The sequence below is a fragment of the Pseudomonas sp. HP_01 genome (assembly GCF_055284355.1).
This window is the reverse complement of sequence record NZ_JBTOPV010000027.1, coordinates 1-56,000: the sequence shown is the minus strand read 5'-3', so window position 1 is coordinate 56,000 and position 56,000 is coordinate 1. Positions and strand designations below refer to the sequence as shown.

Annotated in this window: 55 protein-coding genes and 1 pseudogene; 36 read left to right on the top strand and 20 right to left on the bottom strand. The window is 62.0% G+C overall.

Annotation, left to right across the window (positions count from 1 at the left end; genetic code table 11):
• Positions 1-184: 184 nt before the first annotated feature.
• On the bottom strand, positions 185-1,168 hold the full coding sequence (locus ACYAR8_RS16045; protein WP_463580408.1) for a GlxA family transcriptional regulator: 984 nt from the start codon (positions 1,166-1,168) through the stop codon (positions 185-187).
• Positions 1,169-1,342: 174 nt separating this feature from the next.
• Here ACYAR8_RS16045 and ACYAR8_RS16040 point away from each other — a divergent pair, with 174 nt between their 5' ends.
• Positions 1,343-2,023: a DJ-1/PfpI family protein gene (locus ACYAR8_RS16040; protein WP_074893441.1), complete on the top strand. Its 681-nt coding sequence runs from the start codon at positions 1,343-1,345 to the stop codon at positions 2,021-2,023.
• A gap of 6 nt (positions 2,024-2,029) precedes the next feature.
• Here the strand turns inward: ACYAR8_RS16040 and ACYAR8_RS16035 are convergent, their stop codons facing one another.
• Entirely contained in the window at positions 2,030-2,662 is a 633-nt protein-coding gene (locus ACYAR8_RS16035) for a TetR/AcrR family transcriptional regulator (RefSeq protein ID WP_074893443.1), read from the bottom strand.
• A gap of 261 nt (positions 2,663-2,923) precedes the next feature.
• Between ACYAR8_RS16035 and ACYAR8_RS16030 the strand changes: the two genes are divergently transcribed.
• On the top strand, positions 2,924-4,021 hold the full coding sequence (locus tag ACYAR8_RS16030; RefSeq protein WP_463580407.1) for an MBL fold metallo-hydrolase: 1,098 nt from the start codon (positions 2,924-2,926) through the stop codon (positions 4,019-4,021).
• Between the two features lie 10 nt (positions 4,022-4,031).
• Here ACYAR8_RS16030 and ACYAR8_RS16025 read toward each other — a convergent pair whose 3' ends face one another.
• From ACYAR8_RS16025 to ACYAR8_RS16015, 3 genes are all read right to left on the bottom strand, one after another.
• The gene (locus ACYAR8_RS16025; protein WP_175514223.1) at positions 4,032-4,187 is read right to left on the bottom strand and encodes a hypothetical protein; all 156 of its coding nucleotides are present in this window, start codon (positions 4,185-4,187) and stop codon (positions 4,032-4,034) included.
• Positions 4,188-4,233: 46 nt separating this feature from the next.
• Entirely contained in the window at positions 4,234-5,781 is a 1,548-nt protein-coding gene (locus tag ACYAR8_RS16020) for an FAD-dependent oxidoreductase (RefSeq protein WP_463580406.1), read from the bottom strand.
• Positions 5,782-5,946: 165 nt separating this feature from the next.
• Complete coding sequence (locus ACYAR8_RS16015) at positions 5,947-6,435, bottom strand: GFA family protein (protein ID WP_108120008.1); 489 nt, start codon at positions 6,433-6,435, stop codon at positions 5,947-5,949.
• Between the two features lie 192 nt (positions 6,436-6,627).
• Between ACYAR8_RS16015 and ACYAR8_RS16010 the strand changes: the two are divergent.
• The 5 genes and pseudogenes from ACYAR8_RS16010 to ACYAR8_RS15990 form a co-directional block, all read left to right on the top strand.
• Positions 6,628-7,395: pseudogene (locus ACYAR8_RS16010) on the top strand (MCP four helix bundle domain-containing protein); the annotation flags it as partial.
• Positions 7,390-8,253: a methyl-accepting chemotaxis protein gene (locus tag ACYAR8_RS16005; RefSeq protein WP_425438911.1), complete on the top strand. Its 864-nt coding sequence runs from the start codon at positions 7,390-7,392 to the stop codon at positions 8,251-8,253. The pseudogene ACYAR8_RS16010 and the gene ACYAR8_RS16005, both read left to right, overlap by 6 nt.
• Positions 8,254-8,493: 240 nt before the next feature.
• A complete protein-coding gene (locus tag ACYAR8_RS16000) occupies positions 8,494-9,738 on the top strand; it encodes a D-mannose isomerase (protein ID WP_108120010.1) in 1,245 nt (414 codons plus the stop codon).
• 179 nt (positions 9,739-9,917) lie between these two features.
• Positions 9,918-11,387: an MFS transporter gene (locus tag ACYAR8_RS15995; protein WP_463580405.1), complete on the top strand. Its 1,470-nt coding sequence runs from the start codon at positions 9,918-9,920 to the stop codon at positions 11,385-11,387.
• Between the two features lie 112 nt (positions 11,388-11,499).
• Positions 11,500-12,087: a LysE family translocator gene (locus tag ACYAR8_RS15990; protein WP_463580404.1), complete on the top strand. Its 588-nt coding sequence runs from the start codon at positions 11,500-11,502 to the stop codon at positions 12,085-12,087.
• Between the two features lie 29 nt (positions 12,088-12,116).
• Here the strand turns inward: ACYAR8_RS15990 and ACYAR8_RS15985 are convergent, their stop codons facing one another.
• The 5 genes from ACYAR8_RS15985 to ACYAR8_RS15965 all read right to left on the bottom strand — a co-directional run bounded on the left by ACYAR8_RS15985 (position 12,117) and on the right by ACYAR8_RS15965 (position 17,730).
• Positions 12,117-12,950: an AraC family transcriptional regulator gene (locus ACYAR8_RS15985; RefSeq protein WP_463580403.1), complete on the bottom strand. Its 834-nt coding sequence runs from the start codon at positions 12,948-12,950 to the stop codon at positions 12,117-12,119.
• A gap of 6 nt (positions 12,951-12,956) precedes the next feature.
• Positions 12,957-14,585 (bottom strand): phosphoethanolamine transferase, encoded by a 1,629-nt coding sequence (locus tag ACYAR8_RS15980; RefSeq protein ID WP_463580402.1) that lies wholly within the window; start codon positions 14,583-14,585, stop codon positions 12,957-12,959.
• 230 nt (positions 14,586-14,815) lie between these two features.
• Positions 14,816-15,556, bottom strand: a complete 741-nt coding sequence (locus ACYAR8_RS15975; protein WP_074893461.1) for a substrate-binding periplasmic protein — start codon at positions 15,554-15,556, stop codon at positions 14,816-14,818.
• A gap of 15 nt (positions 15,557-15,571) precedes the next feature.
• Positions 15,572-16,930 carry a GGDEF domain-containing protein gene (locus ACYAR8_RS15970; RefSeq protein WP_083398891.1) on the bottom strand — a complete coding sequence of 453 codons (1,359 nt, stop codon included), beginning with the start codon at positions 16,928-16,930 and terminating at the stop codon, positions 15,572-15,574.
• A gap of 2 nt (positions 16,931-16,932) precedes the next feature.
• Positions 16,933-17,730 (bottom strand): substrate-binding periplasmic protein, encoded by a 798-nt coding sequence (locus tag ACYAR8_RS15965; RefSeq protein ID WP_463580401.1) that lies wholly within the window; start codon positions 17,728-17,730, stop codon positions 16,933-16,935.
• 869 nt (positions 17,731-18,599) lie between these two features.
• Here ACYAR8_RS15965 and cydP point away from each other — a divergent pair.
• The 13 genes from cydP (at position 18,600) to pstB (ending at position 30,450) form a co-directional block, all read left to right on the top strand.
• Entirely contained in the window at positions 18,600-18,797 is a 198-nt protein-coding gene (cydP, locus tag ACYAR8_RS15960) for a cytochrome oxidase putative small subunit CydP (protein ID WP_463580400.1), read from the top strand.
• Positions 18,794-20,386, top strand: coding sequence for a cytochrome ubiquinol oxidase subunit I (locus ACYAR8_RS15955; RefSeq protein WP_463580399.1), 1,593 nt, complete (start codon positions 18,794-18,796; stop codon positions 20,384-20,386). Before cydP ends, ACYAR8_RS15955 begins: the two co-directional genes overlap by 4 nt.
• A gap of 10 nt (positions 20,387-20,396) precedes the next feature.
• Positions 20,397-21,539 (top strand): cytochrome d ubiquinol oxidase subunit II, encoded by a 1,143-nt coding sequence (cydB, locus tag ACYAR8_RS15950; protein WP_463580398.1) that lies wholly within the window; start codon positions 20,397-20,399, stop codon positions 21,537-21,539.
• Between the two features lie 25 nt (positions 21,540-21,564).
• Complete coding sequence (gene cydX, locus ACYAR8_RS15945) at positions 21,565-21,681, top strand: cytochrome bd-I oxidase subunit CydX (RefSeq protein ID WP_065988546.1); 117 nt, start codon at positions 21,565-21,567, stop codon at positions 21,679-21,681.
• Entirely contained in the window at positions 21,671-21,973 is a 303-nt protein-coding gene (locus ACYAR8_RS15940) for a cyd operon YbgE family protein (protein ID WP_463580397.1), read from the top strand. The genes cydX and ACYAR8_RS15940 overlap by 11 nt, the downstream gene beginning before the upstream one ends.
• 306 nt (positions 21,974-22,279) lie before the next feature.
• Positions 22,280-22,903 carry a glutathione S-transferase family protein gene (locus tag ACYAR8_RS15935; RefSeq protein WP_074892486.1) on the top strand — a complete coding sequence of 208 codons (624 nt, stop codon included), beginning with the start codon at positions 22,280-22,282 and terminating at the stop codon, positions 22,901-22,903.
• Between the two features lie 39 nt (positions 22,904-22,942).
• Positions 22,943-25,006: a 2Fe-2S iron-sulfur cluster-binding protein gene (locus ACYAR8_RS15930; protein ID WP_463580396.1), complete on the top strand. Its 2,064-nt coding sequence runs from the start codon at positions 22,943-22,945 to the stop codon at positions 25,004-25,006.
• Between the two features lie 29 nt (positions 25,007-25,035).
• Positions 25,036-25,239, top strand: a complete 204-nt coding sequence (locus ACYAR8_RS15925; RefSeq protein WP_463580395.1) for a hypothetical protein — start codon at positions 25,036-25,038, stop codon at positions 25,237-25,239.
• 178 nt (positions 25,240-25,417) lie between these two features.
• A complete protein-coding gene (gene bla / locus ACYAR8_RS15920) occupies positions 25,418-26,320 on the top strand; it encodes a class A beta-lactamase (protein WP_463580394.1) in 903 nt (300 codons plus the stop codon).
• Positions 26,321-26,710: 390 nt separating this feature from the next.
• On the top strand, positions 26,711-27,730 hold the full coding sequence (pstS, locus tag ACYAR8_RS15915) for a phosphate ABC transporter substrate-binding protein PstS (RefSeq protein ID WP_074892490.1): 1,020 nt from the start codon (positions 26,711-26,713) through the stop codon (positions 27,728-27,730).
• Positions 27,731-27,800: 70 nt separating this feature from the next.
• On the top strand, positions 27,801-28,796 hold the full coding sequence (gene pstC, locus ACYAR8_RS15910) for a phosphate ABC transporter permease subunit PstC (RefSeq protein ID WP_065988539.1): 996 nt from the start codon (positions 27,801-27,803) through the stop codon (positions 28,794-28,796).
• The gene (pstA, locus tag ACYAR8_RS15905) at positions 28,793-29,671 is read left to right on the top strand and encodes a phosphate ABC transporter permease PstA (RefSeq protein WP_074892491.1); all 879 of its coding nucleotides are present in this window, start codon (positions 28,793-28,795) and stop codon (positions 29,669-29,671) included. Before pstC ends, pstA begins: the two co-directional genes overlap by 4 nt.
• Positions 29,671-30,450 carry a phosphate ABC transporter ATP-binding protein PstB gene (pstB, locus tag ACYAR8_RS15900; RefSeq protein ID WP_065988537.1) on the top strand — a complete coding sequence of 260 codons (780 nt, stop codon included), beginning with the start codon at positions 29,671-29,673 and terminating at the stop codon, positions 30,448-30,450. The genes pstA and pstB overlap by 1 nt, the downstream gene beginning before the upstream one ends.
• Before the next feature lie 285 nt (positions 30,451-30,735).
• On the opposite strand, the gene ACYAR8_RS15895 is transcribed toward pstB, so the two are convergent.
• The gene (locus ACYAR8_RS15895) at positions 30,736-31,659 is read right to left on the bottom strand and encodes a LysR family transcriptional regulator (RefSeq protein WP_463580393.1); all 924 of its coding nucleotides are present in this window, start codon (positions 31,657-31,659) and stop codon (positions 30,736-30,738) included.
• 433 nt (positions 31,660-32,092) lie between these two features.
• On the opposite strand from ACYAR8_RS15895, the gene ACYAR8_RS15890 reads away from it, so the two are divergent.
• From ACYAR8_RS15890 to ACYAR8_RS15880, 3 genes are read left to right on the top strand one after another with little or no spacing between them, the layout of a single operon-like run.
• Positions 32,093-32,893 (top strand): glucose 1-dehydrogenase, encoded by an 801-nt coding sequence (locus tag ACYAR8_RS15890; RefSeq protein ID WP_074892494.1) that lies wholly within the window; start codon positions 32,093-32,095, stop codon positions 32,891-32,893.
• On the top strand, positions 32,886-34,727 hold the full coding sequence (locus ACYAR8_RS15885) for a glycoside hydrolase family 15 protein (RefSeq protein WP_463580392.1): 1,842 nt from the start codon (positions 32,886-32,888) through the stop codon (positions 34,725-34,727). Before ACYAR8_RS15890 ends, ACYAR8_RS15885 begins: the two co-directional genes overlap by 8 nt.
• Positions 34,728-34,752: 25 nt before the next feature.
• Positions 34,753-34,962 carry a hypervirulence associated TUDOR domain-containing protein gene (locus ACYAR8_RS15880; protein ID WP_108120042.1) on the top strand — a complete coding sequence of 70 codons (210 nt, stop codon included), beginning with the start codon at positions 34,753-34,755 and terminating at the stop codon, positions 34,960-34,962.
• A gap of 95 nt (positions 34,963-35,057) precedes the next feature.
• Here ACYAR8_RS15880 and ACYAR8_RS15875 read toward each other — a convergent pair whose 3' ends face one another.
• The 5 genes from ACYAR8_RS15875 to ACYAR8_RS15855 form a co-directional block, all read right to left on the bottom strand.
• The gene (locus ACYAR8_RS15875; protein WP_074892497.1) at positions 35,058-36,119 is read right to left on the bottom strand and encodes an SDR family oxidoreductase; all 1,062 of its coding nucleotides are present in this window, start codon (positions 36,117-36,119) and stop codon (positions 35,058-35,060) included.
• Positions 36,120-36,243: 124 nt separating this feature from the next.
• Complete coding sequence (locus tag ACYAR8_RS15870; RefSeq protein ID WP_463580391.1) at positions 36,244-36,726, bottom strand: DUF2938 family protein; 483 nt, start codon at positions 36,724-36,726, stop codon at positions 36,244-36,246.
• Between the two features lie 516 nt (positions 36,727-37,242).
• Positions 37,243-37,608, bottom strand: a complete 366-nt coding sequence (locus ACYAR8_RS15865) for a hypothetical protein (RefSeq protein WP_463580390.1) — start codon at positions 37,606-37,608, stop codon at positions 37,243-37,245.
• A gap of 514 nt (positions 37,609-38,122) precedes the next feature.
• Entirely contained in the window at positions 38,123-38,641 is a 519-nt protein-coding gene (locus tag ACYAR8_RS15860; RefSeq protein WP_463580389.1) for a GNAT family N-acetyltransferase, read from the bottom strand.
• A gap of 24 nt (positions 38,642-38,665) precedes the next feature.
• Positions 38,666-39,844, bottom strand: a complete 1,179-nt coding sequence (locus ACYAR8_RS15855; protein ID WP_074892501.1) for a GGDEF domain-containing protein — start codon at positions 39,842-39,844, stop codon at positions 38,666-38,668.
• Positions 39,845-40,047: 203 nt separating this feature from the next.
• Here ACYAR8_RS15855 and ACYAR8_RS15850 point away from each other — a divergent pair, with 203 nt between their 5' ends.
• Together ACYAR8_RS15850 and greB are read left to right on the top strand one after the other, a co-directional pair.
• Positions 40,048-41,082 carry a GlxA family transcriptional regulator gene (locus tag ACYAR8_RS15850; RefSeq protein ID WP_074892502.1) on the top strand — a complete coding sequence of 345 codons (1,035 nt, stop codon included), beginning with the start codon at positions 40,048-40,050 and terminating at the stop codon, positions 41,080-41,082.
• A gap of 100 nt (positions 41,083-41,182) precedes the next feature.
• Positions 41,183-41,656: a transcription elongation factor GreB gene (greB, locus tag ACYAR8_RS15845; protein ID WP_065988745.1), complete on the top strand. Its 474-nt coding sequence runs from the start codon at positions 41,183-41,185 to the stop codon at positions 41,654-41,656.
• A 79-nt stretch (positions 41,657-41,735) separates the two neighbouring features.
• Here greB and ACYAR8_RS15840 read toward each other — a convergent pair whose 3' ends face one another.
• Complete coding sequence (locus ACYAR8_RS15840; protein ID WP_463580388.1) at positions 41,736-44,249, bottom strand: ABC transporter permease; 2,514 nt, start codon at positions 44,247-44,249, stop codon at positions 41,736-41,738.
• Positions 44,249-44,932 (bottom strand): ABC transporter ATP-binding protein, encoded by a 684-nt coding sequence (locus ACYAR8_RS15835; RefSeq protein WP_065988527.1) that lies wholly within the window; start codon positions 44,930-44,932, stop codon positions 44,249-44,251. The genes ACYAR8_RS15840 and ACYAR8_RS15835 overlap by 1 nt, the downstream gene beginning before the upstream one ends.
• Positions 44,933-44,942: 10 nt before the next feature.
• Between ACYAR8_RS15835 and ACYAR8_RS15830 the strand changes: the two genes are divergently transcribed.
• From ACYAR8_RS15830 to ACYAR8_RS15810, 5 genes are all read left to right on the top strand, one after another.
• Positions 44,943-45,548 (top strand): arylesterase, encoded by a 606-nt coding sequence (locus ACYAR8_RS15830; protein WP_074892504.1) that lies wholly within the window; start codon positions 44,943-44,945, stop codon positions 45,546-45,548.
• 211 nt (positions 45,549-45,759) lie between these two features.
• Positions 45,760-47,070: a hypothetical protein gene (locus tag ACYAR8_RS15825; protein WP_074892505.1), complete on the top strand. Its 1,311-nt coding sequence runs from the start codon at positions 45,760-45,762 to the stop codon at positions 47,068-47,070.
• 172 nt (positions 47,071-47,242) lie between these two features.
• Entirely contained in the window at positions 47,243-47,701 is a 459-nt protein-coding gene (locus ACYAR8_RS15820; RefSeq protein ID WP_074892506.1) for a thiol-disulfide oxidoreductase DCC family protein, read from the top strand.
• Positions 47,702-47,772: 71 nt separating this feature from the next.
• Positions 47,773-48,069: a hypothetical protein gene (locus tag ACYAR8_RS15815; protein WP_065988524.1), complete on the top strand. Its 297-nt coding sequence runs from the start codon at positions 47,773-47,775 to the stop codon at positions 48,067-48,069.
• A gap of 84 nt (positions 48,070-48,153) precedes the next feature.
• Positions 48,154-49,122: a L,D-transpeptidase family protein gene (locus ACYAR8_RS15810; RefSeq protein WP_427686817.1), complete on the top strand. Its 969-nt coding sequence runs from the start codon at positions 48,154-48,156 to the stop codon at positions 49,120-49,122.
• 177 nt (positions 49,123-49,299) lie between these two features.
• On the opposite strand, the gene ACYAR8_RS15805 is transcribed toward ACYAR8_RS15810, so the two are convergent.
• A complete protein-coding gene (locus ACYAR8_RS15805) occupies positions 49,300-49,551 on the bottom strand; it encodes an Lpp/OprI family alanine-zipper lipoprotein (protein ID WP_065988522.1) in 252 nt (83 codons plus the stop codon).
• Positions 49,552-50,186: 635 nt separating this feature from the next.
• Here ACYAR8_RS15805 and ACYAR8_RS15800 point away from each other — a divergent pair.
• Positions 50,187-50,468: a GNAT family N-acetyltransferase gene (locus tag ACYAR8_RS15800; RefSeq protein WP_065988521.1), complete on the top strand. Its 282-nt coding sequence runs from the start codon at positions 50,187-50,189 to the stop codon at positions 50,466-50,468.
• A 63-nt stretch (positions 50,469-50,531) separates the two neighbouring features.
• Here the strand turns inward: ACYAR8_RS15800 and ACYAR8_RS15795 are convergent, their stop codons facing one another.
• On the bottom strand, positions 50,532-51,608 hold the full coding sequence (locus ACYAR8_RS15795; protein ID WP_074892509.1) for a 3-deoxy-7-phosphoheptulonate synthase: 1,077 nt from the start codon (positions 51,606-51,608) through the stop codon (positions 50,532-50,534).
• 304 nt (positions 51,609-51,912) lie between these two features.
• On the opposite strand from ACYAR8_RS15795, the gene ACYAR8_RS15790 reads away from it, so the two are divergent.
• The 5 genes from ACYAR8_RS15790 to cysB all read left to right on the top strand — a co-directional run bounded on the left by ACYAR8_RS15790 (position 51,913) and on the right by cysB (position 55,911).
• Complete coding sequence (locus ACYAR8_RS15790; RefSeq protein ID WP_175514203.1) at positions 51,913-52,248, top strand: YbbN family protein; 336 nt, start codon at positions 51,913-51,915, stop codon at positions 52,246-52,248.
• A 12-nt stretch (positions 52,249-52,260) separates the two neighbouring features.
• Positions 52,261-53,229 carry a putative 2-dehydropantoate 2-reductase gene (locus ACYAR8_RS15785; protein WP_463580387.1) on the top strand — a complete coding sequence of 323 codons (969 nt, stop codon included), beginning with the start codon at positions 52,261-52,263 and terminating at the stop codon, positions 53,227-53,229.
• A 46-nt stretch (positions 53,230-53,275) separates the two neighbouring features.
• Entirely contained in the window at positions 53,276-54,196 is a 921-nt protein-coding gene (locus tag ACYAR8_RS15780; RefSeq protein ID WP_074892511.1) for a 5'-nucleotidase, read from the top strand.
• Positions 54,197-54,290: 94 nt separating this feature from the next.
• Positions 54,291-54,785: a universal stress protein gene (locus ACYAR8_RS15775; RefSeq protein ID WP_463580386.1), complete on the top strand. Its 495-nt coding sequence runs from the start codon at positions 54,291-54,293 to the stop codon at positions 54,783-54,785.
• 151 nt (positions 54,786-54,936) lie between these two features.
• On the top strand, positions 54,937-55,911 hold the full coding sequence (cysB, locus tag ACYAR8_RS15770; protein ID WP_122534560.1) for an HTH-type transcriptional regulator CysB: 975 nt from the start codon (positions 54,937-54,939) through the stop codon (positions 55,909-55,911).
• The last annotated feature ends 89 nt before the right edge of the window (positions 55,912-56,000 follow it).

Below are 56,000 nucleotides of genomic sequence, written 5' to 3'. Positions count from 1 at the left end.
GGCGCGCGGGCTTGTCGGCGGGCGCGTCCCGCGCGGCGGCGGGGGGCGGGGGGCCCCCGGCGGCGGGGTCCCCCCCCCCCCCCCCCCCCCCCCCCCCCCCCCCCCCCCCCCCCCCCCCCCGCTCCTGCAGTGGATATTCTTGGTCAGTAGCATCTGCAATGATCAACACTCAGATTCAACCGCTTCATGCCGCAGTGAACCGCTCCCGATACGCCTGGGGCGTCACCGACACCGCACGCATGAAGCTGCGCCGCAATGTCTCTTCAGTGCCGAAACCGCAGCGGTCGGCGATGCGCTTGATCGGCAGCGCACTGTCCCCCAACAGACGCCGCGCTGCTTCGACGCGCAGTTGCTCGATCGCTCGCGCCGGGGTGTTCCCGGTGTGGGCGCGGTAGTGGCGGACGAAACTGCGTTCGCTCATGCCGACCTGCGCCGCCAGCGTGCCGACTGACAGGTCGCTGGCCAGGTTTTCCAGAATCCACGCATGCAGGTCGCCAAAGCGGCTGCCTTGATCGCGGGTCTGGTGTTGCATCGACAACGCCGTGCTGAACTGCGATTGCCCGCCCGGGCGCTTGAGAAACACCACCAGGTCCCGCGCGACGGCCAGTGCGATATCGCGGCCCAGATCCGCCTCGACCATCGCCAGCGCCATATCGATCCCTGCCGTCACCCCGGCCGACGTCCACAGTTTGTCCTCGTTGATGAAGATGGGGTCGGGGTCGACGCGCAGTTGCGGGAAGCGCCGCGCCAGTTCGTCGCAACTGTCCCAGTGGGTGACCACCCGATGGCCGTCCAGCACGCCGGCGGCGGCAAGCAAAAATGCGCCGGTACACACCGATGCCACGCGCCGGGCACTGGCCGATTGCGTTCGCACCCAGTCCACCAGAACCGGGTCCAGCATTGCGGTGTGCACCGCGCCGCCGCCGGCGATGATCAGCGTGTCCGACGGCGTGGACGGCAGCGGTTGAGTGAGCAGTCCGAGACCGGCGGAAGAGACCACGCTGCCGAGGTCGCGGGCAATGACCTCGGGCCGGTAAGGGTTTTTTTTCAGACCGGCTTCGTGGGCCATGACGTTGGCCGCGGCAAACACCTGCAGCGGTCCGGTGACGTCGAGTAATTGAACATTGGGAAAGGCCAGAACATGAACCGGTTTGGGCTGATGGGGCATGGCAGGCTCGTTGTGAAAAGTGCAATGAAAATTGGCGTGAATTGTTGGCTTTATGGCGTATCCGCCAGAGGCTAGCTCGCTACAGTGGTTTCGTCCAGTCGCTGACCTGAAGCCGCCTCGGCAGCGGCATTTCATACCGTCAGATGAATCACTTTTAGATTAAGGAAGCACACCATGACCTTGCATATCGGCCTGCTGGTATTCCCCAAAGTCCAGCAACTGGACCTGACCGGTCCCTACGATGTCTTCGCCACCATGCCCGGCGTGGTCGTGCATCTGGTCTGGAAAAACCTCGAGCCGCTGCAGTCCAGCACCGGCCTGACCCTGGTCCCTACCGCGACCTTCGACGACTGCATTGATCTTGACGTGATCTGCGTGCCGGGCGGGGTAGGCGTCGATGCATTGATGGAAGACGCCGAGACCCTGGCGTTCATTCAGCATCAGGCAGCCACGGCGCAATACGTAACCTCGGTTTGCACCGGCGCGCTGGTACTCGGCGCGGCAGGGCTGTTGAAAGGCCGCCGCGCCACCACTCATTGGGCGTCTCATTCACTGCTGGAACAGTTCGGCGCGATTCCGGTGCACGAGCGCGTGGTGCGGGACGGCAACCTCATGACCGGTGGCGGCGTGACGGCGGGGATCGATTTTGCACTGACGCTGATCAGCGAGGTGTTTGATCCGGATACGTCCCGGACCATTCAGCTGCAATTGGAGTACGCGCCGGCACCGCCCTACGATTCGGGCCGACCGGACACGGCACCGGCGAATATCCTCGCCGTCGCCACCGATCGCGCCATGCAAGGCTTGCTCGCTCGCCGGCAGATCGTTGAGCGCGTCACGGCGGCCATGGGTTAACGGGCGTTACTGGATCCGGGATTTATCGAGCGGGATTTCGTACCAGCAGAGGAACAGGTCGAGTGCCGACTCGACGACTTCGCGCTGCTTGTCTGGCGCGAGCAGGGGCTCGTTGAGGGTAACTTGCGGCCAGAACGCAAAGGCCTTGAGCAGCGCATGGATCTGCGACGCGGCGAACACTGGCTCGACGGCCTTGAGGCGGCCGTCCTGCTGGGCGCCGCGCACCCAGACGGTGAAGGTTTCTTCGCGCTGATTGAGTCGGCTGACCCAGACCTGCGCGCGATCGGGTGAGTGAATGGTCGCGCCGATGGCCACTCGCGCCAGGTCGATGAAATTGCTGTCGCCGAGGGTCTTCATTTTCGCGTCAAGCAATTCACGCAATTGATCGCGCAGCGGCACGCCGGGCTTGTACACCGCATCGGTCTGCGTCGCGGCGCTGGACCACAGGCGATGGAGCATTTCGGAGAACAGCTCTTCCTTGCTGGGAAAGTGGTTGTAAACCGTGCGCTTGGAGACCTCGGCCCGGGCGGCGATGCGATCCATGCTCGTGACCTCGAAACCATTGTCGCGGAACTCGGCTATGGCCGCCTGAACAATGGCTTCGCGTTTACGGTCGGTCAGTCGCAGTGGGGCAGTCATGGGGTCTCTTCTGTGAGGTGAGCCGGGCAACGAAGTCAGCCGGCGAGAAAATTACACCGCGCAGTTTACTTCTCTTTGCCCATCGTGCAAGCTTGAAACTACACTGTGTAGTGTAAGAGCAGCTGGAAGCTACAAGTTTTGAGCTTCAAGCTAAAGCCGAAGCGAAAGCTCAAGGCGTACGCCATGCTCTTGCAGCTTGCAGCTTGCAGCTTGCAGCTCGCGCATCGCCACCTTCACCCGTTTCATGGAGTCAGCACCCTCATGGCCTCGATCGAAAAAAACCTTGATTCACATCCTGCGCTGCCCGTCCTGACTCGGCGCGAAGGTCGCTATTTCAATCACAAGCCGATGGCGCGCTCAGGCGTTCTCAAAACCCTGCGCATTTTCTGGAACGCCCTGTTCAACAAACCCCACCACACTCGCCCGGCCGGGGAGATCCCGGTTCAGCCGCTGTCGCGCCAGCAGCTGTTCGCGGCGCCCGACAACACGGTCTACCGGCTCGGCCATTCCACCGTGCTGCTGAAACTGCGCGGTGAATACTTTCTCACCGACCCCGTTTTCGCTGACCGTGCTTCGCCGGTGCAGTGGGCCGGTCCGCAGCGCTTCCACCAGCCGCCGATCCGTCTTGAAGACCTGCCGCCGCTGAAAGCCGTGATCCTGTCCCACAACCATTACGACCATCTTGATCACATGACCATTCAGGTGCTCAAGGACAAGGCCGAGCATTTCATCACGCCGCTGGGAGTAGGGGACACGCTCATCGAGTGGGGCGTGCCGGCGGCCAAGGTTCAACAGCTGAACTGGTGGCAGTCGACGGACATCCATGGCATTCGCTTTGTGGCAACGCCGGCGCAGCACTTTTCGGGTCGGACGTTGCGGGACGGTAATCAGACGCTCTGGGCATCGTGGGTGATGCTAGATGGCGATCAGCGGATCTTCTTCAGCGGCGATACCGGTTATCACGACGGCTTCAAGCTGATTGGCGAGCACTATGGCCCGTTCGACCTGACCCTGATGGAAACCGGCGCTTACAACGAGGACTGGCCGGACGTGCACATGCAGCCTGAAGAGACGCTGCAAGCGCACATCGACCTGCGCGGCAAATGGCTGTTGCCGATCCACAACGGCACCTTCGACCTGGCCATGCACGCCTGGCACGAGCCGTTCGACCGGATTCTCGCCCTGGCGTGGGACCGCAGCATTTCCATCACCACGCCTGAGATGGGTCAGCCGTTTTATGTGCAGTACCCGAGCCGGGGCGAGGCGTGGTGGCTGAAGGTGGACAAGGCTGCCGAGCCTGCCAGCGACCGCTGCTCAAAGCAGCGGGGCCAACGCCAGCAGGCAACCAGCCGCGGCTGATGCCGCTGTATCAGGGCTTGGCGTCTGTAGAGTCTGCCGGATGCTCCGTTTCCGGCGGCCGCTGCTGTTCACCGCTTTGATTGGCTCGTTTGTGTTCCTCGCCGACCTTGCCTGCGTTTTCAGGCTTGTGGTCGAGGTCTTCGCGGTTGGACTCTTTATCAGGCATGGCGCCCTCCGGTGTGCGGATAAATGAAGGATTCTGAAGTGCGTGCTTAATCGTCGATCTGGTTGATCAGCATCAGCGCTTCATCTTTGAACAGCGGTTGTTTCATGCGTTCAGCGAGCATCGCCATGGGCCGTTCGCGCTCACAGCTGACCACGGCCGCCACCAGGCCTTGTTTGAAGAACAGCGCCAGGAAGTCGAAACGCTCCGGTTCACCGAGGTAGACGATGTCGTCCCAGTCTTTCGCGAAGCCGAGGCAATCCAGGCGTTTTTCAAACTGGTAGGTCCAGAAATACGGCACGTCGGTGTAATGCCGGTCTTCGCCGAGCATATTGCCCGCCGCGATGCGTGCCTGCTGTTGGGCAAGGCGCCAGTGCTCGATGCGGCGCGGCTGCTGGTCAAGAGGGAAGGTGGCGATATCGCCCGCCGCCCACAGATCCTTGCCCGCACGCATGCCGTCGTCGACGGCCAGTGAGCCGTCCTCCTCAAGCTGAACGCCGTCGATGAAATGCGTCACAGGGTTCACGCCGACGCCGACCAGCGCCAGATCCACCTGCAGCCGCTCACCGTTGCTGAGCACCGCTGCCTGCAGCACCTGATTGCCATCCCGTTCCACGCCCTCGAAACGACTGACGTCGACGTGGGTTCGGAACAACACGCCGTTTTGCTCATGCAGCGCACGCAGCGCCTTGCCGATGCGTTCGCCCAGCTGGCCGGCAAATGGAACCTCGTGGTGGGCCAGAATCGTCACGTTCACGCCCTGTGTGCGCAGCGCCGACGCCGCTTCCAGCCCGATAAAACTGTCACCGACGATCAGCGCGTGGCTGCCGGGATGGACCGCCGCAAGAATCCGGCTGGCGTCATCGCGACTGCGCAACGTCAGCACTTGGGGCAGATCAGCGCCCGCCAGCGACAACGCCCGCGGCTCGCCGCCGGTGGTGACCAGCGCCGCGTCGTAGTCAAAGCGGCGCCCGTCCGCCAGGGTCACGCGCTTGTTCATAACGTCCATCTTCATGACTTCGCCGTGAACCCGCTCGATGCGGTTGTTCTGGTAGAACGCGTCGTCACGCAGGGCAGGGATCTCGTCGGTTCCCATTTCGGCGGACAGCACAAACTTGCTAAGGGCGGTGCGGTCGTAGCCCGGCGCCGCCTCTCTGTCGATGAGCAGCAACTGACCGTTGAAGCCTTTCTCCCTCAACGCGCAGGCGGCCGCGATGCCCGCCGCGCCGGCGCCGATGATGACGAAACAGCGGCTGTCTTCGGCCAGCGTCGGCCTATGAACTGTGACGGGCTGGTCATCAACGTGTACATGACCATCGATGAGTTGAACGGGGTAACGAATAAGGGCGTCCAGCGCGGGCGGTTCGCACAGGTGGCCGTCGTCGATGGAAAACTCGGCTTTGTGCCAGGGGCAGATCAGGTGACCATTGCAAATGGCGCCGTCCGCCAAAGGCGCACCGGCGTGGGGGCAGAAGGCTTGAAACGCGCGGACTTCGTCGCCGTGCAGAACCAGCAGCGCCTTGGTTTCGCCAAACTCGACCTGAAGACCGCGGTCTCGATGAAGCTCGGTCAGGGTGGCGACTCGATGCAGGGGCATGTGCGCTTCCTTGTGGGTTTTTATTGGGCTTATGGGCTTTCAGTTGGGAGTCGGTCCTCAGGTGAGAGGTTCAGGGAATTAACCAGTGGTCGGTCGGGCGGGCGCTCCGTATGCGTTAACTGCGAGAGGAGCGCCCGAAACCTGAGGTCATTTCGCCGCGCCAGGCTATTGAGTCAGCTTCAACCGTTCGTGCCAGTCGGCGATCGATTCCTCGGGATATTCCTCGAATTGCTGGTCATTCGGCCCAGCAGCCACTTCAACCCACGGCGCTTTGGAATTCAGCAGCAAATGCGTGTGCTCCGGCGGGGTGGGCAATGTCGTGTCGATGGCCGATGCGAAGGGGTGAATCAACTCGGGCCATTCGGGGCTGAACAACCACAACCCGCTGCCGCACTGTTTGCAGAAGTGCCGCTCGGCGCTGCTGATGTGGGTCTGGTGACCGTCTGCATCACGCATCTTGGCGTGGTAGATGGCGATGCTGTCCTTGCCTTTGACGGCGAGGCTTTTCGCATCGCCACCCAGGTTGATCGCGTAACCGCCGCCGCCTTGGGTTTTGCGGCAGATCGAGCAATAGCAGCGTTGATAGGGGTAGGGATGGGCGCTTGTCAGGCTGAATTCGACGGCGCCGCAATGGCAGGAACCTTCCAGATGCATGATTCACCTCCGCTTAAATGTGTTATCGGGCGTAAGGGTCTAGACCGCTCAAGCGGGCGGGGTTCGATGTTTTCTCGAACAGGCGTTCGGATTCTTCATGGGTCGGCGGCTCAAGAACCCGGCGGCCATGTCGATAAGCGGTAGTCATACGACGACTTTGCGTCCCGCCCCTACAACAATGAGCCAACCGTCATGAGCCTACGCAACCTGACCATCGCCCGCCGCGCCGGCCTTGGGTTTACCCTGATTTCCCTGTTGGTCGCGTTGCTCGGCTGGTTCGCCCTGAGCCAGATGTCGACGATTCGCCAGAGCGAGGTGGCGGTCGAGAGCAACTGGATGCCGAGCATGCGTCTGGTCAACGACATCCGTGAAGCCATGCTGCGCATCCGCACGATTTCCCTGCGGGTGGCCCTTGACGCCGATCCTAAAAACATCGGCGTCTACAAAGGTCAGATGGACGCGCGTTCGAAGATCCTCGGCGAAAAACTTGCCAGCCTCGACACCTTCATCGACACCCCGGAAGAGAAAGATCTGTACGGCAAGTTCCGCGCGACCCTGGCCGATTATCAGCGCGGTCTGACCCAGTCCTTCGTGCTCGCCGAGAGCGGCGATCTCAAGGCGCTGAACAAATTACTGCTGGTGGACATGAAGACTGCCGTCGACAACTCCGGTTCTCAGCTGGGCGAACTCGGCGATTTCTACTCCCATCAGGTCGAACTCGAAGGCGCCGCCGCCGAAGCGCAGTACGGCAAGTCTCGCAACGTGGTGCTGGTGTTCGTGCTGATCGCGGCGCTGGCCACCGTGGTGCTGGCGGTCTGGCTGACCCGCAGTATCGTGCGGCCGCTGCAGGAAGCGGTCGATGCCGCCGAATACGTGGCCAAGGGCGATCTGACCCACGACATTCGCGTTGAAGGCAGCGACGAAGTCACCCGGTTGCAGAGCGCGTTGCAGCAGATGCAAACCAATCTTCGCTCGACCCTGAGCCTGATCGGCAATTCGGCGAGCCAGTTGGCATCGGCCGCCACCGAGCTGAATTCGGTGACCGAAGACAGCCATCGCGGCCTGCACCAGCAGAACGCCGAAATCGAACAGGCCGCCACGGCGGTGAACGAAATGACCTCGGCGGTCGAGGAAGTCGCACGCAACGCGGTGTCGACGTCCCAGGCGTCGAGCGAATCGAGCACCGCGGCCCGCGACGGGCAGAGCCGCGTCATTGAGACGGTCACTTCGATCCAGACCCTGTCCGGCAACGTGCAGCACACCTCGGATCTGGTGCAGAACCTGGCCGATCAGTCCAAGGACATCGGCAAGGTGCTGGACGTGATTCGTTCCATCGCCGAGCAGACCAACCTGCTGGCGCTGAACGCCGCCATCGAAGCCGCCCGGGCGGGCGAGTCCGGACGCGGGTTCGCCGTGGTCGCCGATGAAGTGCGCGCACTGGCCCACCGCACCCAGCAGTCGACCCTGGAAATCGACAAGATGGTCACCACCATGCGCAGCGGCTCCACCGAGGCGCTGGAATCGATGTCGGTCAGCCGCTCCCGCGCGACTGAAACACTGGGTCTTGCCCAGGGCGCCGGCGAGTCGCTGAACCGGATCACCACGTCGATCAACGAAATTTCCGAGCGCAACCTGGTCATCGCCAGCGCTGCCGAAGAGCAGGCGCAAGTCGCCAGGGAAGTGGACCGCAACATCGTCAACATCCGTGACCTGTCGATGCAATCGTCGTCCGGTGCCAACCAGATCAGCGCGTCCAGCAACGAACTGTCCCGGCTGGCGGCGGAATTGAATCAAGTGGTGACGCGCTTTAGGGTTTAATGGCTGGGTTCAAAGGCTTCCCGGTAGTAGGACCGGCTTTAGCCGGGAAGAGGCCGGTGTGAGCGGCCTCAGTTTTGCGGTGTGACGCCTTCCCGGTAGGACCGGCTTCAGCCGGGAACAGGCTAAGAACGGCACCCTTTCACCTCATTCACTTGCCTGTCGCTGCCCTCGGCTTGCATGATTCGCCCCGACTAATAATTCCTGGCGGGCCGAACCTGCCGACGAGATAGGTGAAGGGCAATGGATGACGTGAATCGCGATTTCAGCAGTTGGCTGCGCTCCCCGGGTCACAAGGCCTGGCTGATGCAAGAGGGCAATCGGCTGCTGGCGTTTGCAAAGGCCTCGAAGCTGCCCCAAGGCTTCGGCAATCTGGATGACCTCGGTCGGCTCCCCGCCGATGCCGTCGCCGAAACCATGAACACCGCCCGCATGACCCACAGTTTCGCCATGGCCCACATCAACGGTATTCCCGGCTGCGCCGCGCTGGTCGACCACGGCATCGCGGCGCTGGCCGGGCCATTGCGTGATGCCGAGCATGGCGGCTGGTTCGCCAGACCCCTGGAACACAGCGCCGACACCGGCAAGAACGCCTACCTGCACGCCTTCGTTGCCCTGGCCGCCAGCTCCGCAGTGGTCGCCCGACGCCCCGGCGCACAGGCATTGCTGGAGCAAGCGATTCAGGTGATTACCGGGCGCTTCTGGAGTGAGGAGGAAGGCGCCATGCGCGAATCCTTCGACCGCGACTGGAGCAACGAAGAACCCTATCGCGGCGCCAACAGCAATATGCACAGCACCGAGGCGTTCCTTGCCCTGGCCGACGTCACCGGCGATGCCCGCTGGCTGGATCGGGCACTGAGCATCGTCGATCGGGTCATTCATCAGCACGCCGCCGGCAATGACCATCAAGTGATCGAACATTTCAACCTGCAGTGGCAGCCAATGTTCGACTACAACGCCGACAAACCCGACGACGGTTTCCGCCCTTATGGCACGACGCCCGGTCACGCCTTCGAGTGGGCGCGGCTGGTGCTGCACCTCGAAGCGGCGCGGCGTAAAGCAGGGCTGGAAACGCCGGGCTGGCTGCTGGAAGACGCTCGCGGTTTATTCGAAAACGCCTGCCGCTATGGCTGGGACGTCGATGGTGAGCCGGGGATCGTCTACACCCTCGACTGGGAAAACCGCCCGGTGGTCCGCCATCGCCTGCACTGGACCCACGCCGAAGCGGCCGCAGCCTCCGCCGCACTGCTGCAACGCACCCACGAGCAGCAATACGAAGACTGGTACCGGACGTTCTGGGAATTCAGCGAGACGCTGTTCATCGACCTCGAAAACGGCAGCTGGCGCCACGAGCTCAACCCGCAAAACAAACCCAGCGCCGACATCTGGGCTGGCAAGCCGGACCTTTACCACGCCTATCAGGCGACGCTGCTGCCGGTGTTGCCGCTGGAGCAGAGCCTGGCGACGGCGTTGGCGCACCGGGCCTAGCCGGCCAGCGCTTCCACTGTCGCAAGGCAAACACATCCCTTGTGGACGAACGTGCTCGGAGGGCTGCGCTTCTTCTCTCCAGAGGCGTGGTTGAAAGGCCGATCCAACAGCCCGCTGAACTCCCGCGCTCACCGCGAACTCTGAACCCACAGATCACTTCCGATCCACGGAGACGAGTCATGGCGATCAGCGGCGTGCAGGCAGTAGCGGCAGACACCAAAGGGGCGGTGTTCGAAACGGATCTTCCCGCCCGACTCGATCGTCTGCCGTGGGGGCGGTTTCATACGTTGCTGGTATTTGCGCTGGGCATCACCTGGTTGCTCGACGGGCTGGAAGTGACCCTGGCCGGCTCGGTGTCCGGAGCGTTGAAAGACAGCCCGGTCCTGCACCTGACCAACGCCGACATTGGTCTGGCCGGTGGCGCTTATATCTGCGGCGCGGTGCTGGGGGCGTTGTTCTTTGGCTGGCTGACGGACCGTCTGGGCCGGCGCAAACTGTTCTTCATCACCCTCGCGCTGTACATCACCGCGACCGCCGCCACGGCGTTTTCTTTCAGCCTCTGGAGTTTCCTGCTGTTCCGCTTTCTCACCGGGATGGGTATCGGCGGCGAGTACACGGCGATCAACTCGACCATCCAGGAATTCACGCCGGCACGGTTTCGCGGCTGGGTCGACCTGACCATCAACGGCACCTTCTGGATCGGCGCGGCCCTGGGCGCGGTCGGCTCCATTGTGCTGCTGGACGCCCCGTGGGTCGGCGAGGACATGGGCTGGCGCCTGTGTTTCGGCATCGGCGCGGTGCTCGGTCTGATCATTCTGCTGATGCGCCTGTGGCTGCCGGAAAGTCCGCGCTGGTTACTGATTCACGGCCAGGGCGAGGAGGCGAGGGCGATAGTGGAGGGCATCGAAGAGCGCCTGCGCCAGCAGGGCCACGAGCTACCCGCGCCGGTCGGCCCGCCGTTGCGTTTGCACGCGCGGGACCACACGCCGCTGAAAGAGATTTTCCATACGCTGTTCAATACCTACCGCCGTCGCGCGCTGGTGGGCCTGACGTTGCTGACTGCCCAGGCGTTCTTCTACAACGCGATTTTCTTCACCTATGCGCTGGTGCTCACCGAGTTCTATCAAGTGCCGTCGGCCTCCATCGGCTGGTACGTGCTGCCCCTGGCGCTGGGTAATTTCTGCGGGCCCTTGCTGCTGGGCCGGCTGTTCGATGTGGTCGGGCGGCGGGTGATGATCAGCCTGACTTACGCCGTCTCCGGCGTCTTGCTGACCCTCAGCGGCTATCTGTTCCAGCAGGGCGTTCTGGATGTCACGCAGCAGGCCATCGCCTGGATGATCATTTTCTTCTTCGCCTCGGCAGCGGCCAGTTCGGCCTATCTCACCGTCGCCGAAACCTTCCCCCTGGAGATCCGTGCGCTGGCGATTGCGGTGTTCTATGCGTTCGGTACGGCGCTGGGTGGCATCGTCGGCCCGACACTGTTTGGCGAACTGATCGACACCCATGAGCGGGGTCCGGTGTTTTTCGGCTACCTGATCGGCGCCGCGTTGATGTTGTTGGCCGCCGTGGTGCAGGCGATCTGGGGCGTGGCCTCTGAAGGCAAATCCCTCGAAGAAGTGGCGCGGCCCCTCTCCCAAGCCCACGACTGACCAGGCCCACGACTGAATCAGCACGCCGTCGCGATTGGTCAGTTTTGTTCAATCGCAGGCGCGTCGGGACTTCGTAGACTCGCCCGACAGCCATTGAAGGGTGAGACGTGCAATGAACTTGATGATTTCCATGGCGGCGTTCGCACTGGCCGCGTCCATATCGCCGGGGCCGGTGAACGTCGTGGCGCTCAGCTCAGGCGCGCAGTTCGGCCTGGCCGCCAGCTTGCGCCATGTGCTCGGCGCGACGGTGGGCTTTGTCGTGCTGCTGCTGTTCACCGGTTTCGGCCTGCATGAAGTGTTGCAGCGTTACCCGATGCTGACCGAGATCATTCGCTGGACCGGGGTGGCGTTTCTGCTCTACCTGGCGTGGAAGCTGGCCATGGACGACGGCCGCATCGACGTCGCCAGACCGACCCGCGAACCGTCGTTTCTCCATGGCGCGGCGATGCAGTGGCTGAACCCGAAAGCGTGGCTGGCGGCGGTGGCGGGGATGGGCGCGTTCGTGGCCGATGGTGAGCCGCGACTGATCGGTCTGTTTGCGCTGATCTACTTCGTCGTGTGCTACCTGTCGGTTGGCTGCTGGGCCTGTGCCGGTGCCTTTCTCGGCCCCTGGCTGCGCAGCCCTCGGCGCATCCGCGTGTTCAACCGCAGCATCGCGGCGCTGCTGGCAGGCTGCGCGGTGTCGCTGTTTTACGTCTGAGCGCGGTTATTTGGGCGAACGTTGCCCAATCAAGGCTTGTACTGGCCCGGCGTGGCCGCCAGATGCTTTTTGAACGCCCGCTGAAAGTGCGCCTGATCGGCAAAACCACTCTGCTGGGCAATGTCGGCGATGGGCTCGCCGCTGCGCAATTGCGCCTGGCCGTGCTGGATGCGCCGGTTAACCAGCCAGGCGTGCGGGGTCATGTGGTAATGCTGTTCGAACGCACGTATCAGGTAGGCCTCGGACAGATTCGCCACCGCGCAAACGTCCTCCAGCCGAATCGGTTGCAGATAATGCGCATCGATGTAACGCGCCGCGCGTTCGACCTTGGGGTTGGTGTGTCTCAGCGTCAGCGTCGAGCCGCCCAGACGCTGTTCGACCCGAGTGAAAAACCCTACCGCAGCCGCCTGCTTCGCCAGCGTGTCCAGCCGGGAATCCACCAGCATTCGATGGAGCTCCACCAGCCCGGCGAACAACCGCGGGTCACGACTGTGGGTGGCGGGATAACCCCGGAACACGCCACCGTTGCTGACCCCGCAGTCGCGCTGAAGCGCGCCCAGCCATTGTGCGTCGATGTACAGCATCAGGTAGGACCAGGGCTGGTCGTCGATGGGATTACAGGCGTGTACTTCGCCGGGGTTCATCACCACAACGGTGCCGGTGGCGATGGTCTGGGTGGTTTTCTCGTGCAGGTACGTGCTTTGCCCGGCGGTGATTGCACCGATGGAAAACACGTCGTGGGAGTGACGGGAATAGCAGACCTTGCGCCCGTCCTCAATGGAGCGCGCTTCAATGAACGGCAGCTGCGGGTCGCGCCAGAACACCGGTTTGTCAGGCTGTCTCACCGGGTTCTGGCAGTTCATCTCAGCTCATCCCTTGTCGCGTTTGCAGCTGTGAAAGAGGTCCAGCGCCGGCTGGTATTCCGCGGTGGTGACGCCGAGCAAGCCTAGCACCGAATGAAACAGGTAGTCATGGCTCAGGTCCGGCTGGTCTCGCTTGGCAGCCACACAGCGGCGATCGACGCTGGCGTCTTCCAGGGTCGAGTGGCCGAACCACATCACCATCGGCACGTGGGTCTGGGCCGTCGGCGCGATGGCGTAAGGCGCGGCGTGCAGGTAGATGCCGTTCTCGCCGAGAGACTCGCCGTGGTCCGAGACGTAGATCATCGACGCGTCGACCTTGTCTTGATTGCGCTTGAGCAATTCGATGGTCTGCGAGAGGAAATGATCGGTGTACAGAATGGTGTTGTCGTAGACGTTTTTCAGCTCATCGGAGGTGCAACTGCCCAGCTGATTGGTGTGGCAGACGGGCGTGAAGTGCTCAAGGCTTTTGGGGTAACGGTCGTAGTATTCCGGGCCGTGGCTGCCATCAGAATGGAGGACGATGATGGCGTTGTCCTGCAGCGAGTCGATGTAGTCCTGCAAGCCCACCAGCAGCGCTTCGTCGAGGCAATTCTGGCCATCGCAGAACGGGCTCGGCTGGTTCTTCGGCACATCACGGTGGGGCACACGCAGGCAGGTGCCTTTGCAATCGCTGTTGTTGTCCAGCCACACCACTTTCAGGCCGGCGCGCTGAAGCATGTCCAGCAGGCCCTCGTAGGTTTTGCCCTTCTTGTCGCTGTAATCAGTGCGCGGAAACTTCGAAAACATGCACGGCACTGACACGGCGGTTGACGTGCCGCACGAGGCCACGTGGGTGAAGTTGAGAATGTCCTGCTTCTTCAGTTCCGGGTTGGTTTCCCGCCCGTAGCCGTTGAGGGAAAAGTGGTCGGCCCGCGCCGTTTCGCCGACGACGAAGATCATCAGACTCTTTTTCGGCCGCTGTTGCGCTTGCGGGCCGAGCGCCGCGTCGGCGCCGACGGTCTGGATTTTCAGCGTCTCTTTGATGGCGACGGTCTGCTTGGTCAGCTTGCCGACGGCATAGAGGTAATTGGTCGGGTTGATGAAGTGGGTGAGCTTGTCTTCATCGCGAAAGATCGGCGCGTAGGTGGAATAAAACGGCCCGACCGCAGCGGCGATGACCAGCACACAACCGACGCAGACCAGCACCTTGTTGACCAGCCCCGGCAGCACGCGGCGGTAGGTCACCGGCAGCCGCCAGATCAGCGCGATCGGCAGCACGCCCAGCAGGCCCAGGTAGAGAAACAGCTTGCCGCTCAACAAGGCCTCTGCCTCGCCGGGGTTGGTCTCGAGCACGTTCTGCATCATCGTCGTGTCGATGCTGATGCCATAGGTGTTCATGAAGTACGCGGCGCCGGCCGAGCACAGCGCGACGAGGCTCAGCACCGGCTTGAGCGTCGGACGAAACGAGAGGGGCGTGAGCAGCAGGGTGATCGCGGCCCACAGCAGGAAGGCAAACGACACATAGAACGCGATGGCTTTGACGCCCTGTAACTGCGCCAGATCGACCAGTGCGCGCCAGGTCGCCAGGTTGTAGAACACTACGAGACACAGGGAGAACACCATCACCAGACGGGTAGATGTGACCGGTTTGACCATCGAATTCATTTCCGTATAAGGGACCACGCAGTGCCTGCTGTGCGGATGCATCAGGCAGTTCCATCCTTGGGGCCGAGACGTCAGGTGAGTCGTTCAATGGCTGCCGGGAGGGTAGGCGGCACAGACCGCGCGGAGTTTTCCAAAACGATTGTGAAGGATTTGTGAAAGCGCCAGGCCGTCGGTTTCTGCGGCTTCACACCTGCTTTCGCGGGGGTGGCGAGTACTTGTTTTCACTGCCCCGCGATGACCCTATCGACCGTGCCTTCCTGTTTCAGGCGGGCAAAGGCCTTGGTGATTCGCTGGACCGTTTCGTCCGGGGTGCTGGCGCTGATGGCCACGTACAAACCTTTGGACAGTTCGTCGAGGGTGAAGACGCTTTCCAGGTCCTCGAACGCGAAGTTCAGATCGGCGCATTGCTCACGCGCTTCGCGCTCGGGCATGGGAATCAGCTCGACCTGGCCGCTGATCAGTTTGCGCAGGTTGTCGAGGTTATTGGCTGACACCACCATCCTGCTGAAACCCTTGCCCTCCAGGTATTGCTGACGCGAATCGTCACGCACCACGCCGACGGTGTAGTGGCTGGCGTCCTGCAAGGCCTTGACCTCCACATCGCGGCGCTCGCGGAGTTTGTAAAACGTAGGAGTGACGTGTTCCAGCTCGCCCACCCACTTGAACAGCCCCTCCCGAGCGCTGCTGCGAATCATCGGGTAGATCAGCACGTTCGCTTCGAGCCGCGCGATGTCGTAGGCCCGCGCCCAGGGATACAGCGCCATGTGGTAGTCGGTGATGCCCGCGTTGGCGAGGGTCATCTCGACCACTTCGCTGGCCACCCCGACCACTTTGCCGTCTTCGAGGGCGCTGTATGAGGAATCTTCGGTCACCACTTGCAGCGTCGTGGCGCTGGCGTTCAGGCACACCAACAGCATCAGGAAGGAGGCCAGAACGCTGCGGTGAAGGTAAGTTTTTCCCATGGCATTCCTCTCGGTTCAGATTACACAGCGGTCCCGGCCCTGGCTTTTCGCCCGGTACAGCGCGCGGTCGGCACTCTGCAGCAGTTGATCGAAGTGCTCCATGTTCGCCGGATCGAGCTCGGCCACGCCGATGCTCAAGGTCACGAAAGGCGAGACCGGTGAAGCGCTGTGTTCCAGTTGTTGCCGCGCCAGCAGGCTGCGCAGGCGATCAGCCGAAGCCAGCGCCTGATCCTCATCCTGCCCCGGCAGCAGCACGGCGAACTCTTCGCCACCAAGCCGCGCCACCAGTTCGCCGGAGCGCGAGAACAGCGCGCTCATGGCCAGTGCCACGTCACGCAGGCATTGATCGCCTTTTGCATGGCCGTAGGTGTCGTTGTAACGCTTGAAGAAATCGATGTCGCACATCAGCACCGACAGCGGCTGGCGATGACGCAAGGCGCGGTTGAATTCCAGCTCCTTGAACTCGTCGAAATGCCGGCGGTTGGCGAGGCCCGTGAGGGGGTCGAAGCGGGTCAGGGCTTCCAGTCGTGTGTTGGCGGCCTTGAGCTGTGCGGTGCGCTGCTCGACCAGTTCGGCGAGCTGGTCGCGGCTGGCGGCGAGGGCGACTTCATCGTGGGCCTGACGCTCCAGGTGCGCGGCCAGTTTGTCTTGCAGGTCGTTGACGCCCGCTTCGAGCAGGTCGAGTTCATCACCCGCGTTGCCGCGCCGGTCCAGGGTCAGTCGCGTTTTCAGGTTGAGTGGCGTGAGGTGTTCAAGGTGCCGGGCAATGCGCCGTACATGCAGGGTCACCGAGCGGTTGAACATCCCCATGATCAGCCCGGCGAGCGCCAGGGACTGGATGATCTGGGTCAGCATGATGACCTCCACTTCTTTCCACAGGCGTTTCCACAGCAGGCTCTCGTCGCCTTCGATGGTCAGCTCGCCGACCACTTCGCGGGCGCCGGGGTAGGGCGCGATGGTCAATTCCCGATGCAGCGTCGGGGCGCGGATCGAACCGGTGTGGCCGGGGTGCTGGCGTTCCAGCATTTCCGGGGCGCGACCGGGCCGCAGGATCTTCAGCTGGACCCGGCCCACCGGCGCTGCCGTGGCCACGCTGTCGATCTGGGTCTGCAACGCCTGATCATCCATTTCCCAGACGGCTTTGGAGAGCGTGCCCTGGAACACCTGATCGATCAGGGTCAGTTCAGCTTTCATGTTCGCCAGGTTGGTGTTCCAGGCAAACCATGTACGCACCAGCACCGTCGCGGCAGTGAACAGCACGCAGAACGCCAGCGTCGCCAGCACCAGACGCCGCGCCAGCGAACCGATGCGCCGTCCTCTTCGCGGAGGCGAGCGAGTTCCGCCGGGTGGGGTGGAAGGCGTTTCGATCTGCATCGTCATTGCCATTTGCGCGCAATGGCGTCGTAGGTGCCGTTGCCGCGAAGGGTGTTCAGGGCTTTCTGAAACCGCTGCACCGTCGCGTCGGGTGTGCCAGCGCTGAACGCCATGTTGAAGCCGCCTGCTGCTTCCAGTTCTTTTATGCGCAGGGACTGCACCAGCGTGCGGGTGGGGTCATCGCCGACCTGCCGGGCGAGGTAATAAGCGTTGAGTTCGTCGGAAATCCACAGGTCGACGTGGCCGGTCTGCAGTTTCTGGTAATTGAATTCGTAGCGGTTGCTCGATTGCAGCTGATGGCCGATCTCGAATTTGCGCGCCATCAGGTACTGCTCGCCGACGTCTTCATTGACGGTCGCGGTCTGCCAGTCCCGTGCGTCGTCCAGGTTCAGCAGGGTGACGGGATGGCTGGCGGACGAATACAGAAACCAGCGCGACGCGGCGATGGTCCCGACCCACTTGAACAGCCGCTCGCGCTCGGCGGTGCGAGTGATGGAGTAGATCAGCACGTTGGGGGTGTGCAGCGCCAGGTCATAGGCCCGCGCCCAGGGCATGGAGTGAATGGAGGCCTGCACATTGACCTCCTTCAACACCGCCTGAACCACCTCGGTGCTCATGCCGGTGAGCACCCCGTTGCGGGTCATGTTGTAGGGCGGGAGTTCTTCGGTAACCACATGGATCTCGGCACGAGGTGCATCTGAGTTAATCGATTCAGCTCCCAACGCGGCAGAACCCATGCACAACAACAGCGCCACACGGAGTGCGCTGCCCATTGGGTGAATGAGCGAATGGAGTGTCATCGATACCTACCTCATGGGGTGCAAAAGCGACAGATTCCGGGCCGTAACCGATCCGGCGCAACCGTAACAGACCGCCTTGCACACAGGGATATCGGCTGAATAATCCGTCACTTGAGACGGCATCCTGCCGCTCATCCTGACAGTCAGAACGGACGAATCCGGTTCGTTGGATGCTGCGCAAAACCTTTTCCACGTCCCCACGACGCACCTCACTCAGACACCACCGATTCCCATTGCCCGCACCGGCCTCTTCCCGGCTAAAGCCGGTCCCACTAAAAAGCCGCGCGCAGTCAGTGGGACCGGTTTTAGCCCCTAACGGACGCGGAGCATCCCGGGCTGCATACCCACGCAGAGCGTGGGTACGATCATGTATTGCCCGTACCGGCCTCTTCCCGGCTGAAGGCGGTCCCACTAAAAAAGCCGTGCGCAGTCAGTGGGACCGGCTTCAGCCGGGAAGCCTTTGATCTGCCTTTGATCTGCATTTGATCTGCTTTTGATCTTCGTACACAAAAGGTCCAGTCACCGCCAAACGCGACTTGGGTGCAGGCTGAACGCAGGTCTCGCGGAGTGGGCCGAGCCGCATGGATGCGGCGAGAGCGCCGTTGCGGACATGGATGTCCGTTCGGCGCGGGCCCACGGAGCGAGACCTGAGTGAAGGAACCCTGACGAAGGAAGGGCCCAACCGAGAGCAGGCACTTTTGGTTACTTTTAGTGCTTTTTAAAAGTAACTCGCCGAAGGCGAAACCCTCTGCCGTTAGGCAGAGCTGTGGCGTTCTGCCACATCGCAGTAGACGCGCCTTATTGACCTGGATCAAACCCGTAGGAAGCGGCTGTAGGAAAAATACCCCGCACCCCGACGAGTCCTCAACATGCCCGGTCCCTTCGACTTCCTCAAACACCCCCTGGCCAAAGACATCAGTCTGATCCTCCTGATCAAACTCGTCCTGCTCATGGGCATCCGCAGCGTCTGGTTCGACGCCCCGGTCGAAGTCAAGGACGACGGCGTGCAAGCCGGCCTGCATGTACTGGGCGCCCCACCCGCATCCTCTGAGAAAAACCCAAAATGATATCGGAATCAGTCGTCGACCTCTCCCGGCTGCAGTTCGCGATGACCGCGCTGTACCACTTCCTGTTCGTCCCGCTGACCCTTGGCATGGCCTTCCTGCTCGCCATCATGGAATCGGTCTACGTCATGACCGGCAAACCAATCTACAAAGACATGACCCGGTTCTGGGGCAAGCTGTTCGGCATCAACTTCGCCCTCGGCGTCACCACCGGCCTGACCATGGAGTTCCAGTTCGGCACCAACTGGGCCTACTACAGCCACTACGTCGGCGACATCTTCGGCGCGCCACTGGCCATCGAAGGCATGATGGCGTTCTTCCTCGAATCGACCTTCATCGGTCTGTTCTTCTTCGGCTGGGACCGCCTGACTCGCGTCCAGCATTTGACCGTCACCTGGCTGGTGGCCCTCGGCTCAAACCTGTCGGCGCTGTGGATCCTCATCGCCAACGGCTGGATGCAGAACCCGGTCGGCGCCGAGTTCAACTTCACCACCATGCGCATGGAACTCACCAGCTTCAGCGATCTGCTGTTCAACCCCGTCGCTCAGGTCAAGTTCGTCCACACCGTGGCATCCGGCTACGTCACCGGCGCGATCTTCGTCCTGGCGATCTCCGGTTGGTATTTGCTCAAAGGCCGCGACATCGCTTTCGCCCGGCGTTCGTTCGCCATCGCCTCGGCATTCGGCATGGCCTCGATCCTGTCGGTGATCGTGCTGGGTGACGAATCCGGCTACGAGATCGGCGACGTACAGAAGACCAAGCTGGCCGCCATCGAAGCCGAGTGGGAAACCGAACCGGCGCCGGCGGCGTTCACCTTGTTCGGTTTGCCCAATCAGGCCGAGCAGCGCACCGATTACGCGGTAAAGATTCCCTATGTGATGGGCATCATCGCCACCCGCTCGGTGGATAAGCAGGTCACAGGGATCAAAGACCTCGTCCGCGAACACGAAGGCCGCATCCGCAACGGCATGACCGCCTACGACTTGCTCGGTCAGCTGCGCGGCGGCGACAAGAGCGAGCAGACCCTCAACGCCTTTAATGCGGTGAAGAAGGACCTCGGTTACGGCCTGTTGCTGAAGAAGTACACCGACAAAGTCGTCGACGCCAACGAGCAGCAGATCAAACAGGCTGCGCTGGATTCGATCCCGCAGGTGGCGTCGATCTTCTGGACCTTCCGCGTGATGGTGCTCAGCGGGGTGCTCATGCTGCTGTTGTTCGCCTGTGCCTTTTGGGCGTCGGCGCGCAAGAACGAAACCCGCAAGCGCTGGCTGCTCAAGTGGGCGGTGTTCAGCCTGCCGCTGCCGTGGATTGCCACCCAGACCGGCTGGTGGGTCGCCGAGCACGGTCGTCAGCCCTGGTCCATCGGCGAAGTGCTGCCCGTGCACCTGTCGGCCTCGACCCTGTCGGCGGGGGATGTGATCGGTTCGATTGTGGCGCTGGTCGGCTTCTACACCGTCCTGCTGATCATCGAGATGTACCTGATGATCAAGTTCGCAAGGCTTGGCCCGAGCAGCCTGCACACCGGCCGCTATCACTTCGAGCAAGGCGCTCAAGGCAACGCTGCTGACGCCAGACAACCGGCCCTGGCCTGAGGAATTTACGATGTTCGATTACGAGACACTGAAAATGATCTGGTGGGTGCTGGTCGGCGTGTTGCTGATCGGCTTCGCCCTCACCGATGGCTTCGACCTGGGCGCAGCGATGCTGATGCCCTACGTCGGGCGCAGCGACACCGAGCGGCGCGTGGTCATCAACACCATCGCTCCGCACTGGGACGGCAATCAGGTCTGGCTGATCACTGCGGGCGGCGCCCTGTTCGCGGCCTGGCCGCTGGTATATGCCGCTGCGTTTTCCGGTTTGTACTGGGCGCTGCTGCTGGTGCTGTTTGCGCTGTTCGTACGCCCGGTGGGTTTCGACTACCGCAGCAAGCTGGAAAACACCCGCTGGCGGCAGAGCTGGGACTGGGGCCTGTTCGTCGGTGGCGTGGTGCCGTCGCTGGTCTTCGGCGTGGCGTTCGGCAACCTGTTGCTGGGCGTGCCGTTCCAGTTCGACGACACCCTGCGCTCCAGTTATCACGGCAACTTCTGGCAGCTGTTGAGCCCGTTTGGTCTGCTGGCCGGCGTGGTCAGCCTGAGCATGCTCGGCCTGCACGGCGGCAGCTGGCTGATGATGCGCACCGAGGGCGCGATTGCCCGACGCTCACGGCGTGCCGCCCAGTGGCTGTCGCTCGTGTTTTTGCTGTCGTTCATTGGCGCCGGCGTGTGGCTGTTGCTCGGCGGCATTCAGGGCCTGGCGATCACCTCAACCTTTGATGCGGGTGCTGCGCTGAACCCGCTGGCGAAAACCGTGACGGCCAGCAACCACGGCTGGCTGGGGAACTACCAGCAGCACCCGCTGACCGTCATCGCGCCGCTGCTGGGAATTTTCGGTGGCTTGCTGGCATTGCTCGGCGCCAGCGCGGGGAAGGGCGGGACGGCGTTCCTCGGCAGCAGCCTGGCGATCGTCGGCGCGTTGTGCACGGCAGGTTTTGCGCTGTTCCCGTTCGTCATGCCGTCGAGCCTGGACCCGGCGTCGAGCCTGACCGTGTGGGACGCCGTGTCCAGCCATAAAACCCTGATGATCATGCTGATCGCAGCGTCCATCTTCGTGCCGTTGATCCTCTGCTACACGCTTTGGTGCTACGCCAAGATGTGGGGCAAGGTCACCACCGCCCACATCGACCACAACCCCCAAGGCCTGTACTGACCCGCGTTTTAGAGGAGAGACAATCATGTGGTATTTCGCCTGGATTCTCGGCGTGTTGCTGGCCTGCAGCTTCGGCATCATCAACGCGCTGTGGCTGGAGTCGTCCGACGCCGCCGCACTGGAGAGCGGCCGTGACCGCTGAAGCGCTGAACGCACCTTTCAGGCACGCCGTCGGCCGGGCATTGTCCCTGTTGATGGCCGTGCCGCTGAGTCTGGTGCTGCTGATTCACCCTGCATCAATGCTTGACGCCAATGGCCATTATTCCCACGGCCTGCTGATGCTGATCATGTGGGGCGTGGCCGGGGGCTTCGTCCACGGCGTCGGTTTCGAGCCGCGGGCGATGGCCTGGCGGGTGATGTTTCACCCGCTGCTGGCCTGGGCGCTGATGGCCGTGGGTTATGGAATGTGGCTGACGGCGCGTCAGTGGCTTTGAGCCCTTTGTGAGGTAGAAGCAAACCTCGGCCGTCTCCCCCGGCCTGCTGTGCCCGATCAACGCAGCAATCGCGCGCAGCAGGCCGGGGGATATTTCTGAAGGGTGCCTATAGCTGGTTCTCAGCGCCGCGCGCCGGCAATGCAACACGGTTTCGCCCTCAGCATTTCATCCTGTGAAACAGTGGATTGCCGATTCTGGTCATTCCGCAATCTGGCGGTCAGGCCCACTATCGGTTTCACCAGCGCGGCCCTCCATTGCGGCACCGCCGCTCCGCGCTGAGTCGATCCACTAGCAGGAGCCACCCCCATGACCGCCATCACGCTCTATCACTTCCCGCTGTCCGGCCACTCCCACCGCGCCGAGCTGATGTTGTCGCTGCTGGGCCTTGCGCCGGCCATTCAATTCGTTGACTTGGCCAAGGGCGAGCAGACGACGCCGGAATTCCTCGCCATCAACGCCTTCGGCCAAGTGCCGGTGATCGACGACAACGGGGTCATCGTCGCTGATTCAACCGCGATCCTGGTGTACCTGGCGAAGAAGTACGACCCATCGGGCCGTTGGTTGCCAAATGATCCCGAGGGCGCGGCGCAGGTGCAGCGCTGGTTGTCTGCCGCCTCCGGTGCCATTTATCTGGGCCCTGCGCGGGCACGTCTGATCACCGTGTTCGGCGCCGGTTTCGATCCCCAGGATACGATCCAGCGTGCCCACGAGACGCTGCGGGTCATCGATCAGCACCTCAGCGGTCGTGAATTTCTTGCCGCCGATCACGCCACCATCGCCGATGTCGCCGCCTACAGCTACATCGCCCACGCGCCGGAGGGCAACGTCTCGCTGGATGAATACGGCAACGTGCAGGCATGGCTGGCGCGCATCGAGAACCTGCCGGGTTTCACGCCAATGCCACGCACGGCAGCAGGCCTGGTCAAGTAATTCTCAGTAAGTTCTCAGTGATCCCAGGGAGTTCGCGCCATGAACGAGATTCGTGTTGAAACGGCATCGCCATGGCATTCCGGCGAGCGCGCTCTGCAGGCCAACGTCGGCGTTGCAGAGCGCATGGAAACCTTGGGCAAGCGCGTGATTCGTGACTACATGCCCGATCAGCACCGCGAGTTCTACGAGCACCTGCCGTACCTGATTCTCGGTGCCGTCGACAATGAAGGCTGGCCGTGGGCGACCCTGCTGGATGCCCAACCGGGGTTTATCCAGTCCCCTGACGCCAGGCGTCTGGACATCAGCCGACGCCCCGATGCTGAAGACCCGGTCGGCGCCGGGGTTGCGCCGGGCGCGGCGGTGGGCATGCTTGGCATCGACCTGCACACCCGCCGTCGCAATCGCCTCAACGGCCACATCAGCGAACTGTGGGAGAACGGCTTTTCCGTGAGCGTCGAACACGCGTTCGGCAATTGCCCGCAGTACATTCAGCTGCGGGCGTTGAAACCGCTGCCGTCGCCGACGCAGCGGCCGGCCGCGCAACGCTTGTCTGCACTGGATGACGCCGCGATCGCCACCATCCGTGGCGCCGACACGTTCTTCGTTGCCAGCTATGTCGACCTTGAGAGCGCGCAGCCCCACCGTTCGGTGGACGTGTCCCACCGTGGCGGCCAGCCCGGGTTCGTGCGGGTGGAGGGCGATGTGCTGACCATTCCGGATTTCGCCGGCAATCTCTTTTTCAACACGCTGGGCAATTTTCGGCTCAATCCCAGAGCGGGTCTGCTATTCGTTGATTTCCAGACCGGCGAGCTGTTGCAGGTGGCGGGCACGGTCACGCTGATCCTCGACGGGCCGGAAATCGCGGCGTTTCAGGGCGCCGAGCGGCTCTGGCAGGTGCGTGTGGAACAGGTGGTGCGTCGGCCGGCGGCGTTGCGCTCGCGCTGGGAATTCCAGGGGTGGTCGCCGAACAGCCTGATGACCGGCGACTGGCAGCAGACCGCCGCGCGCTTGCAGGCCGATGCCCTGCGCGATCAATGGCGGCCCATGCGGGTGACGCGGATCGAGGACGAAAGCGACGGCATTCGTTCGTTCTATTTCGAGCCCGCCGACGGTGCCGGGTTGCCCGCGTTCAAGGCCGGTCAGCACCTGCCGCTGCGCGTGTCGCTCCCCCTGCCGCAGCAAAGTCATAAGCCGCCGCTGATTCGTACCTACAGCCTGTCCAGCGCGCCGTCCGACGGATTCTTCCGCATCAGCGTCAAGCGCGACGGACAGGCCTCGGTGTACCTGCATGACCAGGTCAAGGTCGGCGATCTGCTCCAGGCGCGTTCTCCCCAAGGCAGTTTCGTGGTGGACCCGCAAGAGCGCCGGCCGTTGGTGCTGCTGGGTGCGGGCATCGGCGTCACGCCCATGCTGTCGATGCTGCGAGAAGTCATCTACGAAGGCAAACGGGTGCGGGGAGGGCGGGCGACCTGGTTCATCCAGAGTGCACGTCGTCTGGCCGACCTGGCGTTTCGCGAAGAAGTGGACACACTCATTGCAAAGGCTGGCGATCAGTTGACCGCGATCCGCGTGCTGAGCCAGCCGGAAACGTCGGCGCGTGTGGGTGAGGATTTCCACCTGACCGGCCGCATCGACCTTGATCTGCTCAAGGCACTGCTGCCGTTTAACGATTTTGATTTCTATGTGTGCGGGCCGGCCGCGTTTACCCAGGAAATCTACGACGGCCTGCGCGCCTTGCTGATTCGCGACGAGCGCATCCACGCCGAGACCTTCGGCCCGTCCAGTCTCAAGCGCCGCGGCGATTCCCAAGTGATCGCGGTTGAGCAACCGCCTGCCGCCACCGAAGCGGTGCGGGTGGTGTTCGAACGCTCCGCCAAGGAAGCGCGCTGGCAGCCTACCGGTGGCAGTCTGCTGGAACTGGCCGAGAGCCGCGGGCTGAACCCGGAATTCAGCTGTCGCGGTGGATCCTGTGGCACCTGCAAGACCCGGCTCATCAGTGGCCAGGTGCATTACCCGGTCCCGCCCGCTGAAAGGCCGGCATCGGACCACGTGCTGATCTGCTGCGCAGTCCCGGCTTCAGGGCCGTTGGTGCTCGATCTGTAACCATCCATGTGTGTGCGGGAGAGACGGCGATGAACCCATGGCCAGCGTTCGAGAACGATGAAATCCCGGTGCCGTATCAGGCCACCGAGCAGGAGATTTCCTGGCTGTTGCCGCAGTCACTGGCATCTCTGGCCGGCGAACTGGCGGCGAACCACGAGCCCATCGACAACCCGGCGACCCTGCGGCTGTTCATGTGGGTGCGGTCGGTGTCGGGATTTGACCGGCCGCGATAATGGCAAAGGTGGGGCAAACAGGACGTTTGCGCCGACAGCGGTTGAAATAACACAGCGTCTGGTCGGATGATGGGCGCCGGTTTGCTCACCCTTCGCAGCGGCTCAGCGGCAGCTCATCCCATCGGGATAAGCGCCATGATCCCCGCGGCGCTCGTTGCCCTTCACAAGGACGTCCATCTTGATCACCCGCAGAACTCTCATTGGCGCGTCGTTGCTGGCCGTGCCTGCGTTGTTCAGTCTTTCCTCACTGGCTGCCGAACGGCGTCCCGAGCCGTCTCCCGACCGCTTTTCCGACCGAGCCATCCAGCAGCAACTGGCCGACCTCGAATCTCGTCACGGCGGCCTGCTGGGTGTCGCCATTCTGGACACGGCCAGCCAGCGCCTGATCACCCATCGCGGCGATGAACGCTTTGCCCTGTGCAGCACCTTCAAATGCCTGGCCGCCGCCCATGTGCTGGCGCGGGTTGATCGACAGCAGGAAGACCTGTCGCGGCGTATCGTCTATTCCGCCGAGCAACTGGTGGCGTATTCGCCGACCACCGAGCTGCATGTGGGCGGGCAGGGGCTGAGCGTCGGTTCCCTGTGCGAGGCGGCGATGACGCTGAGCGATAACACCGCAGCCAACCTGCTGCTCGACAGCATGGGCGGTCCCGAGGGGTTGACCGCCTGGTTGCGCTCGATCGGTGACACGCGAACCCGCCTGGACCGGCGTGAGCCCGATCTGAATGAAAACCGGCCGCAGGATCTGCGCGACACCACCACGCCCGTCGCCATGTTGCACACGTTGAACACCCTGGTGCTGGGTGACGAACTGACGCTGCCCTCGCGGGATCAGCTGACGGCGTGGCTGGTGAACAATCAGACCGGCGACAAGAAGCTGCGTGCCGGCGTCCCCGGCGGCTGGCGTGTAGGGGACAAGACCGGTTCGGGTTCCAACAACGCCAGCAACGATGTCGCCGTAATCTGGCCCGGCGACAGGCCACCGATTTTGGTGACGGCCTATTACACCGGCTCAAAAGCCAGCGCTGATCAGATCAACGCAGTGATGGCCGACATCGGGCGGCTTGCCGAAGCGGTGTGAGGGCTGGCCTTCCAGGGGAGTGGGGCTGGCCGCAAAATCTCGATACACATTGCCGAGATGAATCGGCCGTGCGGCACGGCCGGTGAGTTCTGCCTGCCCCTGGCGACGGCCCTGCGGCGCCCAACACCGGGCGCAATTGCCACAAAATGCATGCCTACAGGGTGATATGTGGCGCATTGATATTAAATTCCCTTCCGCTAGACAACTTCAGCCTTAGCCAGCAAAACCGGGCACTTCAGTTTTACAAGCTGTAGGAAATGGCTGACAGAAGCCTCCGTTTTTCCGCGCGGTCTCAAGACTGTCATCAAACAGAAATGTTTCCGGTTTTAAATCTGCCTCGGGTCTTCAACTGTGACCACACACACAAAATTCTCTTGTTGAGGTATTGCCGTGATTCTGCTGACTAAAAAACGCCTGTCGCTTCTGATGGCTTCGATGTGCCTGTCGGGTATGGCACACGCCGTTGATGTGACTGGCGCTGGTTCGAGTTTCGTATTCCCGGTTATCTCGCAGTGGTCGCAGGACTACAGCAAAACTGCTGACAATCGCGTCAACTACCAGTCGATCGGCTCGGGCGGCGGTATTGCCCAGATCAAGGCTGCCACCGTTGATTTCGGCGCGTCCGACGCCCCGATGTCCGCTGAAGACCTGAAGGCGGGCGGTCTGGGTCAGTTCCCAAGCGTGATCGGCGGCATCGTACCGGTCGTCAACCTCGAAGGCGTGAAAGCCAACGACGTGAAATTGAGCGGGCAAGTACTGGCCGACATTTTCCAGGGCAAAATCACCAAGTGGAACGATCCTGCGATCGTCAAACTGAACGAAGGCCTGAAACTGCCTGAGACCAACATCACCGTCGTTCACCGTTCGGACGGCTCGGGCACTTCCTTCAACTTCACCAGCTACCTGACCAAAGTCAGCGACGCATGGAAATCCGGTCCAGGCACCGGCTCCGCTGTTCAATGGCCAGTGGGCGTGGGCGGCAAGGGTAACGAAGGTGTGGCGGCTTACGTAAAACAGATCAAGGGCTCGATCGGTTACGTTGAATACTCCTACGCCACCAAGAGCGATATCGCTTTCACCCAACTGCAAAACTCGGCTGGCGAGTTCATCAAGCCTGACGCCAAAGCCTTCGCCGCAGCGGCCGACACTGCTGACTGGGCCAACGCCAAAGACTTCAACCTGATCATGACCAACGCGCCGGGCAAGACGGCATGGCCGATCACCGCGACCACCTGGATCATCATGTACAAGCAACCGAAGAACGCCGAGAAAAGCGCTGCTGCTTTCGACTTCTTCAAATGGTCCCTGGAAAAAGGTCAGAGCGCCGCTGAAAAACTGGAATACGTACCTCTGCCTGCATCGCTGGTCAGCAAGATCGAAGACTACTGGAAAACCGAGTTCACCAAGTAACTCGACGTAATCCGGCTTACCCCTGCCACCGAGCGCTCGATGGCAGGGTTTCCTTGCGAGTGGACCTACCATGACTGATAACACCCAATACATGTCCGCTGTGATTCCGGATGCAATATCCGAGAGCGAAAAACGCGCGGCCCGCGATCACCGACACGACGCCTGGTTTCGGCGCACGATGCTGGGAGCGGCTCTGTTGGTGCTGCTGTTGCTGGCGAGTATCGCCGGCTCGACACTCTGGGGCGGTGCCCTGGCATTCAAAACGTTTGGTTTCGAATTTCTTACCAGTACCGAATGGGACGTGGTCAACGGCAAGTTCGGCGCGTTGGTGCCGATCTACGGCACGTTGGTGACCTCCTTTCTCGCACTGCTGATCGCCGTTCCGGTGAGCTTCGGCATCGCGGTTTTTCTGACTGAAGTCGCACCGCCCTGGCTGCGCATGCCCATCGCTTCGGCTGTGGAGCTGCTGGCGGGTATTCCTTCGATCATCTACGGCATGTGGGGCCTGTTCGTGTTCGGCCCGTTCATGGCCCAGTACATGGCCCCGTGGATCAACGACAACCTCGGCGCGCTGCCGCTGATCGGCCCGGTGTTTCAGGGCCCGCCCTTGGGCATCGGCATGCTCACCGCCGGCATCGTGCTGGCGATCATGATTATCCCGTTCATCACCTCGGTCATGACCGAAGTGTTCCGCAGCGTGCCCATTGCCCTTAAAGAATCGGCGTACGCACTGGGCGGCACGACCTGGGAAGTGGTCTGGGACATCGTCCTGCCGTACACCCGCTCTGCGGTGGTCGGCGGTGTGTTCCTGGGTCTGGGCCGTGCCCTCGGTGAAACCATGGCGGTGACCTTCGTGCTGGGCAACGCCCACCAGTTCTCGGCATCGCTGATGATGCCGAGCAGCTCGATTGCTTCGGTGATTGCCAACGAGTTCAGCGAGGCCTACACCGACCTGCACCGTTCTGCACTGATCGCCCTGGGCTTCCTGCTGTTTGTGGTCACCTTCATCGTGCTGGCGATCGCCCGTCTGATGCTCTCTCGTCTGTCGCGCAAGGAGGGTCTATGAGTAAGGCCGATAACGAAAACCTGTACCGCTCCCGGGCGATCAAGAACAAGATCGCGATGGTCCTCAGTTGCGCCGCGACGGCCTTCGGCCTGCTGTGGCTGGTGTGGATTCTGCTGACCACGATCGTCAACGGGTTCGCAGCGCTGAACCTGCGCCTGTTTACTGACATGACCCCGCCACCGGGCTCGTCGGGCGGTCTGGCGAACGCCTTTTACGGCAGCATTCTGATGTCCGGCATCGGCCTGCTGATCGGCACGCCGATTGGTTTGATGGCCGGTATCTGGCTGGCGGAGTTTGCCCGTAATACCAAGCTGGGCAACGCGGTGCGCTTCATTAACGACATTCTGCTGTCGGCGCCGTCGATCGTGCTCGGTCTGTTCGTGTACACCGCGGTGATCCTGCCCCTCAGCGCCGTGACCAACCACCAAGTGGGTTTCTCCGCCATCGCCGGCGCCCTGGCCCTGGCACTGCTGGTGATCCCGGTGGTGGTGCGGACCACCGACGAAATGCTCCAGCTGCAACCCTCGACCATGCGCGAAGCCGCATTGGCGCTCGGTGTGCCGCAATGGAAGCTGACGCTGCAGATTGTCCTGCGTGCGGCCAAGGCCGGCGTGGTGACCGGCATCCTGCTGGCGCTGGCGCGCATCACCGGCGAAACCGCGCCGTTGCTGTTCACCGCCTTCGGCAACCAGTTCTGGAGCAGTGACCTGCTCAAACCGATCGCAAGCGTGCCTGTGGTGATTTTCCAGTACGCGATGAGTCCGTTCGACGACTGGCACTCCCTGGCCTGGGCCGGCGCTTTGATTATGACCATGTTTGTACTGGTACTGAGCCTCAGTTCCCGTCTTCTCCTTTTGCGCAATAGGGCGTCCTGATGAACAACCTTTCCCTCGCCGACGAAAAAACCAAAATCCAGGTACGCGGTCTCGATTTCTACTACGGCACTCAGCGCTCGCTGAAGTCGGTCGACATGATCATCCCCGAGAAGCGCATCACCGCGATCATCGGCCCGTCCGGCTGCGGCAAGTCCACGCTGCTGCGGGTGTTCAACCGCATTTACTCGATGTACCCGAAACAGGAAGCCAAAGGCGAAGTGATGCTCAACGGGGAGAACATTCTGGCCCCGGGTTACTCGATGAACCGCCTGCGCAGCAACGTCGGCATGGTGTTCCAGAAGCCGGTGCCGTTCCCGATGTCGATCTACGACAACATCGCTTACGCGGTGCGTCACCACGAAAAACTCTCCCGTCGCGAGATGGAAGAGCGCGTCGAGCAGGCTCTGCGCGGCGCGGCGTTGTGGGATGAAGTCAAAGACAAGCTCAAGCAGAGCGCCCAGAGTCTTTCAGGTGGTCAGCAACAGCGTCTGTGCATCGCCCGCACCATCGCGTTGCGCCCGCAAGTGCTGTTGCTGGACGAACCGACTTCAGCCCTCGACCCGATCTCCACCGGTCGCATCGAACAGCTGATCACCGAGCTCAAGGAGCAGTTCACGGTGATCATCGTCACCCACAACATGCAACAGGCCGCGCGCTGCTCGGACTACACCGCGTTCATGTTCATGGGCGAACTGATCGAACACGGCGACACCGACACCATCTTCACCAAGCCGTCCAAGACCCAGACCGAGGATTACATCACCGGTCGTTTTGGCTGATTGAGGGTATTGCTGGCGCTGCAAGAGGTTTTAGCGGGACCGGCTTTAGCCGGGAAGAGAATGGTGTGAACGCCATCATTTTGTGCTGTCACCGCTGACGCTTTCCCGGCTGAAGCCGGTCCCACTAAGTCACGCGCGCGTCGTAGGACTGGCTTTAGCCGGGAAGGCGTAGGCCGCTACACCGCAGATTTGTGGGTGTTCAAACCGGCCTCTTCCCGGCTAAAGCCGGTCCTACATTTGATCGCTGGTTTGTAGGACTGGCTTTAGCCGGGAAGGGGGCAGGCGCTACTGCGGGGAGCTGGTAGCGCCTGAGTCTCCCATGAACGCCTCCAGCCGCTTGCGCAACCAGCGTTCGGCGGGGTCGGTGTCCATGACGCTGAGCCAGACCATCGACAGCTCAAGATCCGGCGTCACGAACGGCAGCGGCTCGCCACGCAGACCGGTTCGGGCCATGGCCCGGGTCAGGTGGTCCGGCAGGTTGCAGAGCAGATCCGTCCCCTCCATCAACGCCGGCAGCGTGCTGTATTGCGGCACCGAAAGTACGGCGGTGCGCTTGCGGCCGATCGCGGCCAGCCACTCATCCGCGAAGCTTGAAATGTTCGCCACGTGGGACACCACGACGTGGGGCCGCGTGCAGTATTCGTCCAGGGTGATTGGCTCAGGCGAAGCGTCGGCGCGCACCACCATCGGCCGCATGATGCGCAGCATTTTTCGCTTGGCGTTGGCCGGCAGTTCACGGGTCAGGCAGACGCCGACGGTGATGTCGCCGGACATGAGCAGCTCCGAGACATTCCAGAAATTGACCTGCTTGATCACCAGCACAATGCCGGGCGCTTCCTCACGGATCGCCCGCAGCATCGGCGGCAGCAGGCTGTACTCGACGTCGTCGGACAGCCCGATGCGGAAGGTCATGTCGCTGCTGGCCGGGTCGAATTCCCGCGTGAGGCTCAGGGCCACGGACATCGCGTCCAGCGCCGGCGACAGGTGACTGATGATCTCGCTGGCCCGCGCCGTGGGTTCCATGCGGTGACCGACGCGAATGAACAAGGGATCGTTGAACAGCGCACGCAGGCGGTTGAGGGCAGCGCTGATGGTGGGTTGGCCGAGGAACAGCTTCTCGGCGGCGCGGGTCACGTTACGCTCTTGCATCAAGGTCTCGAACACCACCATCAGGTTGATGTCCGCCTTGCGCAGCTCATTGCGATTCATACATCGTCCCCGTTACCCGACATTCGTCACCCTGCTGTGGAAGGCCTGCGACATGATGGGCAACAGTTTATTGAGCACGGTCGTTCGGCGTCCAGCCTTCCCGGCTAAAGCCAGTCCTGCCGGACTGAAGCGCGCTTAGTGGGACCGGCTTCAGCCGGGAAGAGGCCAGTCCGGGCACCCTCCATTTTGCGGCATGACCACCGACGCCTTCCCGGCTAAAGCCGGTCCCACTGGGTACGCGCATGCTGTTAGTGGGACCGGCTTCAGCCGGGAAGAGGCCAGTCTGTGCACCCTAGATTTGCAGCGAACCGCCAAGGCCCTCCCTGCCAATGCCAACCAGGGGCCTTTTCGCCATGGGCGTACTTATCCCGATGAACTTCAGCAGAACCCCATGAGTCAGCATTAAAACGCTCACCATGAGGCTCCACATTCCATGCAGATTTCCTTGAAAGGCCAGGTCGCCCTCGTCACTGGCGCCAGTTCCGGACTGGGTGCCGGCGCAGCGAAAGGGCTGGCGGCGTCAGGCGCGGCGGTGGTGGTCAACTACCACTCGCAACCCGAACCGGCGCAGAAGCTTGCGCAAGAAATCATTGATGCCGGGGGCCAGGCCATCGCCATTGGCGCGGACGTGTCCAACGAGCAGGACGTGGAAAAGCTGTTCGCCGAGACCCTCAAGGCGTTTGGCCGGCTGGACATCCTCGTCGCCAATTCCGGGCTGCAGAAAGACGCGGCCATCGCTGACATGACCCTCGAGGACTGGAACACCGTGATCAACGTCAACCTGACGGGTCAGTTCCTCTGCGCGCGCGCCGCGCTGCGGCAGTTCGCCAAACAGGACATCCGCCCCGAGGTGTCCCGCGCCCGGGGCAAGATCATCCACATGAGCTCGGTGCATCAAGTCATTCCCTGGGCTGGCCACGTCAACTACGCGGCCTCGAAGGGCGGCGTCGATTTGCTGATGCGCAGCATTGCCCAGGAGGTCGGCGAGCAGCGCATCCGCGTCAACAGCGTCGCGCCCGGCGCCATTCGCACCGCCATCAACACCAAAGCCACCAGCGGCGATGCCGAGAAGAAACTGCTGGAGCTGATCCCATACGGCCGGGTGGGCGAGGCTGAGGATGTCGCCAATGCCGTCGTCTGGCTGGCGTCGGATGCGTCGGACTATGTGCACGGCACGACGCTGTTCATCGACGGCGGCATGAGCCTCTACCCGGAGTTCCGCAACAATGGCTGAACACACCCCGAACCCCGATGAGCAGGAACCGCAGAACCCCATCGAAAACCACGGCATCATCGGCGACATGCGCAGCGCCGCGCTGGTGGCCGACACCGGCAGCATCGACTTTTGCTGCTGGCCCGATTTCGACAGCCCGAGCATCTTCACCGCGTTGCTGGACACCCCCGACGCGGGCATTTTCCAGCTGGCGCCGATTCTCCCGGACGCCCGCCGGCAGCAACTGTATCTGCCGGAGACCAACGTGCTGATGACGCGCTGGATCGCCAAAGACGCGGTGGTTGAAGTCACCGACGTCATGCCCATTGCGTCGGAAGTCGACAACCTGCCGCGCCTGATCCGCCGTATTCATGTTCGTCACGGCCAGGCCTCCGTTCGGATGCTCTGCCGGGTGCGCCACGACTACAGCCGCGCCGACACCACCGCGCACACGGACGGTGAGGACATTCGTTTTGAGGCCGAAGGCCAGCCTGCCATGCGTCTGGCGGCAACAACGAAATTGACGCTCGAAGCCCAGGCTGCGGTGGCAGAATTCGAGATGAAGCAGGGTGATGTCGTGGAATTCATGCTCGGCGGTGCCGACGATCCGCTGGTGAAGGCCACGAACTGCGACTGCGATCTGAAAAACACCGTCAACTACTGGCAGCACTGGAGCCGGCATTCCAACTACCGCGGGCGCTGGCGTGAAGTGGTCAATCGCTCGGCCCTGGCCCTCAAGCTGCTGACCTCGCGCAAGCATGGCGGTATCGTCGCGGCGGCGACCTTCGGTCTGCCGGAAGAACAGGGCGGCGAGCGCAATTGGGACTACCGTTACACCTGGATCCGCGATGCGTCCTTCACCGTCTACGCCTTCATGCGCCTGGGTTATACCGAGGAAGCCAATGCCTTCATGCACTGGGTGCGTGAACGCATGGGCGACTGCTGCGAAGACGCCAACAAGCTCGGTATTCTCTATGCGCTGAACGGCCGCGAAGAATTGCCTGAAGAAGAGCTGGATCACCTCAGCGGCTACGGCGGCGCGTCGCCTGTGCGCATCGGCAACGAGGCCTACAAGCAGACGCAGCTGGACATCTACGGCGAGCTGCTCGACGCGGTGTACCTGGCCAACAAATACGGTGAGGCCATCTCCCACGAGGGCTGGAAGCACGTCACCCGGCTGGTCAACGAGCTGTGCGACACCTGGAGCAGCAAGGACGTCGGGATCTGGGAAATGCGCGGCGCCGATCAGCATTTCCTGCATTCGCGGCTGATGTGCTGGGTCGCCCTGGACCGGGCGCTGCGCCTGTCATTGAAGCGTTCGCTGCCGGCGCCTTTCGAGCGCTGGGACAAGGCGCGTCAGGCCATCCATGACGACATCTGGGACAACTTCTGGGATGCCGACCTGGGCCATTTCGTCCAGTACAAGGGCAGCAAAAACCTGGACGCGTCGATGCTGTTGATGCCGCTGGTGCGGTTCGTCGGCGCCAGCGATCCCAAGTGGCTCAAGACCCTGGACGCCATCGAACGCACGCTGGTGCGCGACGGCATGGTGTTCCGCTATCGCAATGACGATGACCACCACGATGGGCTTGAGGGGGAGGAAGGTGCGTTTGTGGCTTGCTCGTTCTGGTACGTCGAGTGCCTGGCCCGCGCCGGGCGGGTGGAGCAGGCGCATCTGGAATTCGAACAGTTGCTGCGTTACGCAAACCCGCTGGGCCTGTATGCCGAGGAGTTCGACGAACACGGCCACCATCTGGGCAACACGCCGCAAGCGCTCAGCCATCTGGCGCTGATCAGTGCGGCGAGTTTTCTGGATCGCAAGCTTGAAGGCAGCCAGACCCTCTGGCAGCCCTGACTTCCGGGATTAAAGGAGAAAATCGATGGCTCATGCATTCAAGGTGGGCGACCACGTGCGCTGGAATTCCGAGGCCGGGCACATTGTCGGCAAGGTGACCAAGGTGCATACCAGGGAGGTGGAGTTCATGGGCCGTCATCGCCATGCCTCGCCCGAGGCGCCGCAGTACGAGGTCAAGAGCGACAAGACCGGGCACTTGGCGATGCACAAAGAGGACGCGCTGGAAAAGGCTTGAGCCTCGTTTCCTCAAGTCCCAAGGCCTCCGGATACGAAAAACGCAGCGATGACCATGATCATCGCTGCGTTTTTTTGTGTGCGTGATCCGCGCCGTTATGGAATCAGGCGCTGTGCCCGCAACGTGTCGAACACATCAAAGAACGCCTGGTCGCTGGCCTGAAAGGCGTTGAAGCCCAGGGCTCGGCTTTTCGACATGTCCGTGACCACCTCAATCGGGCGGCCCAAGTCGGCGTCGGTGTGCCACGGCGAGATCAGGCGAGTGATGTCCGCTTCTTTCAGACCGTGTGCGCGAACCAGTTCGTCCCACGCCGACTGATCGTTGGCCATCTGCTGCTCCAGCGGAGAAACCTGCTCCGGGAACGGGGCAGCGTCCACACCGAAGTACTCGGCGATCTGGCCCCACATCCACTGCCAGCGGAACACGTCGCCGTTGGTGATGTTGAAGGCCTGGTCCGCCGCGGCTGGCGTCGTGGCCGCCCACAGTTGCTGTTTGGCCAGTTGGCGCGCGTCGGTCATGTCGGTGAGGCTGTCCCACTGCACGCGGGAGCCGGGGAACACGAACGGGCGGCCGGTCGCTTTGCAGATCGACGCATACACCGCGAGGGTGGTCGCCATGTTCATCGCATTGCCCACCGCGACGCCGGTCACGGTGTGCGGACGGTGCACGCTCCAGGTGAAGCCGTCGCGTTTGGCGGCGGCAAAGACCTCATCTTCCTGGGCGTAGTAGAAGTTTTCGATGTCGAGCCGACCCTGGGACTCGCGGAACGGTGTCTGCGGCAGGGTGCCTTTGCCGTAGGCTTCGAACGGGCCGAGGTAATGCTTTAGTCCGGTCACCAGCGCGACATGTTTGACGCTCTTTGCCGGGCTCAACGCGTCCAGCACGTTACGCACCATGGCGGCGTTGACGCGGATGTTTTCAGCTTCCGTCGCTTGACGCGACCAGGTGGTGAGGAAGACGTGGGTTGGCTTGAGGTCCGCAAGGGCCTGCTTGACCGATGCCGGATCTTGCAGGTCCGCTGCCACGGGGATCACGCCCGGCGTTTGCGAGGGACTGCGGGAAAGGGCGGCCACCTGCCAACCGTTATCGAGTAACAGTTGGGTGGTTGCGCTGCCGACGATGCCGCTGGCGCCGACGACCAAGGCCGTTTGAGTCATGGGGGTCTCCTGATTGATCGAGTGGAACGGGCTTCATAACCATGCAGCCCTCAGGTTTCAGAACGGCAGCGGCGCAGATAGGTTCACCGCGATTGGCCGGGTGCGACCCCACACCGCGCCTTAATCACCCCACCAGCAGCGCCGCGCCATACATGCCGATTGCAAACACCACGTGCCCGACGACGTTCTGCAACCGTGCCACGTTCGGCTGCGGTGCCTTGTTGCAGGCGACCCCGACACCCATGCCGGGCTGCAGGATGAACCAGCCGGCGCCGACGGTGACCAGCCCGACGATCAGCGCAGGAAGAAAGGTCGGCGCATGGGCCCACTGCACGCCCCAGATGAAAAGCAGCGCAGCGGCGAACAGCACGCCGACGGTGTAATGCATGAACCAGCCAATCGCCAGTTCATTGGAAACGGGAGGGGAATCGCCGATGCCGTTACGGTGCACGAACTGCCCCTTGGGCATCCCGGCAAACCAGCGGCCGACAAGGTGCCAGGGCGGGGTCGGCAAACCCAGCACCGCCTTGAGCAACAACGCCCAGAGATCCAGCAGCGCCGTGCCGCCCATGCCGATGAGAATTGCCAGGTAAATGAATTCGAACATGTCCGTCCCTGCGTGCAGTCAGTGGTCGATGGGCCAGTGATGGCCGGACACGTTAGCAGTTTTGTCAGAGAAAGCGGGTGGGTTGAATGCACGCGATGCATTAGTGGGACCGGCTTCAGCCGGGAAGAGGCCCGCATGAACACCGCTGGATTTGCGGTGTGACACCCGACGCCTTCCCGGCTAAAGCCGGTCCCACATTGAGGTTCGCAGCCAGTCCCACTCATGTGCGCGATGGATTAGTGGGACCGGCTTCAGCCGGGAAGGGGCCCGCATGGACACCGCTGGATTTGCGGTGTGACACCCGACGCCTTCCCGGCTAAAGCCGGTCCCACATTAAAATTCGCAGCCAGTCCCACTCGATGTGCGCGATGGATTAGTGGGACCGGCTTCAGCCGGGAAGGGGCCCGCATGGACACCGCTGAATTTGCGGTGTGACACCCGACGCCTTCCCGGCTAAAGCCGGTCCCACATTGAGGTTCACAGCCAGTCCCACTGACTGCACGCAATGCTTAGTGCTTACCAGCGGTCATTGCCACGGCCGTGGTCAAAACCTCTGCGGTAGCCGCCGTCGTAGTAGCCGTGGGGCGGCGGTGGTGCGAAGCGACGATATTCGACCCGCTCACGCACCGGCACATAGACAACCTGCTGGTACTGAGGCTGATAACGCGGTGCATAACGTGGCTCATAGCGCGGTTGCGGGCGGTAATCCTGATAGCGATCGTGACGGTCGTTGTTCGACTGACTGATTACCGCGGCCAGTACGGCACCCACGGCGGCTCCGGCGATGACAGGCACAATCACGTTGCGTTCGCTGGCGGACGCCGCACCGGCGCTGGCGAGCAGACCGGACAGGATCAGGGCTTGGGTCATCTTGGAAATCATGGTGTCTCCTTTGGCGAAAGAGTGGGTTCGCCATGGACGTATGAAACACCGGATCCGTGTAATCCCACGTCTAGGATTGGTAAAGGTTGCGTAAACCCGGATCGATCGCCAAATGGTTCATGGCGCAGGTTTTGGCCTCGAGTTTTACCTCGAGGCGCAGAACATGAATGAGCGGAACTTCCTGAAACGACGACCGCCGATCAGGTAGCCACTCCTCGAAGGAAACCTCCTGCGCCACGTGGAATCAACTGGTTACGTACGTGAGGGTGAGGGGAAATAATGATGGTGACCGACGATCTTGTCCGGTGGAACAGCCACTGGCGGCTAAACGACCACACAGTGTTGTGCAGGACCTGTAAAGCCAGGCAGAGCGAAGCGGAAAGGGAAGCGACCTTTGTGCATTTGCCCACCTGCGGCTATGCCCGTGAAGCGGCGCATCCGTGGGATGAACTGGACGCCAGTTGCGGAATGCAGCTCTCTCACTGAGCAGATATCTGACTGAACAGCGCCGCCTTCACCCTGCAGCCACGGCCTTGAACATCAGGCTTGGCGCGTGACCCGGTACGTCATCAAGTTCGCCGCAACGTTTCATGCCGATTTTTTCCAGCACGCGGATAGATGCTGCGTGGGTCGGCCGCACATAGCCGTAGACATCCCCCAGGTTCAAGCTCGAGAACCCGAACGCCAGTGCCGCTCTGCCCATTTCCGTGGCAAACCCCTTTCCCCACGCCTCAACCGCAAACCGATAGCCCAGATTGATCCGCTGCTCGCCCATAAAGTCGTGAAGCCCAATGCCGCCAAAGCCGATGATGTGTTCGGGCGCATCCTTGCGCGCAATCGCCCACCAGCCGTAACCATGGGTCTCCCAGTGCTCGATCCAGCCTTCTAGCATCCCAGCCGCCTGGGCTTCGTCGGTCATTGGCCCGGAAGGATTGAACAGCTGGGTCCGCGGGTCGCTGTAGATGGCGAACAGGCGGTCGAGATCATCGGGTTCCGGGGCGCGGTAGATCAGTTGAGCGCTGCTCATGGGCATGGCGGGTGATCCTTCTTTCAGCCTTCACAGTATTTGCAGCGGATCGCTGGCGTTGACGCTCTGATCTACCAGCTGAATGCGATTGCGTCCACCCCGTTTGGACTCATACAAGGCGGCATCGCTGCGCTCGATCAACTCTCCCAGGCTGGACGGCGGTTGGCTGAACAGGCTGGCACCGATGCTCAATGTGACGGGCTGGGGGGTGGGAAAGGTTGCCGAGGCGGTCGCGTGAAAGGCCTCGCGCAGCGTGCTCCCCACGGCCAGCAAATGCTCGCTGGAGGTGTCACTGAGCAGCACCACAAATTCATCCCCGCCCAGGCGCGCGGCCAGCGAGCCGTTGGGCAAGGCCGCACGTATGATTTCGCTGAGCGCGACCAGCAGCCGGTCGCCGGCGCTGTGGCCATAGAGGTCGTTGACCAGTTTGAAATTATCGACGTCCATCAGCAGCAGCGCTCCCGGACGCACCTGTGAGACTTTTTCCAGCACACGCTGCCCGCGCATTTCCAGCGCGCGGCGGTTGTACAGCGCCGTCAGGGGATCCCGCGCCGCCAGCCGGGCCATGCGTTTTTCCCGACGATGACGCTCTGAGCCCGTCATGGACAAGGCGATCAGCATCACCGCGATCGTGCCTTCAACCAGCGAAATCTGGATGATCTCGCCACGAAAGGCCGCCAGATCGATCAGCGTGCCAGGTACCACCGCAGTGACTGCCTTGGAAAAATAGAACACGCCGTGGGCCAGCAGCACATAGCGCAACTGCACCGCGCCGACGCTCAGGGACTTGCCGTGAGGGCGCAGCAACCCACTGGCCTTGACCATCAGCAGAGAGATCAACAGCGAGTTGGCTGCCAGCATCACTTTCGACCACCACGGCTGGTCTGGCAGCAGCAACAGCCCCATCCACAGGACGAAGATCAGATACCAGGCCCGCGACAACCGGGTCTCGGTAAACCGCGCAACGCCCAGCAGAAACAGCCAGTGGGCGGTGACCAACAAGCCGTTGGCGAACCAGATGCCAATCACTAGAATGCCGCTGCTGCGCAGCAATGCCAGGGTCGAGCCCACCGAAATAGTGGCAAACCCCGCGCTCCAGAACAGCAGCGAAGGCTCGCGCACCGTCCGCCACTCCACGGCCAGGTACAGCGCGGCGGCCGCCGCGAGGGCGATGGTCATCGTCAGCAGGGTGATCGGGTCGAGCGCCATAAGCAGCCTGATGTGTGGGGGTTGCGGTGTCGTCGCGAGTCGAAGCGCCTGGAGGCTTTCTTTCGCTGGCTGTTGTGTATCGGCCACCCCGACAAAACTTTAACGCCGGCGCCGTTCCGCTAGAATGGCGCGGACCCGGTCCTGCCGCCGTTGATCAAGGTATTTTTTGGCAGCGAACGGCTGCAACCATCGGCAACCCAGGCATGACGAAAAGCGAGGCGGCAGTGATCGAGCGGCGAGAATTCAGCGGAGGCATGAAGGTCAAGAACCTTCGCTACGTGGATGAGAACAGGCGAACGCCGTCGGCCCAGACCCGAACCGGCTTCGTGCTGCTTGAGCATTTTTCGTTGCCGGCCTTCACCCAGGCCCTGGACACATTCGTCACCGCCAACCTGCTTCGCCCCGAGCTGTTTACGTCGCGCACATTCGGCTTGCACGAGGGCGAAGTAATCAGTGATCTGGGTCTTGTGATCCGGCCCGATGCGCGGCTCGACCTGTCCGCGCTGAAGAGCCTGGACCTGCTGGTCGTCTGTGGCGGTTTTCGCACCGGGCTCAAAGCCGATGAACAACTGACCCACTTGCTGAGCACTGCTGCCGAGCAGGGTATTACCCTTGCGGGACTGTGGAATGGCGCCTGGTTCCTCGGCGCAGCCGGTCTGCTCGACGGCTACCGGTGTGCAATTCACCCCGAACACCGCGCCGCCCTGGCGGAGATCTGCAAAGTCAGCGAGGTGACCAGTGAAGCCTTCGTCATCGACCGCGATCGCCTTACTGCCGCAAGCCCCGCCGGTGCCTTCCACATGGCACTGGAATGGATCAAGACGCTGCACGACAAGGCCCTGATCGAAGGCATCGAAGACATTCTGTCTTTCGAGGAATCGCGCTATCGGCGGATCAAGCCGAGCCGGCACATGACGGTCAGCGCGCCACTCAAGGAAGTGGTCAAGTTGATGGACGCCAACCTGGAGGAGCCCCTTGAGCTTGAGCAACTGGCGGAGTACGCCGGGCGCTCGCGGCGGCAGATCGAGCGGCTGTTCCAGGAACAACTCGGCACGACCCCGCAGCGCTATTACCTGGAATTGCGCATCACCGAGGCGCGGCGACTGCTGCAGCACACCGAGCTGTCCCAGGTGGAGGTGCTGGTGGCCTGCGGGTTCGTCTCGCCGAGTCATTTCAGCAAATGCTACAGCGCGTACTTCGGTTATCGGCCTTCCAAAGAAAAGCGCCTGGTCAAATGAGCGCTGGCTTGATTTGACCCTCGGCCATCCCAACCCTGTAGGCTTCCCCCAACAGAACAAACGAACCCAAACCGGGGCAGAGACAGCGTGAATGAGTGAAATCAGTACCAAAATCATCACCGTCGAGGGCCATGCCGCCCTGAAGAAGGAACTCGACTACCTCTGGCGCGAGCACCGGCCCGACATCACGCAAAAAGTGGCGTGGGCCGCTTCCCTGGGGGATCGCAGCGAGAACGCCGATTATCAGTACAACAAGAAGCTGCTGCGCGAGATCGACCGGCGCGTGCGCTATCTGCGCAAGCGTCTCGAAGACATGCGCGTGGTCGCCTATTCGCCGGAGCAGGAAGGCCGGGTGTTCTTCGGCGCGTGGGTCGAAGTCGAGGACGAAGAGGGTGAGAGCAAGCGGTTCCGCATCGTCGGATATGACGAGATCTACGGTCGCATGGACTACATCTCCATCGATTCGCCGATGGCCCGGGCGCTACTGAAGAAACAAGTCGACGACGAAGTCTCGGTACCGGTTCCGTCTGGCAGCAAGCAGTGGTGGATCACTAAAATCGAGTACTTGAACTAGCAGCGGCTTTGCGATTGCCGGTCTGGCTATCTGGGTAGACGGTGGGCGGCGCATTGCCGCCCACCGTCAAACCCCACCGCTAACCCTCGCGCAGCACTTGCAGCGGACTGGCGTTCAGCGCGCGCCGCGTGCCGAACACGCCCGCGCCGCCGACCAGCAGAGCGCCGATCAGTGGCAGCACCAGCAGCCAGGCGTGGGGGTGCCACTGCAGGTTGAAGGCGTAACGGTACAGGGCAAAGCTCACCAGTTCACAGCCAACCGCCGCCAGCACACCACTCACCGCCCCGAGCAGACCGAACTCGATGCGCCGGGCCTTGATCAACAACGCCCGGCTGGCACCCAGCGCCCGCAGCAGCGCGCCCTGTCGAATCCGCTCATCGAGGGTCGCCTGCAAGCCGGAGAACAACACCGCCATCCCCGCCGCCAGCACGAACAGCAACACGTACTGCACCGCCATCGTCACCTGATCGAGAATGCTGCGCAGTTGCTCCAGCAACGCTTCCACCTGCAGGATCGTCACGGCCGGGAAGGCCCGGGACAACTCGACGATCTGCTGATCATTGCCCGGCGCCAGGTAGAAACTGGTCAGGTACGTGGCCGGCACATCCTTGAGGGTGCCGGGCTGGAAGATCATGAAGAAATTAGGCTGAAAGGTGTCCCAGTTGATGTCGCGCAGGCTGGTGACCTTGACCTCGCGGGTGAGCCCGCCAATCACGAAACCGAGTGTGTCGCCCAGCTTCATGTTCAGGCTGTTGGCCAGTTTGGTTTCCACCGAGACGCCGGGAACCACGCCCTCCGCAGGCGGCTGATCGCTTGCCCACCATTGCCCGGCGGTGATGCTGTTGCCTTCCGGCAGCGTTGCCGCCCACGTCAGGTTGAGGTCGCGCTGGGTGGCGTTTTCGCCACGGGAGTTCTTGGTGACGAACTTGCTCACCGGCTCGCCATTAATGGTCATCAGACGCCCCGGAATCATCGGGTACAGCGGCGCGCTGTGGGTCGACAGGCGGCCCATGCGTTCAGCGAAGTTGTCTTTGTCGTTGGGCAGGATATTCAGCGCGAAGTAATTCGGCGCATCCTTGGGCAGCTGGTTCTGCCAAGTGTCGAGCAACTCGCCACGCAGCAGCGCAATCAGCCCCATGGACAGCAGAATCAGACCGAACGCCAGCGACTGGCCGGCGGCGGCCATGGGATGGCGCAGCAGCTGACCCAGGCCCAGACGCCACGGCAGCGAGGCCCCGGCGAGCAAGCGGCGCAGGCTTTTCAGGGCCAGCAGCAACACGCCGCCGAGTATCAGCGCCGCAATAAGACCGCCGCCGAGCAGGGCGAAGGTCAGCACCAGGTCGAGACTTAAACGCCACATGATCAGGCCCAGCGCGAACAGCGCTGCGCCATAGACCAGCCAGGTGCTGGCCGGGATCGGCAGCATGTCCCGACGCAACACCCTTAGCGGCGGCACGCGACCCAGCGCTGCCAGCGGCGGCAGTGCAAAGCCGGCCAGGGCAACGAGCCCTGTGCCGATACCGGCGACTGCCGGCAGCCAGCCACCCGGCGGCACGGCGGCGGGCAGCAGGCTTTCCAGCAAATGAAACAGGCCCAGTTGGGCAAACCAGCCGAGCAGGGCGCCCGCTGTGCTGGCTGCAACGCCCAGCATGGCGAGCTGCAGACCGAACAGCGCCAGCGCTTCATTGCGCGACAGGCCCAGGCAACGCAACAGCGCACTGGCATCGAACCGGCGAGCCGCGAAACGCGCCGCCGACAAGGCCACCGCCACGCCGGCCAGCAGCACCGCGACCAGACTGGCCATGTTCAGATAACGCTCGGCCTTGCCCAGGGCGCCGCCGATCTGTTGATTGCCATCCCGGGCGTCGTCGATTTTCTGGTTTGGCGCCAGCCCGGGTTCAACGGCCTTGCGGTAGGCGGCGAGGTCTTGCGGCGTGCCGCGCCACAGATCCCGATAACTGACGCGGCTGCCGGGCTGCACGACCTTGGTGGCTTCAAGGTCCGCGATGTTGATCATCACCCGGGGCGTCAGGCTGTAGAAGTTGCCGGCGCGGTCGGGCTCGTAGGTCAGCACGCGGGTCAGCTTCAAGGTCTTGGAGCCGACGTCGATGCTGTCGCCGACTTTCAAGTTGAGCGCCACCAGGATCCGCGCTTCCGCCCAGGCTTCACCGGGTTGCGGCTCACCGCCAACGGTTTCGGTTTCGTAGGGGGCAGGGGCGCTTTTCAGCTCGCCGCGCAACGGGTACGCCTCATCTACGGCCTTGACGCTGGCCAGCTGGATGCCGTTGTCGGTGGCCACCACGCTGGAGAAAATCACGATCTGCGAGTGATCCAGCCTCAGCGCCTTGCCAGCGTCGATCTGCGCAGGGGTTGCCGGCGCGGAGCCGCCGAGGATCAGGTCGGCACCGAGAAACTCCGTCGCTCTCAGCAGCATGGCGCTGTTGAGGCGTGCGCCGAAATAGCCGATGGCGGTGCTGGCGGCAACCGCCACCACCAGTGCGAAGAACAGCACGCGCAGCTCGCCGGCGCGGGCATCGCGCATGAGCTGGCGCGCCGCGAGGCTGAGCAGGCGTGAAAAAGGCAGGCGTGCCATCAAGGCTCCATTGGGGCGACCAGTCGGCCACCCTCGAGACGGATCAGGCGCCGGCAACGGTGGGCCAGACGCTCATCGTGGGTGACCAGCACCAGGGTGGTGTTGCGTTCCTGGTTCAGTTCGAACAACAGATCACTGATGCGCTCGCCGGTGTGGCTGTCCAGATTGCCGGTGGGCTCATCGGCGAACAGCACGTCCGGGTCGGCGGCAAACGCGCGGGCGATGGCGACCCGTTGCTGCTCGCCGCCCGACAGCTGCCGTGGCGTGTGGGTCAGGCGCTGACCCAGGCCGACGCGCTCCAGCAGATGCCGGGCCTGATCGCGGGCGTCTTTGCGGCCTTCCAGCTCCATCGGCAGCATGACGTTTTCCAGCGCGTTCAGGCTGTCGAGCAACTGGAAGGACTGAAACACAAAGCCCACGTGCTCGGCGCGCACCCGGGCGCGTTGATCTTCGTCCAGCTCGCTGAGGTTACGCCCCGACAGGACGACGGAACCGGCGCTGGGCAGGTCGAGGCCGGCCAGCAGACCGAGGAGGGTGGATTTGCCCGAGCCCGACGCGCCGACGATGGCCAGCGTGTCGCCCTTGTTTAGTTCGAGGGAGAGTTCGTGCAGGATGGTCAAGTCACCTTCGGTGCTTGGGACCACTTTGCTGAGGTTCCGAGCACTGAGAATACTTTCGCTCATGGAGAATCCGATGCGTGCGTGGTTTTTAAGTGCTGGCCTGGGTTTGCTGCTGGTATCACAAGGCGCGATGGCAGGCACGGTGCTGATCGTTGGCGATAGTATCAGCGCGGCTTTCGGCCTGGATACCCGGTTGGGTTGGGTCAGTCTGCTGGAACAGCGTCTGGCGAAGGAAGGCTTCAAGGAAAAAGTGGTCAATGCGTCGGTCAGCGGCGACACCAGTGCAGGGGGCCAGGCGCGGCTGCCGTCGCTGCTTGCCGAGCACAAACCGGATCTGGTGATCCTTGAACTGGGGGGTAATGACGGCCTGCGCGGGCAACCGCCGGCGCAATTGCAACAAAACCTTACCGACATGGTTGAGCAGTCCAAAGCGGCAGGGGCGAAGGTGTTGCTACTGGGCATGAAAATCCCGCCCAACTACGGTGAACGCTACACCACGGCCTTCGCGGCGGTTTACCCGAAAGTCGCCGAAGCCACCGATGTCGCGCTGGTGCCGTTCATGCTGGAGGGTGTGGGTGGCAGACCCGACATGACGCAACAAGACGGCATCCACCCCAATGTGCCGGCTCAGCCGTACTTGCTGGATAACGTCTGGCCCGTGCTTAAGCCACTTCTTTAAATGCAATCGCTGAGGCGTTCAGGATGGACTTCCCTCCTGGTGCCTCATCGGCTCGTGATGCGGTTTTTTTACAGCTTTGTCCCACCGTTGTTACAACCAATGCTCTCATCAGCAACGGTGACGCCCAATGTGATGAGCAAGTCATGATCACGCCGGGAACCGCGGGACCGCTTTAGACCACCCAGATGCTTCCAGGCACCAGGAGGCCCACATGAATCCCATTCGCCCCTATCAAGGTCAGCAACCTGCTTTCCACATTCCTGAAAGCGCGCAGCTGCACAGTTCCAATGCCCCAACCTCAACGCGGTCGTCGAACCAAGCCTATCCAGCCGACTTGGCGCCTTCCAGAAACCGTTCCGTAGCGATGCCTTCAAAGGTGAAAGTAGGCGGAGATTCCTTTCTGATAGGAACGCTCAGAAGCCGTCTTGATGCTCAGTCCAGAGCCTATTTGCGTACGGCGCTGAATCCAGACGAAAACACGCCTACCACGCAACGTCAGGACGGAATCGTTTCCTATTTGGTGCAGCACGAGACGGACGATAACCAGACGCCCGGACCCGATGTTTTAGCCGTGTCCGTTGACGTGGATCAAAATAAGTACCTTAAATCACTCGTGGCAGCCCGAGTCTCTGATAAAGAAACAGTTCTGGATCTTCGATTTGATAGCAAGCTCGGCCACTTTGCAGAAAAACTGATCTCAGGATTGAGGTCGAAAACCGCGGATAACGTCCAGGCATCAATGCTGAAAAACGGTCCGAAATGGTACTGGGAACTGGAATCCGGGGAAGACCTGACGCTCAAGAAGCTTTCAGCCGAAAACATCGGCACCCTGAGAGGCGAGGTCAATGCTGCAAACCTCAAAGGTTATGAAAAGGCCTTCATCAAAAGCCTGATTGATGAGCCGCTTTATATCACCCACGCAGCGCCATCTGATGCCGACATAAAACGTCCGGACGGTACGGTTTCGTTATTTTCCAGAAGAAAGCTGGAGGAAAGGCAAATAGCATTCAACACTGAAAACACGACGGACCACGATATCGACATGCTTGCCAACGATGATCACGTGTTTTTTTCACTTGAGGCGGGTGATCAACCTCAGAAAGACAGCAGCCGGTTTGGCGACAAATTGATGAGATTCAAGTTTGATCAGCCCAAGATCCTCAGCCATGCGACCCTGCATCTTGTCGACCCATTGACCGCCATACCGCCCTCTGTGGGCTTACGCTTTGACGCCATTGAAGAGCATATGGACGAAGAAGAGGCAGCGGACGCTATCGATAAACTTGAATCGCGCGCCTTTACCCCTGGCGAAGCCACATTTCATGGCCCGCATATGAAAATAGGGCTCGCCTTGTCCATTATTCAAACCTGCAGAAACAGCATGCCGGACGACATGAGTCGCGAGCTACTCGAAGGCGAATCTGTTAACCGCGTAATAAATGGATTGTTCAGGCCTACCGTGATGGTCCCACGGCACTTTTTCGACAAACCGGTCGATGAGTCGGACATTTTAATAAATTAAACGGGACTGTCTGGAGGCAGACCTGGACCATATGCGTCTTTCTCTGCCGGGCGTGAGACCGCCGCTGGTCTTGTGGCGTGGCCCGTGTTCGGCGTGACGTCTGCACCAGCCGTCCATTGTCAGCGGCCCGGTTTGCGCCTATGGTGGGCGAAACCTATACAGGACGCTGACGATGTACAAGAAAGAGCAGTGGCCACTCACGCTTTATTTCGACGGTGACTGCCCGCTTTGCGCGCGGGAGATCAAGCTCTTGCGTGCCCACGCAGAAGCGCCCGCTACGGCTGACGCAACGGCACCTCGACTGCGGTTTGTCGACATGAGCGAAGAGGGCTTTGATGCACAGGCTCTCGGATTCACCCATGAGCAGATGCAGTCTGTGTTGCATGCCCGATTCGACGACGGCACCTGGGTTACCGGACTGGACGCTACCCTCTGGAGCTGGCGCGCCGCCGGGCTTGGGGCATGGGCTGCACCGCTGTCATGGCGGCCCCTGCGGCCTTTGCTCAACGTCGGTTATCGGCTGTTCTGCCGCTTTCGTCCCCAGTTGGCGTGGTTACCTCATCCGGATGGCAGCCGCCGATGCCGCGACGGCAGCTGTACGGTTTCCAGACCCTCAGACCAAAACCGCTGATTTAAAGGCCTGCAGGCCTTTTCCGGACGGGGGCTTTCGGCTAATGTGGCGCCCCCGCTCTGGAGCCCCCAATGCCGCGCCGTCCTGCCTGGTCCCTTTATGCCTATCAATTGATCGAGCCTGACGAACAGCTCGACCTGTTCGCGTGCCAGGAAATCCTCGTGCATCTGGTCGCTCGCCAGCTCGAACTGGCAGGTTCTGCCGACCGCACCTTGTGTGGCACTTTGTTGCCCGCCCAGCCGCGCTGGTCGGAAGTGCAGCAGACGGTTTATCAGGACGAGCGGCTGTGCCCCCTGTGCCGGGCGATCATCGACGCCCAACGGCGCGGCTGGCACCCGATCTGGCCGGAACTGGAAGCCGGCGTATAAGGGCGCGCGAGCACTCCCCGAACGCGAAGGCGTGCGTGTACAATCGCGCACAATCAAGCCTTCCGTTTACCAAGGATTCTCCGGATGTTGTCGCGCATTCCAGCTTTCGCTCGCTGTCTGTCGCTCGCTGCGCTGTGCGCGGCCGGCCCCGTCTCCGCCCTGGAGTTTCCGTTGCCGCCGCCCGGTGAGGACATCATCGGCCAGGTGCAAACCGTTACCGCCAAGTACGAAGACACCTTCGCCGACCTGGCCACCCGTTACGACCTGGGCTACCTGGAGATGATCGCCGCCAACCCGGGCGTCGATGCCTGGCTGCCGGGCGCAGGCACACAAGTGGTATTGCCAACGCGTTTCATCCTGCCGCCGGGTCCGCGCGAAGGCATCGTCATCAACCTCGCCGAGTACCGTTTGTACTACTACCCGAAAGGCCGGAACGTGGTGTACACCTTCCCGCTGGGTATCGGTCGCGAGGGCTGGGGTTCGCCGGTTTCCACCACCAAGGTCACCGCCAAAACCCCTAACCCGACCTGGACGCCGCCGGCCTCGGTGAAGGCTGAGCACGCCGCCGACGGCGACATCCTGCCCAATGTTGTACCGGCCGGGCCGGACAATCCGCTGGGACCGTTCAAATTCGGCCTCGGCCTGCCGGGCTACCTGATCCACGGTTCGAACAAGAAGTTCGGCATCGGCATGCGCACCAGCCACGGCTGCTTCCGCATGTACAACAACAACGTGCTGGAAATGGCGGACATGGTCCCGGTGGGCACCACCGTGCGCATCATGAGCGAGCCCTACAAGTTCGGCGTCAGCGGCGGCAAGGTCTACCTGGAAGCGCACACGCCGCTGGACGAAAGCGGCAAGCCTTCGGTGGTCGACAAGCACACCGCCGTGATCAATGCACTGCTCAAGCGTGAAGACCTGGCCAACAGCCTGCGGATCAACTGGGATGAAGTGCGCGACGTGGTCGCTGCCGAAGACGGCATGCCGGTCGAGATCGCCGTGCCGACAACGCCGGCGCCCGTTGTGGGCGGCGCGCCGATGACGCTGCAATAACACTCGCGCTGCAAACCAGAGCGGTGCTGATGCCCGTCCGTCCTGCGCCGAATGCGCAGGGGGCGGGTTTTTTATTGGCCACCAAATGCCTCGTCAAGAGACGCCACCGGCAAATGCCGGGCAATAAAAAAAGCCGACCCGGTAACGGGTCGGCTTATTAATAATCCCGAGGGATTATTACTTACGGCTAGCCTTGTCCAACATACGCAGAGCGCGTTCGTTGGCTTCGTCAGCAGTTTGCTGAGCTTTTTGAGCTGCAGCCATAGCTTCGTCAGCCTTGCGATAGGCTTCATCGGCACGGGCTTGCGAACGAGCGGCTGCGTCTTCAGTTGCAGTCAGACGAGCTTCGGTTTCTTTGGATGCGCTGCTGCAACCGGTAGCCAGAACTGCGGCCAGGGCCAGAGCAGAGAATTTCAGAACGTTGTTCATCGTGTTCCCCTTAAAGGACTTCTATCAAATTAGTCATCTCTCGAGAGTGAGAAAACGACCGGCGTACATCTTACTCATTGTTTGTAGTAAGTAAACGGACCGCGCGCAAGATGTGCATAAAATTCTTGGGCTTGAACGGGTTCCGTGCCACTCCTCACGCCTTTTCTTCGTAGACAAAAACCTCCACCCGAAAGCGTCTGTCAGGCGACCCCCGGTCCACGCAATTTCGCAGTGCCGGCAATCTCTTTAGCCGAGTGGATTATCGTGACAGGCGCACCATTTCAGGGAGGTCTGGACGACCTTCAAGTGACTTGAATCCGCGCGTTCCGTCTCAATGGACATTCGCCGGCGATAACAGGTTCCATGGTCACGCAGTCAGATGTGCGGCAGCGCAATTAACAGTTGATTCACTTGAGCGCGCTTGCTCAGGGCGCCTACTATTTGCCTGTGCTCAAATTGTTTGAGAACAGCGATGCTCTTCGCGGTGTCCAAACCGCACAGGGTGGCGCAGTCCGCTCTATTGCAGAGGGCGCTATTGCGAAAGCCAATAGTAGTCATACTGCCTGTAGAGGTTCCTTCGCCGGGAAAATGTCGATAAGGTAAGGGTCCAATTCCAAGACCCGCGAGGAGTAGTGATGAGCGAGGCGTTGTCCATCCACCATGACGAGACCGGTCACCAGTTCGAAGTCAATATCGACGGCTACCGTGCCTATCTGACGTACATGGACCTGGGTAAAGAGACCCTGGATATCTACCGTACGTTCGTGCCCAACGAACTGCGCGGGCGGGGGATAGCGGCGGCCTTGACCAAGGTGGCCCTCGACTACGCCGACCGGATCGGCTACACCGTGATTCCGTCGTGTTCCTACGTGGAGCGCTACATGGAGCGCAACCAGCGGCAGGCTGCCAAGATCTGACCGAAGCGCTTCACACAGTAAAACGCCGAGCATGTGCTCGGCGTTGTCGTTTCTGCGGGCCGGTCAGTCGCGTGTGCGCTTGGGCAGTACGTCCTTGAGCTTGGCGTGCATGCTGCGCAGGGTTTTTTCGGTGCTATCCCAATCGATGCAGGCATCGGTAATCGACACGCCGTATTGCAGGTCGGCGAGGTCTTTGGGAATCGCCTGGCAGCCCCAGTTCAGATGACTCTCGACCATCAGGCCGATGATTGACTGGTTGCCTTCGAGAATCTGGTTGGCAACGTTCTCCATCACCAAAGGCTGCAGCGCCGGGTCCTTGTTGGAGTTGGCGTGGCTGCAATCAACCATGATATTCGGTTTGATCTTCGCCTTGTTCAGCGCCTGTTCGCACAGGGCGACGCTGACCGAATCGTAGTTGGGCTTGCCGTTGCCGCCGCGCAATACCACGTGACCGTAGGCGTTGCCTTTGGTGGTGACGATGGACACGCCGCCTTCCTGATTGATACCAAGGAAGCGATGGGGGCTGGACACCGATTGCAGGGCGTTGATGGCCACAGTCAAACCGCCGTCGGTGCCATTCTTGAAGCCGACTGCCGAGGACAGACCCGAGGCCATTTCCCGGTGAGTCTGGGATTCAGTGGTGCGCGCGCCGATGGCCGACCAGCTGATCAGGTCCTGCAGGTACTGGGGCGAGATCGGGTCGAGCGCTTCGGTTGCGGTCGGCAGGCCTTTTTCGGCCAGGTCGCGCAGCAATTGACGGCCGATGTGCAAGCCATCCTGGATCTTGAAGGAGTCGTCCAGGTACGGATCGTTGATCAGGCCTTTCCAGCCGACGGTGGTGCGTGGCTTCTCGAAATAGACGCGCATGACCAGGTACAAGGTGTCGGACACCTCGGCGGCCAGTGCTTTCAGGCGATCGGCGTATTCGTGGGCGGCCTTGAGGTCGTGGATCGAGCAGGGCCCGATCACGATGAACAGGCGGTGATCCTTGCCATCGAGGATATTGCGGATGACTTCGCGGCCCTGGCTGACAGTGGCCTGTGCGGCGGCAGTCAGCGGGATTTCGCGTTTCAGCTGATCCGGGGTGATCAGTGTCTCGTTGGAGGCAACGTTGAGGTCGTCAATCGGTAAATCAGCCATCGTGTTACTCATCAGGTCACGGATGCTGGCCGCCAGCGTCCCCGTGCGGCGGAGCCGAGCATGATTGAGCGCAACGGGGGAGCCGAACCTTAGCGCGTTAGCCGGTGGTTCGACAATGGGTAAACGTGGCTTTCGTCCAACGCTTGCGGCATTGTCTGACCTGTTTCAGGCTGCGGAACCGCACGATGGATCATCCCGGCTAACGCCGGTCCCACTGATAGACCGCGATTCCCGGCTGAAGCCGGTCCTACGAAAGCAGGCGCCGGATATTCAATCAACCGAACATCATTCAGAGGAGAAGCGCGTGGATCAATTGCAACTGACGGACTTCGACCTCGACCAGCAACTTCTCAACCTGCCCGGCGTCTCACTGCTGATTTTCACCAGCCTGGGCTGCTCCAGTTGCCGCTGGGCCCGGCACCATTTACCCGAGCAATCCTTGCCCCTGGATCGCCTGTGCTGGATTGATGCCGAAGAGAACGGCGGCGCGGTGGAGCGCTATGGCGTGTTTCATCTGCCGACGATGTTTGTGGTGCGTGACGGTGCCTTCTTCGGGCCCCTTCGGACGCAGATGTCCGCCGAGGCCATTGTCACCGGCCTGGCCCAGGCGCTGGCGACGCCACCAGACGAATTACCCTGAAGCGGAGTTTCCATGAGCGAAAACGCAGCGAGCAAAAGCGCAACCAAACCCCGGATCGGCATCATCGGCACCGGTGCGATCGGCGGTTTCTACGGCGTGATGCTGGCCCGGGCCGGTTTTGATGTGCACTTTCTGCTGCGCAGCGAATTCGATGCCGTCGCCCGCAATGGCCTGCACGTCGACAGTCAGGTGCATGGCCCGCTGGTGCTGGAAAACGTCCATGCCTACGCCTCAGCTGCCGACATGCCACCCTGCGACTGGTTGCTGATCGGCGCCAAGACCACCGGCAACGGCGGGGTGGCTTCCGCCATCGTTCAGGCCGCGGCGCCGGACGCCAAGGTTCTGCTCCTGCAAAACGGCTTGGGTGTCGAGCAAGAGCTGCGCGCAGCCTTGCCTGATTCCCTGCATCTATTGGGCGGCCTGTGTTTCGTCTGCGTTCATCGCACAGGGCCGGGGCAGATCACCCATCAGGCCTTCGGTGCCGTGAATATCGGCTACCACAGCGGGCCGGCCGATACGGCAACGCGCGGGCACTGGGTCGAGCAGGGCGCTTCGCTGTTTCACCAGGCGGGCATCGACTCTGTGGCCATGGACAACCTCGACAAGGCGCGCTGGCAAAAGCTGGTGTGGAACGTGCCCTATAACGGGCTTTCCGTTCTGCTCAACGCCAGCACCACGCCGCTGATGGCCGACGGCGACAGCCGCGCGCTGATCCAGGGGCTGATGGCGGAAGTGGTGCAAGGCGCCGAAGCGTGCGGGCACGTGCTGCCCGAGGGCTACGCCGAGCAATTGCTCAAGGTCACCGGCCAGATGCCGGATTACCGGCCGAGCATGTACCACGACTTCACCGAAAAACGCCCTCTGGAACTCGACGCCATCTACGCCCGGCCCCTCGCGGCTGCGCTTGCCGCCGGCTGCGACATGCCCAAGGTGCGCGCCCTGTATCACGCGCTGGCGTTTATTGATCGCGGCAATCGTTGATGGCCATTGCCGTACGTCTGCCCACCTCCCGCTTCAAGGAAAACTGATGAGCACTCAGCTGAACGTTAAAACCCCGGGGAGCAAGCTGGTGCTGGCGATTTCCTCGCGGGCGCTGTTTGATTTGCGCGAAAGTCATGACGTTTATATGGCCAGCGGGGTCGCTGCGTACCGTCAGTACCAGATCGACCACGAGGATGAAATTCTCGAGCCTGGTGATGCGTTCCGTCTGGTGGAAAAACTGCTCAGCCTGAACGCCAGCCTCAACCAGTCCCGGGTGGAAGTGGTGCTGGTCTCGCGCAACAGTGCCGACACCGGTTTGCGTGTGTTCAATTCGATTCAGCATTACGGCCTCGACATTTCCCGCGCGGCGTTCGTCGGCGGGCGCAGTCCGTTTCCGTATCTGGCCGCTTTCGGCAGTCATCTGTTCCTGTCCACCCACGCCGAAGACGTGCGCAGCGCGCTGGATGCGGGGTTCGCCGCCGCGACCATTCTCTCCGGTGGCGCCCGTCGCGCGGCCAGTGCCGAGCTGCGCATCGCGTTCGACGGCGACGCTGTGCTGTTCTCCGACGAGTCCGAGCGCGTGTATCAATCCGGTGGCCTTGAGGCGTTTCAGGCCAACGAGCGCGAGGCGGCGCGACGGCCCTTGCCCGGCGGGCCTTTCAAACCCTTTCTCGCGGCATTGAACGCCTTGCAGCGCGAATTCCCTGAAGAGTCCTGCCCGATTCGCACGGCCCTGGTGACTGCGCGCTCGGCTCCGGCTCACGAACGGGTGATTCGTACGCTGCGCGAGTGGGACATCCGTCTGGATGAGTCGCTGTTCCTCGGCGGCCTGGACAAATCGGCGTTTCTGGAGGCATTCGCTGCCGACGTGTTCTTCGACGATCAGCCCGGCCATTGTGAGCGCGCGCGGGAAGTCGTGGCGACCGGCCATGTGCCCCATGGCATCAGCAACGAGCTAAAACCCTGAGGCGTTAGAACGAAAAGTACCCGTTGCCCGTCGGAGTGCGTGGCGCGCTGCTACGCTGATCAAGTCTTCACTTCAAAGGCTGACCGGGGGTCCCATGATCCGCTCGATGCTCTACGCCACGGACCTTGGTGCTTATGCGCCGTATACGCTGCAGCACGCGCTCGTACTCGCGCGGACCTTCGATGCCGAATTGCACGTCGTGCATGTGGTCGAGCCGATGGGCCTGTTCGCCGAGTCCGTGCTGCAGAGTTACCTGGCCGCCGACGTGCTCAAAGAGCTGCACAGCGAGGGCGTCAACACGGTGATCGACGGTATTGAGGCGCGGGTAATGGCCAGTTTTCGTGAAGAACTGGGGGAGGGGCATGAGGACCTTGACCTGATCCGCAGCGTTCGCGTGGTCCAGGGCGATCCATCCAATGTGATACTCGATCAGGCGCGCCTGCTCAGCGTCGACCTGCTGGTGGTGGGCAGTCGCAGCCACGGCGGGGAGGGCGATACGCCGATCGGCCGGACGGCGGCGCGAGTTCTGCAACTGTCCGACGTGCCGGTGTACATGGTGCCAATGCTGCACAGGCGTACACAAACGTGATCGCGTTCCGGGAATGTGCCAAGGGCGTTAAAAGCTGCGTGCCATTGCCGGGTAAAAGTGATAAAAAGTTCTAGCTTTGCCTTCCTGACCAATAATCCAGTTATATACCGTCGCTGATGCCCGTGGCGTCTTCCGGCTTTGAGGGATACATATGAAGCTTCAACAACTGCGCTACATCTGGGAAGTGGCGCACCACGACCTCAACGTTTCAGCGACGGCACAAAGCCTCTACACCTCCCAGCCAGGCATCAGCAAGCAGATCCGCCTGCTGGAAGACGAGTTGGGGGTCGAGGTCTTCGCCCGCAGCGGCAAGCACCTGACCCGCGTCACTCCGGCGGGCGAACGCATCATCACCACCGCCGGCGAGATCCTGCGCAAAGTCGAAAGCATCAAACAGATCGCCCAGGAGTTCTCCAACGAGAAAAAGGGCACGCTGTCCATCGCCACCACCCACACCCAGGCGCGTTACGCGCTGCCGCCGGTGATCAGCAATTTCATCAAGCAGTACCCGGACGTCGCGCTGCACATGCATCAGGGCTCGCCGATGCAGATCGCCGAAATGGCCGCCGACGGCACAGTCGATTTTGCCATCGCCACGGAAGCGCTGGAGCTGTTCGGCGATCTGGTGATGATGCCGTGCTACACCTGGAACCGCTGCGTGGTCGTGCCCCAGGGCCACCCGCTGACCAAGGTGCCGAAGCTGACCCTGGAGATTCTTGCCGAATACCCCATCGTGACGTACGTATTCGGTTTCACCGGCCGTTCCAAGCTCGATGAAGCGTTCAGCCACCGAGGCCTGACGCCGAAAGTGGTGTTCACCGCCGCCGACGCTGACGTCATCAAGACCTACGTGAGATTGGGGTTAGGCGTGGGTATCGTGGCGAAAATGGCCGTCGATCCGAAGCTGGACAGCGATCTGGTGGTGCTCGACGCCAGCGAACTGTTCGAAGCCAGCGTGACCAAGATCGGCTTCCGCCGTGGCACCTTCCTGCGCGGTTTCATGTGCGACTTCATCGAAAAATTCGCCCCGCACCTGACCCGCGACGTTATGGCCAAAGCCATTCAGTGCCATAACAAGCAGGAACTGGAAGAGCTGTTTGCCGGGGTTGAACTGCCCGAGCACTGATAGGCGGCGTGCGCAAAACCTGTAGGAGTGAGCTTGCTCGCGATGGGTCCGTTCAGACGCTGAATGGCGTTTGGCAGACCGTCATCGCG

Coding starts and splice junctions, on each gene's coding strand:
- ACYAR8_RS16045 (WP_463580408.1), bottom strand. CDS start 1,168: ATGCCCCATCAGCCCAAACCGGTTCATGTTCTGGCCTTTCCCAATGTT.
- ACYAR8_RS16040 (WP_074893441.1), top strand. CDS start 1,343: ATGACCTTGCATATCGGCCTGCTGGTATTCCCCAAAGTCCAGCAACTG.
- ACYAR8_RS16035 (WP_074893443.1), bottom strand. CDS start 2,662: ATGACTGCCCCACTGCGACTGACCGACCGTAAACGCGAAGCCATTGTT.
- ACYAR8_RS16030 (WP_463580407.1), top strand. CDS start 2,924: ATGGCCTCGATCGAAAAAAACCTTGATTCACATCCTGCGCTGCCCGTC.
- ACYAR8_RS16025 (WP_175514223.1), bottom strand. CDS start 4,187: ATGCCTGATAAAGAGTCCAACCGCGAAGACCTCGACCACAAGCCTGAA.
- ACYAR8_RS16020 (WP_463580406.1), bottom strand. CDS start 5,781: ATGCCCCTGCATCGAGTCGCCACCCTGACCGAGCTTCATCGAGACCGC.
- ACYAR8_RS16015 (WP_108120008.1), bottom strand. CDS start 6,435: ATGCATCTGGAAGGTTCCTGCCATTGCGGCGCCGTCGAATTCAGCCTG.
- ACYAR8_RS16005 (WP_425438911.1), top strand. CDS start 7,390: ATGCAAACCAATCTTCGCTCGACCCTGAGCCTGATCGGCAATTCGGCG.
- ACYAR8_RS16000 (WP_108120010.1), top strand. CDS start 8,494: ATGGATGACGTGAATCGCGATTTCAGCAGTTGGCTGCGCTCCCCGGGT.
- ACYAR8_RS15995 (WP_463580405.1), top strand. CDS start 9,918: ATGGCGATCAGCGGCGTGCAGGCAGTAGCGGCAGACACCAAAGGGGCG.
- ACYAR8_RS15990 (WP_463580404.1), top strand. CDS start 11,500: ATGAACTTGATGATTTCCATGGCGGCGTTCGCACTGGCCGCGTCCATA.
- ACYAR8_RS15985 (WP_463580403.1), bottom strand. CDS start 12,950: ATGAACTGCCAGAACCCGGTGAGACAGCCTGACAAACCGGTGTTCTGG.
- ACYAR8_RS15980 (WP_463580402.1), bottom strand. CDS start 14,585: ATGGTCAAACCGGTCACATCTACCCGTCTGGTGATGGTGTTCTCCCTG.
- ACYAR8_RS15975 (WP_074893461.1), bottom strand. CDS start 15,556: ATGGGAAAAACTTACCTTCACCGCAGCGTTCTGGCCTCCTTCCTGATG.
- ACYAR8_RS15970 (WP_083398891.1), bottom strand. CDS start 16,930: ATGCAGATCGAAACGCCTTCCACCCCACCCGGCGGAACTCGCTCGCCT.
- ACYAR8_RS15965 (WP_463580401.1), bottom strand. CDS start 17,730: ATGACACTCCATTCGCTCATTCACCCAATGGGCAGCGCACTCCGTGTG.
- cydP (WP_463580400.1), top strand. CDS start 18,600: ATGCCCGGTCCCTTCGACTTCCTCAAACACCCCCTGGCCAAAGACATC.
- ACYAR8_RS15955 (WP_463580399.1), top strand. CDS start 18,794: ATGATATCGGAATCAGTCGTCGACCTCTCCCGGCTGCAGTTCGCGATG.
- cydB (WP_463580398.1), top strand. CDS start 20,397: ATGTTCGATTACGAGACACTGAAAATGATCTGGTGGGTGCTGGTCGGC.
- cydX (WP_065988546.1), top strand. CDS start 21,565: ATGTGGTATTTCGCCTGGATTCTCGGCGTGTTGCTGGCCTGCAGCTTC.
- ACYAR8_RS15935 (WP_074892486.1), top strand. CDS start 22,280: ATGACCGCCATCACGCTCTATCACTTCCCGCTGTCCGGCCACTCCCAC.
- ACYAR8_RS15930 (WP_463580396.1), top strand. CDS start 22,943: ATGAACGAGATTCGTGTTGAAACGGCATCGCCATGGCATTCCGGCGAG.
- ACYAR8_RS15925 (WP_463580395.1), top strand. CDS start 25,036: ATGAACCCATGGCCAGCGTTCGAGAACGATGAAATCCCGGTGCCGTAT.
- pstC (WP_065988539.1), top strand. CDS start 27,801: ATGACTGATAACACCCAATACATGTCCGCTGTGATTCCGGATGCAATA.
- pstA (WP_074892491.1), top strand. CDS start 28,793: ATGAGTAAGGCCGATAACGAAAACCTGTACCGCTCCCGGGCGATCAAG.
- pstB (WP_065988537.1), top strand. CDS start 29,671: ATGAACAACCTTTCCCTCGCCGACGAAAAAACCAAAATCCAGGTACGC.
- ACYAR8_RS15895 (WP_463580393.1), bottom strand. CDS start 31,659: ATGAATCGCAATGAGCTGCGCAAGGCGGACATCAACCTGATGGTGGTG.
- ACYAR8_RS15890 (WP_074892494.1), top strand. CDS start 32,093: ATGCAGATTTCCTTGAAAGGCCAGGTCGCCCTCGTCACTGGCGCCAGT.
- ACYAR8_RS15885 (WP_463580392.1), top strand. CDS start 32,886: ATGGCTGAACACACCCCGAACCCCGATGAGCAGGAACCGCAGAACCCC.
- ACYAR8_RS15880 (WP_108120042.1), top strand. CDS start 34,753: ATGGCTCATGCATTCAAGGTGGGCGACCACGTGCGCTGGAATTCCGAG.
- ACYAR8_RS15875 (WP_074892497.1), bottom strand. CDS start 36,119: ATGACTCAAACGGCCTTGGTCGTCGGCGCCAGCGGCATCGTCGGCAGC.
- ACYAR8_RS15870 (WP_463580391.1), bottom strand. CDS start 36,726: ATGTTCGAATTCATTTACCTGGCAATTCTCATCGGCATGGGCGGCACG.
- ACYAR8_RS15865 (WP_463580390.1), bottom strand. CDS start 37,608: ATGATTTCCAAGATGACCCAAGCCCTGATCCTGTCCGGTCTGCTCGCC.
- ACYAR8_RS15860 (WP_463580389.1), bottom strand. CDS start 38,641: ATGCCCATGAGCAGCGCTCAACTGATCTACCGCGCCCCGGAACCCGAT.
- ACYAR8_RS15855 (WP_074892501.1), bottom strand. CDS start 39,844: ATGGCGCTCGACCCGATCACCCTGCTGACGATGACCATCGCCCTCGCG.
- ACYAR8_RS15850 (WP_074892502.1), top strand. CDS start 40,048: ATGACGAAAAGCGAGGCGGCAGTGATCGAGCGGCGAGAATTCAGCGGA.
- ACYAR8_RS15840 (WP_463580388.1), bottom strand. CDS start 44,249: ATGGCACGCCTGCCTTTTTCACGCCTGCTCAGCCTCGCGGCGCGCCAG.
- ACYAR8_RS15835 (WP_065988527.1), bottom strand. CDS start 44,932: ATGAGCGAAAGTATTCTCAGTGCTCGGAACCTCAGCAAAGTGGTCCCA.
- ACYAR8_RS15830 (WP_074892504.1), top strand. CDS start 44,943: ATGCGTGCGTGGTTTTTAAGTGCTGGCCTGGGTTTGCTGCTGGTATCA.
- ACYAR8_RS15825 (WP_074892505.1), top strand. CDS start 45,760: ATGAATCCCATTCGCCCCTATCAAGGTCAGCAACCTGCTTTCCACATT.
- ACYAR8_RS15820 (WP_074892506.1), top strand. CDS start 47,243: ATGTACAAGAAAGAGCAGTGGCCACTCACGCTTTATTTCGACGGTGAC.
- ACYAR8_RS15815 (WP_065988524.1), top strand. CDS start 47,773: ATGCCGCGCCGTCCTGCCTGGTCCCTTTATGCCTATCAATTGATCGAG.
- ACYAR8_RS15810 (WP_427686817.1), top strand. CDS start 48,154: ATGTTGTCGCGCATTCCAGCTTTCGCTCGCTGTCTGTCGCTCGCTGCG.
- ACYAR8_RS15805 (WP_065988522.1), bottom strand. CDS start 49,551: ATGAACAACGTTCTGAAATTCTCTGCTCTGGCCCTGGCCGCAGTTCTG.
- ACYAR8_RS15800 (WP_065988521.1), top strand. CDS start 50,187: ATGAGCGAGGCGTTGTCCATCCACCATGACGAGACCGGTCACCAGTTC.
- ACYAR8_RS15795 (WP_074892509.1), bottom strand. CDS start 51,608: ATGGCTGATTTACCGATTGACGACCTCAACGTTGCCTCCAACGAGACA.
- ACYAR8_RS15785 (WP_463580387.1), top strand. CDS start 52,261: ATGAGCGAAAACGCAGCGAGCAAAAGCGCAACCAAACCCCGGATCGGC.
- ACYAR8_RS15780 (WP_074892511.1), top strand. CDS start 53,276: ATGAGCACTCAGCTGAACGTTAAAACCCCGGGGAGCAAGCTGGTGCTG.
- ACYAR8_RS15775 (WP_463580386.1), top strand. CDS start 54,291: ATGATCCGCTCGATGCTCTACGCCACGGACCTTGGTGCTTATGCGCCG.
- cysB (WP_122534560.1), top strand. CDS start 54,937: ATGAAGCTTCAACAACTGCGCTACATCTGGGAAGTGGCGCACCACGAC.